Origin of the sequence: Clostridium transplantifaecale (assembly GCF_900626075.1) — a bacterium.
Lineage (GTDB): Bacteria > Bacillota > Clostridia > Lachnospirales > Lachnospiraceae > Otoolea > Otoolea transplantifaecalis.
Map to the genome: position 1 here is coordinate 461,371 of NZ_UYZY01000001.1, position 57,671 is coordinate 519,041.

55 protein-coding genes (2 of these 55 only partly in view) are annotated in these 57,671 nt (G+C 48.6%); 42 read left to right on the plus strand and 13 right to left on the minus strand.

What is annotated here, in order from left to right:
- From nadD (EJL91_RS02040) to EJL91_RS02125, 18 genes are all read left to right on the plus strand, one after another.
- Positions 1–181, plus strand: partial view of a nicotinate-nucleotide adenylyltransferase gene (gene nadD / locus EJL91_RS02040; protein WP_125140295.1) — the 3' end only. The gene continues 1,028 nt to the left of window position 1, outside the view; 181 of the gene's 1,209 nt are visible here — the last part of the coding sequence; its start codon lies off the left edge, out of view; its stop codon occupies positions 179–181.
- A 2-nt stretch (positions 182–183) separates the two neighbouring features.
- Positions 184–1,557, plus strand: a complete 1,374-nt coding sequence (locus EJL91_RS02045; RefSeq protein ID WP_125140296.1) for a sodium/glutamate symporter — start codon at positions 184–186, stop codon at positions 1,555–1,557.
- A gap of 19 nt (positions 1,558–1,576) precedes the next feature.
- Entirely contained in the window at positions 1,577–2,269 is a 693-nt protein-coding gene (locus tag EJL91_RS02050) for a cyclase family protein (protein ID WP_125140297.1), read from the plus strand.
- Positions 2,270–2,295: 26 nt separating this feature from the next.
- Positions 2,296–3,489, plus strand: coding sequence for a M20 family metallopeptidase (locus EJL91_RS02055; protein ID WP_125140298.1), 1,194 nt, complete (start codon positions 2,296–2,298; stop codon positions 3,487–3,489).
- Positions 3,490–3,535: 46 nt separating this feature from the next.
- Positions 3,536–4,444, plus strand: a complete 909-nt coding sequence (locus tag EJL91_RS02060) for an AEC family transporter (RefSeq protein ID WP_125140299.1) — start codon at positions 3,536–3,538, stop codon at positions 4,442–4,444.
- Between the two features lie 273 nt (positions 4,445–4,717).
- Complete coding sequence (locus tag EJL91_RS02065; RefSeq protein ID WP_125140300.1) at positions 4,718–5,830, plus strand: TRAP transporter substrate-binding protein; 1,113 nt, start codon at positions 4,718–4,720, stop codon at positions 5,828–5,830.
- 22 nt (positions 5,831–5,852) lie between these two features.
- The gene (locus tag EJL91_RS02070) at positions 5,853–6,377 is read left to right on the plus strand and encodes a TRAP transporter small permease (protein WP_125140301.1); all 525 of its coding nucleotides are present in this window, start codon (positions 5,853–5,855) and stop codon (positions 6,375–6,377) included.
- Positions 6,378–6,434: 57 nt separating this feature from the next.
- Positions 6,435–7,727 carry a TRAP transporter large permease gene (locus tag EJL91_RS02075; RefSeq protein WP_125140302.1) on the plus strand — a complete coding sequence of 431 codons (1,293 nt, stop codon included), beginning with the start codon at positions 6,435–6,437 and terminating at the stop codon, positions 7,725–7,727.
- A gap of 165 nt (positions 7,728–7,892) precedes the next feature.
- Positions 7,893–8,180 carry a PD-(D/E)XK nuclease domain-containing protein gene (locus EJL91_RS02080; protein WP_125140981.1) on the plus strand — a complete coding sequence of 96 codons (288 nt, stop codon included), beginning with the start codon at positions 7,893–7,895 and terminating at the stop codon, positions 8,178–8,180.
- 138 nt (positions 8,181–8,318) lie between these two features.
- Positions 8,319–9,122, plus strand: a complete 804-nt coding sequence (locus EJL91_RS02085; protein WP_243125209.1) for a GyrI-like domain-containing protein — start codon at positions 8,319–8,321, stop codon at positions 9,120–9,122.
- Positions 9,123–9,129: 7 nt separating this feature from the next.
- Positions 9,130–10,251, plus strand: a complete 1,122-nt coding sequence (locus EJL91_RS02090) for a hypothetical protein (protein ID WP_125140303.1) — start codon at positions 9,130–9,132, stop codon at positions 10,249–10,251.
- Between the two features lie 77 nt (positions 10,252–10,328).
- The gene (locus EJL91_RS02095; RefSeq protein ID WP_164516730.1) at positions 10,329–11,792 is read left to right on the plus strand and encodes a GntR family transcriptional regulator; all 1,464 of its coding nucleotides are present in this window, start codon (positions 10,329–10,331) and stop codon (positions 11,790–11,792) included.
- Between the two features lie 449 nt (positions 11,793–12,241).
- Positions 12,242–14,515, plus strand: coding sequence for a response regulator (locus EJL91_RS02100; RefSeq protein WP_206429442.1), 2,274 nt, complete (start codon positions 12,242–12,244; stop codon positions 14,513–14,515).
- A gap of 123 nt (positions 14,516–14,638) precedes the next feature.
- Positions 14,639–16,864, plus strand: coding sequence for a response regulator (locus tag EJL91_RS02105; protein WP_125140305.1), 2,226 nt, complete (start codon positions 14,639–14,641; stop codon positions 16,862–16,864).
- 524 nt (positions 16,865–17,388) lie between these two features.
- Complete coding sequence (locus EJL91_RS02110) at positions 17,389–20,163, plus strand: transporter substrate-binding domain-containing protein (protein ID WP_125140306.1); 2,775 nt, start codon at positions 17,389–17,391, stop codon at positions 20,161–20,163.
- Between the two features lie 343 nt (positions 20,164–20,506).
- The gene (locus tag EJL91_RS02115; RefSeq protein WP_125140307.1) at positions 20,507–22,381 is read left to right on the plus strand and encodes a TIGR03960 family B12-binding radical SAM protein; all 1,875 of its coding nucleotides are present in this window, start codon (positions 20,507–20,509) and stop codon (positions 22,379–22,381) included.
- Positions 22,356–23,072 (plus strand): TIGR03936 family radical SAM-associated protein, encoded by a 717-nt coding sequence (locus EJL91_RS02120; RefSeq protein ID WP_125140308.1) that lies wholly within the window; start codon positions 22,356–22,358, stop codon positions 23,070–23,072. Before EJL91_RS02115 ends, EJL91_RS02120 begins: the two co-directional genes overlap by 26 nt.
- Positions 23,002–24,267, plus strand: a complete 1,266-nt coding sequence (locus tag EJL91_RS02125) for a ribonuclease E/G (RefSeq protein WP_341466937.1) — start codon at positions 23,002–23,004, stop codon at positions 24,265–24,267. Before EJL91_RS02120 ends, EJL91_RS02125 begins: the two co-directional genes overlap by 71 nt.
- Before the next feature lie 32 nt (positions 24,268–24,299).
- Here the strand turns inward: EJL91_RS02125 and EJL91_RS02130 are convergent, their stop codons facing one another.
- Positions 24,300–25,592, minus strand: a complete 1,293-nt coding sequence (locus EJL91_RS02130; RefSeq protein ID WP_125140309.1) for an MFS transporter — start codon at positions 25,590–25,592, stop codon at positions 24,300–24,302.
- A 313-nt stretch (positions 25,593–25,905) separates the two neighbouring features.
- Here EJL91_RS02130 and EJL91_RS02135 point away from each other — a divergent pair, with 313 nt between their 5' ends.
- The 10 genes from EJL91_RS02135 (at position 25,906) to EJL91_RS02180 (ending at position 32,813) form a co-directional block, all read left to right on the plus strand.
- The gene (locus EJL91_RS02135) at positions 25,906–27,333 is read left to right on the plus strand and encodes an MATE family efflux transporter (RefSeq protein WP_125140310.1); all 1,428 of its coding nucleotides are present in this window, start codon (positions 25,906–25,908) and stop codon (positions 27,331–27,333) included.
- A gap of 157 nt (positions 27,334–27,490) precedes the next feature.
- The gene (gene rplU / locus EJL91_RS02140) at positions 27,491–27,799 is read left to right on the plus strand and encodes a 50S ribosomal protein L21 (RefSeq protein ID WP_003503953.1); all 309 of its coding nucleotides are present in this window, start codon (positions 27,491–27,493) and stop codon (positions 27,797–27,799) included.
- Between the two features lie 8 nt (positions 27,800–27,807).
- A complete protein-coding gene (locus EJL91_RS02145) occupies positions 27,808–28,137 on the plus strand; it encodes a ribosomal-processing cysteine protease Prp (RefSeq protein WP_125140311.1) in 330 nt (109 codons plus the stop codon).
- Positions 28,138–28,140: 3 nt separating this feature from the next.
- Positions 28,141–28,431 carry a 50S ribosomal protein L27 gene (gene rpmA, locus EJL91_RS02150; protein WP_125140312.1) on the plus strand — a complete coding sequence of 97 codons (291 nt, stop codon included), beginning with the start codon at positions 28,141–28,143 and terminating at the stop codon, positions 28,429–28,431.
- Positions 28,432–28,591: 160 nt separating this feature from the next.
- Complete coding sequence (gene obgE / locus EJL91_RS02155; protein WP_125140313.1) at positions 28,592–29,875, plus strand: GTPase ObgE; 1,284 nt, start codon at positions 28,592–28,594, stop codon at positions 29,873–29,875.
- A gap of 46 nt (positions 29,876–29,921) precedes the next feature.
- Positions 29,922–30,218, plus strand: coding sequence for a ribosome assembly RNA-binding protein YhbY (gene yhbY / locus EJL91_RS02160; protein ID WP_125140314.1), 297 nt, complete (start codon positions 29,922–29,924; stop codon positions 30,216–30,218).
- Between the two features lie 21 nt (positions 30,219–30,239).
- Positions 30,240–30,848 (plus strand): nicotinate-nucleotide adenylyltransferase, encoded by a 609-nt coding sequence (nadD, locus tag EJL91_RS02165; protein ID WP_125140315.1) that lies wholly within the window; start codon positions 30,240–30,242, stop codon positions 30,846–30,848.
- A gap of 78 nt (positions 30,849–30,926) precedes the next feature.
- Positions 30,927–31,676: a bis(5'-nucleosyl)-tetraphosphatase (symmetrical) YqeK gene (gene yqeK, locus EJL91_RS02170; protein ID WP_125140316.1), complete on the plus strand. Its 750-nt coding sequence runs from the start codon at positions 30,927–30,929 to the stop codon at positions 31,674–31,676.
- Positions 31,597–31,953 carry a ribosome silencing factor gene (gene rsfS, locus EJL91_RS02175; protein ID WP_125140317.1) on the plus strand — a complete coding sequence of 119 codons (357 nt, stop codon included), beginning with the start codon at positions 31,597–31,599 and terminating at the stop codon, positions 31,951–31,953. The genes yqeK and rsfS overlap by 80 nt, the downstream gene beginning before the upstream one ends.
- A 137-nt stretch (positions 31,954–32,090) precedes the next feature.
- The gene (locus EJL91_RS02180; protein WP_125140318.1) at positions 32,091–32,813 is read left to right on the plus strand and encodes a DUF554 domain-containing protein; all 723 of its coding nucleotides are present in this window, start codon (positions 32,091–32,093) and stop codon (positions 32,811–32,813) included.
- A 105-nt stretch (positions 32,814–32,918) separates the two neighbouring features.
- Here the strand turns inward: EJL91_RS02180 and lexA are convergent, their stop codons facing one another.
- A complete protein-coding gene (lexA, locus tag EJL91_RS02185) occupies positions 32,919–33,533 on the minus strand; it encodes a transcriptional repressor LexA (protein ID WP_125140319.1) in 615 nt (204 codons plus the stop codon).
- A 174-nt stretch (positions 33,534–33,707) separates the two neighbouring features.
- Here lexA and EJL91_RS02190 point away from each other — a divergent pair, with 174 nt between their 5' ends.
- Together EJL91_RS02190 and EJL91_RS02195 are read left to right on the plus strand one after the other, a co-directional pair.
- Positions 33,708–34,019 (plus strand): LysM peptidoglycan-binding domain-containing protein, encoded by a 312-nt coding sequence (locus EJL91_RS02190; protein ID WP_125140320.1) that lies wholly within the window; start codon positions 33,708–33,710, stop codon positions 34,017–34,019.
- 406 nt (positions 34,020–34,425) lie between these two features.
- Positions 34,426–35,565 (plus strand): DUF4097 family beta strand repeat-containing protein, encoded by a 1,140-nt coding sequence (locus EJL91_RS02195; RefSeq protein WP_164516731.1) that lies wholly within the window; start codon positions 34,426–34,428, stop codon positions 35,563–35,565.
- A 126-nt stretch (positions 35,566–35,691) separates the two neighbouring features.
- Here the strand turns inward: EJL91_RS02195 and EJL91_RS02200 are convergent, their stop codons facing one another.
- The 5 genes from EJL91_RS02200 to EJL91_RS02220 form a co-directional block, all read right to left on the minus strand.
- Positions 35,692–36,399, minus strand: a complete 708-nt coding sequence (locus tag EJL91_RS02200; protein WP_125140322.1) for a hypothetical protein — start codon at positions 36,397–36,399, stop codon at positions 35,692–35,694.
- The gene (locus EJL91_RS02205; protein ID WP_125140323.1) at positions 36,392–38,581 is read right to left on the minus strand and encodes a M1 family aminopeptidase; all 2,190 of its coding nucleotides are present in this window, start codon (positions 38,579–38,581) and stop codon (positions 36,392–36,394) included. Before EJL91_RS02205 ends, EJL91_RS02200 begins: the two co-directional genes overlap by 8 nt.
- Position 38,582: 1 nt before the next feature.
- A complete protein-coding gene (locus EJL91_RS02210; protein WP_125140324.1) occupies positions 38,583–39,443 on the minus strand; it encodes an ATP-binding cassette domain-containing protein in 861 nt (286 codons plus the stop codon).
- Positions 39,444–39,522: 79 nt separating this feature from the next.
- On the minus strand, positions 39,523–41,043 hold the full coding sequence (locus EJL91_RS02215) for a sensor histidine kinase (protein ID WP_125140325.1): 1,521 nt from the start codon (positions 41,041–41,043) through the stop codon (positions 39,523–39,525).
- Positions 41,027–41,692 carry a response regulator transcription factor gene (locus EJL91_RS02220; protein ID WP_125140326.1) on the minus strand — a complete coding sequence of 222 codons (666 nt, stop codon included), beginning with the start codon at positions 41,690–41,692 and terminating at the stop codon, positions 41,027–41,029. The genes EJL91_RS02215 and EJL91_RS02220 overlap by 17 nt, the downstream gene beginning before the upstream one ends.
- A 286-nt stretch (positions 41,693–41,978) precedes the next feature.
- On the opposite strand from EJL91_RS02220, the gene EJL91_RS02225 reads away from it, so the two are divergent.
- Genes EJL91_RS02225 through EJL91_RS02235 form a run of 3 tightly spaced genes read left to right on the plus strand, consistent with a single transcriptional unit; the run spans position 41,979 to position 47,437 of the window.
- Positions 41,979–42,737 carry an ABC transporter ATP-binding protein gene (locus tag EJL91_RS02225; RefSeq protein WP_125140327.1) on the plus strand — a complete coding sequence of 253 codons (759 nt, stop codon included), beginning with the start codon at positions 41,979–41,981 and terminating at the stop codon, positions 42,735–42,737.
- 1 nt (position 42,738) lies between these two features.
- Entirely contained in the window at positions 42,739–45,237 is a 2,499-nt protein-coding gene (locus EJL91_RS02230) for an ABC transporter permease (protein WP_125140328.1), read from the plus strand.
- 4 nt (positions 45,238–45,241) lie between these two features.
- Entirely contained in the window at positions 45,242–47,437 is a 2,196-nt protein-coding gene (locus EJL91_RS02235) for a serine hydrolase domain-containing protein (RefSeq protein WP_125140329.1), read from the plus strand.
- 26 nt (positions 47,438–47,463) lie between these two features.
- Here EJL91_RS02235 and EJL91_RS02240 read toward each other — a convergent pair whose 3' ends face one another.
- The 4 genes from EJL91_RS02240 to EJL91_RS02255 form a co-directional block, all read right to left on the minus strand.
- Positions 47,464–48,759: a HAMP domain-containing sensor histidine kinase gene (locus EJL91_RS02240; protein ID WP_125140330.1), complete on the minus strand. Its 1,296-nt coding sequence runs from the start codon at positions 48,757–48,759 to the stop codon at positions 47,464–47,466.
- Positions 48,756–49,448, minus strand: coding sequence for a response regulator transcription factor (locus EJL91_RS02245; protein ID WP_125140331.1), 693 nt, complete (start codon positions 49,446–49,448; stop codon positions 48,756–48,758). The genes EJL91_RS02240 and EJL91_RS02245 overlap by 4 nt, the downstream gene beginning before the upstream one ends.
- A 324-nt stretch (positions 49,449–49,772) precedes the next feature.
- A complete protein-coding gene (locus EJL91_RS02250) occupies positions 49,773–50,828 on the minus strand; it encodes a tyrosine-type recombinase/integrase (protein WP_125140332.1) in 1,056 nt (351 codons plus the stop codon).
- A 1-nt stretch (position 50,829) separates the two neighbouring features.
- Entirely contained in the window at positions 50,830–51,567 is a 738-nt protein-coding gene (locus EJL91_RS02255; RefSeq protein ID WP_125140333.1) for a tRNA 2-thiocytidine biosynthesis TtcA family protein, read from the minus strand.
- 127 nt (positions 51,568–51,694) lie between these two features.
- On the opposite strand from EJL91_RS02255, the gene EJL91_RS02260 reads away from it, so the two are divergent.
- The 6 genes from EJL91_RS02260 to EJL91_RS02275 are packed head-to-tail and all read left to right on the plus strand — an operon-like array spanning position 51,695 to position 54,633.
- On the plus strand, positions 51,695–51,952 hold the full coding sequence (locus EJL91_RS02260) for a hypothetical protein (protein WP_125140334.1): 258 nt from the start codon (positions 51,695–51,697) through the stop codon (positions 51,950–51,952).
- A gap of 59 nt (positions 51,953–52,011) precedes the next feature.
- The gene (locus EJL91_RS02265) at positions 52,012–53,310 is read left to right on the plus strand and encodes a hypothetical protein (protein ID WP_125140335.1); all 1,299 of its coding nucleotides are present in this window, start codon (positions 52,012–52,014) and stop codon (positions 53,308–53,310) included.
- A gap of 4 nt (positions 53,311–53,314) precedes the next feature.
- On the plus strand, positions 53,315–53,467 hold the full coding sequence (locus tag EJL91_RS24470; protein WP_164516732.1) for a hypothetical protein: 153 nt from the start codon (positions 53,315–53,317) through the stop codon (positions 53,465–53,467).
- Between the two features lie 12 nt (positions 53,468–53,479).
- A complete protein-coding gene (locus tag EJL91_RS02270; RefSeq protein ID WP_125140336.1) occupies positions 53,480–53,698 on the plus strand; it encodes a hypothetical protein in 219 nt (72 codons plus the stop codon).
- The gene (locus EJL91_RS24475; RefSeq protein WP_164516733.1) at positions 53,699–53,842 is read left to right on the plus strand and encodes a hypothetical protein; all 144 of its coding nucleotides are present in this window, start codon (positions 53,699–53,701) and stop codon (positions 53,840–53,842) included.
- A gap of 11 nt (positions 53,843–53,853) precedes the next feature.
- A complete protein-coding gene (locus EJL91_RS02275; RefSeq protein ID WP_125140337.1) occupies positions 53,854–54,633 on the plus strand; it encodes a zonular occludens toxin domain-containing protein in 780 nt (259 codons plus the stop codon).
- Between the two features lie 312 nt (positions 54,634–54,945).
- Here the strand turns inward: EJL91_RS02275 and EJL91_RS02280 are convergent, their stop codons facing one another.
- Complete coding sequence (locus EJL91_RS02280; protein WP_125140338.1) at positions 54,946–55,287, minus strand: hypothetical protein; 342 nt, start codon at positions 55,285–55,287, stop codon at positions 54,946–54,948.
- A 37-nt stretch (positions 55,288–55,324) separates the two neighbouring features.
- Positions 55,325–55,585 carry a hypothetical protein gene (locus EJL91_RS02285; RefSeq protein WP_125140339.1) on the minus strand — a complete coding sequence of 87 codons (261 nt, stop codon included), beginning with the start codon at positions 55,583–55,585 and terminating at the stop codon, positions 55,325–55,327.
- A 150-nt stretch (positions 55,586–55,735) separates the two neighbouring features.
- On the opposite strand from EJL91_RS02285, the gene EJL91_RS24480 reads away from it, so the two are divergent.
- From EJL91_RS24480 to EJL91_RS02295, 3 genes are all read left to right on the plus strand, one after another.
- On the plus strand, positions 55,736–55,909 hold the full coding sequence (locus EJL91_RS24480; RefSeq protein WP_164516734.1) for a hypothetical protein: 174 nt from the start codon (positions 55,736–55,738) through the stop codon (positions 55,907–55,909).
- 309 nt (positions 55,910–56,218) lie between these two features.
- A complete protein-coding gene (locus tag EJL91_RS02290) occupies positions 56,219–56,464 on the plus strand; it encodes a hypothetical protein (RefSeq protein WP_125140340.1) in 246 nt (81 codons plus the stop codon).
- Between the two features lie 298 nt (positions 56,465–56,762).
- Positions 56,763–57,671 carry the 5' portion of a replication protein gene (locus tag EJL91_RS02295; protein WP_125140341.1) on the plus strand. Its footprint extends 81 nt past the window's final position, so only the first 909 of its 990 coding nucleotides appear in the window; it begins with the start codon at positions 56,763–56,765; the stop codon falls past the right edge of the window.

A 57,671-nucleotide genomic window follows, 5' to 3' on the forward strand; every position in this document is an offset into this window, starting at 1 on the left:
GTGCTTAAGCTTCCATGCGGAACTGACGCCGGTTTCCGTGCCCTCCTACCCGGTCTCCTCGTCGGAGATCCGGCAAAGAATCGTGGAGGGCCGTTCCATCCGGTATTTACTGCCGGAATCGGTGGAGGAGCTTATGGGGCTTCATCGGCTATATGTAAAAAAAGATAGTTGGAGGGACTAAATATGACTGTATCGGCAGCAATGACGCTAATGCTGAAAGCGTTCGCCGTGTTCAGCGTGCTTCTTCTGATTGGAGCATTTCTGAGGGCAAAGGTGAAGATATTTCAGACACTATATCTTCCCGCCTGTGTGATAGGCGGATTTTTGGGGCTGATTGTGGGGCCCAATGTTTTAAATGTTATTCCGTTTCCGGAGGAGCTGATGTCGGCAGCCTCCTCCCTGCCCGGCGTTCTCATCGTCCCGGTTCTCGCGGCCGTTCCGATGTGCATGCAGCCGGCGGGCGGGAAAGGGCTGACGAAGCAGAAGGATATCATAACCATTTTCAGTATTCTGACCGGCGGATGTTTCCTGCAGTTTGTGGTCGGCCTGCTGGTCAATGTGGGCTGCCGCGCGGCGGGCGGGGAGGCCTATGCGACCTTCGGCCTGGAGCTGCCCTTCGGGTTCTGCGGGGGCCATGGCATGGCCGGCAGCCTTGGCAGCGCGCTTAAGGATCTGAACGCTCCCTACTGGGAGGTAGCGCAGGGCGTCGCCAGCACTTCCGCCACCGTCGGTCTGGTCGGCGCAATCGTGGTCGGCGTCATCCTGATCAATATGGCGGCCCGCAGGGGTTATACCACGGTGGTGAAGACCGGGGAGGCCATCTCAAAGGATGTTCAGAGGGGCTATTACGCCCCGGACGGGGAGGAACGTCCTTCCCTGGGGGTTCAGACCACCGTCCCCAACAGCATTGAAACGCTGACCCTGCATCTGGCCCTTTTATTTGCCGCTTCCGGCGGAGCTTATATACTCAGCGGCTGGGTCGGGAAGCTGAACATCGGGATTCTCAGCGCCATGGCAACCTGGTTTTACGCAATGATTCTGATGGCGGTTTTCTGGTGCATCATCCGGGGCTGCCGGATCGAGTATCTGTTTGACGAGACCGTGAAGAATAAGATCACCGGTTTCCTGTCCGACTATATCATCGTCGCCGCCATCATGAGCATTCCCGTCGATCTGGTGATGACCTACTGGCTTCCGATGCTGATCATGTTTGCGCTGGGCATTCTCGTCACGGTTCTTGTCTGCTACGGAATCGGCAGGCGGTTCCTGCGGGAATTCTGGTTTGAGAAAATTCTGGGGCCCCTTGGTTCCAACATGGGAGTCTATGTCAGCGGTATGCTTCTCACTAAGATGGCCGATCCGGAGCTTAAGACTCCGGCCCTCAAGGACTATGCCCTTGGCTACACGCTGGCCAGCTTTGTCAACACGCCGCTCATGGCTCTGTTGATCTCTGTCACGTTCACCCGGGGAGCTCTGACAGGAGCTCTTTTAAGCCTGGGTATCGCCGCGATGTGTTTTGTTCCGATGATCGTATTCTGCCGAAGACAGGCAGTGTGAAGAAGGGAGAAGTGTTAGGATGAATGGAAATGAAAATGTAGATACATATGAAAATGTCAGGAAAATGAGCGAACTGGTTGATTCCTCGAAGATCGTGGAGCTGTCCTGGCCACTGAGCCCCAAAACACCCGCGCTCTGGGGAGCACCGCCCTTTAAGAAGGAGTGGGTCGTCACCCGGAAATCCGGCAGCGTCTTTGAGTACAGCTCGATTTTCATGAGCGAACACGCGGGAACCCACGCGGACGCACCCTGCCATTTTGGCTATGAGGGTGATATCGCCTCCGTACCTGCGAGCCGGTTCATGGGCCGCGCCGCCGTCATCAAACTGGATGTGATGGAGGTAGAGACCAACCATATCAAGGCGTGGGAGGCGGAAAACGGAGCGATCGGGGAAAGGGATATCGTGCTGTTCAGCCTCGGCTGGGAGGATAAGTTCTATGATGGGCTCTTCGTCTGGCCCGGAATCACGGTGGAGGCCGCGAAATACCTGGTAGAGAAGAAGGTAAAGGGCGTCGGTGTGGACGTGGCGGCCATCGATGTATGCAGTGATGAGGAACATCTGACCCATCAGATTCTGCTTCCTGCCAGGATCGTCATCTATGAAAATCTGAGAAATTTAAAGGATCTTCCGCCCTTCTGCTACTTTATCGGCCTTCCCCTCATGGTGGAGGGCGGCAGCGCCACCCCGATCCGCGCCATTGCGATTGTATAGTAAGAGAAGAATATGAGGAAAACAGGATGAATATTTCAAAGGAAGAAATTCACAAATTTGTTCAGGATAACAGCGATGAGGCCGTTGAATGCCTGTCTGAGCTCATCCGGACGCCCAGCAATACCGGCGATGAAACCGCGGTCAGTCGGATATTCTGCAAATGGATTGAGCAGGCGGGGCTGGAACCTAAAATCGTGGGGATTTCGGAGGAACACCCCAATGTGCTGGCCGAGTGGTTCGGCAGCACTCCCGGCAAACGGTTTGTCTTCAACGGCCACATGGACACCTTTCCGCCCACGGACGGAGATGAGGGTACTTACGGCCCTTATTCGGGAAAGGTCGCCGATCACGCGGTTTATGGGAGAGGGGCCTCGGATATGAAGGGAGGGGACGCGGCCGCGCTCATGGCCGTCGCGTTCCTGCGCCGGATGGGATTTGACCCGAAGGGGAGCATCCTTTTAAGTTACCTCTGCGACGAGGAGCTGGGCGGGCGCTACGGCTCCAAATGGCTGGCTCCCCAGGGCTATCTGGACGGCGATTTCGGTATCTGCATGGAACAGACCGATCAGAAGATCCTGGTGGGGCATTCCGGCATGTTCCGTTTCTATGTGACGTACCGGGCCGAGGCGCAGCACTCGGCGCGCCCCCACACGAAAAAGAACGCGTTAGAGAAGGCGGTCATTGCCATAAACGCGCTCTACCAGTACCGGGATCAGGTGGTCCGGAAGAAGAAGGATCCGATCTATGAAAGTGCCTCCCTGGAGATCACCATGCTGCACGCGGGGGCAGCTCCCAACGTCCATGCGGCCGAGGCCAGATTTGCCGTTGACTACCGCATGATTCCCAGCGAGACGCTTAAGGAAGTCAGGAAAGCGGTGCTCGGGATCCTGGATGCGCTTAAAACGGCGGATCCGGATATGAATTATGAATATGAACTGATCTCCGACCGACCCGGCCTTAATGTAGATGAAAATTCAGATATCGTGAGGGCCTGCAGGGAGGCTTATGAGGAAGTGACGGGAAAACCCGCAAAGCTGTTTTACCGGCACGGGGGCTCGGACGCTGCGACAATTCAGAAATACAATCATATCCCGATGCCGAACTGGTGCTGGGCGCTGACGTCCTGCGTGGGCAGCCCCGACGAGCGGTTTGACATCGATGACTATCTGCATAATATCGAGGCGTACATGCTGACTCTGGTCAAGCTGATGGCTGGGTGATTGCCGTCAGCGGCTGAAATGTATGCGGGAAGAAGGCAAAAGCAATATGTATGCTACAATTATTAAAGCGATCGGATTTATCGTCATGATCCTGATCGGAATGTTCAGCCGGAGGGCCGGACTGGTGACCATGGAGGAAGGGAAGGTTTTCGGAAAAATCATCATGAATTTCACCCTGCCCTGTTCCCTGATCTACGGGTTTTCCAGCGTGCCGTTCGACGTGATGATGATCCTGGCCTTTGCCCTCGGACTCCTGCTCAGCTATGCGGGAATGCTGGCCGGAAGGTATCTGTACAGGAACCGGCCGGCCCCTGAGACGGCGGGCGGGATGCTCTGCTGCTCCGGCTATAATATTTCCAACTTTGCGATCCCATTCTGCCAGAGCTTCTTCCCCATTGCGGCCACCGGTTATCTGGGGATGTTTGATGTGGGCAACTGCATCATGTGCCTGGGAGGGACGAACGCATTTGCGGAAATGGTGCTGCACGGCACAAGGAGGGTGAGCCTGCGGCAGCTCTGTTCCAATCTGCTGCACAGCGTACCGTTTACGGTCTATCTTATCTTGATTGGAATGTCTTTGATTCATGTTCCGTTTCCGGCGGCGGTTCTCGACATCGTGGGAATGATCGCGCCGGCCAATATTTTCCTGATCATGTTTATGGTGGGTACACAGGTGAACTTCGGAAAGAGCGCGCAGGCGCTTCGGGCGGCGTTTAAGCTGCTGGGCATCCGGTTCCTGATGGCGGCCGCGTTCGTGGTGGTTCTGTCATTTACGGCTCTGCCGACGCTGTTTAAGCAGGTCATGATGATCGCGCCGTTTTCCCCTATCTCCTCGCCAACCGTGATCTACGCGCAACAGAACGGCTGCGATATGGAGACGGCGGCCGCCGCGAGCACGCTGTCCATCCTGTTCTCCATTCTCTGCTATGTGCTGATTATTATGACGTTGATATGAGAACCGGTGCAAGAGTAAGTGTTGGCGCTGTTACAAAAGGCAATCCTGCCGGATTCATGGCGGGATTACCTTTTTGTCTGAAAGAACAAAAGCGTAGCCGTCATAATACGAATGCTATATTTTTTATAGTTGAGATAATATTTTACACAGTATTTTTGTCATGGTAATATTTGATATAGAAAGAGGTGTACGGCTGCTGAAAATATACATTCTATACAAAAAATAGCAGCTGGGAGGTAAAACAACCGATAGTATAATCAGGGAGGATGAACAATGAAGAATTTTAAAATGAAGAAATTCAAAAAATGGACAGCGCTTTTAGCGGCTACAGTGATGGCGGCCGGTGTGCTTGCCGGCTGCGGAGGAACCAAAGCTTCAGACAGCGCGGGGAATGCGGCTAAGGCGGATACGGAAGCGGGGGCCGCGTCCCGGGAGGCATCACAGGTGCCCGAGGGGACGACGGTACTGCTGGCCTCGCATGTGTTTAATGATTCCCACCCGTGGCAGCAGTGCCTGGAAAAGCTGGGCGAACTGCTTTATGAGAGAACCGACGGCAGATACACGGTGGAGGTGCATCCGGCGGCCGGACTCTCCGGCGGAAGCAGCCGGACACTGATCGAGATGGTGGGAAACGGCGGGCTGGACATCATGGTTCACGCTTCTCTGAGCCTGGAAGGCTTTAACCCGAATTACGGTGTTTTTGCTCTGCCCTTTTTATTTGAAGACAGAGAGCAGGGCCTGGACATCCTGAATCACTCCGAGGTCGGCGCTCAGGCTATGACCTGGCTGGAATCCAACGGTATCACTGGCGTAGCCCTCTGCGAAAACGGGACAAGATATCTGGCTAATGCCGTCCGCCAGGTCAGAACTCCAAAAGATCTGGCGGGCCTCAAGATCCGCGTTCCTGAGTCGGAGGTGCTGCTCTCCGAATTCAAAGCCTGGGGAGCCGATCCGACGCCGATGAATATGACGGAGGTCTACACCGCCATCCAGCAGGGAACGGTGGACGGTAATGAGAACAATATACCGGCCATTGATTCCAATAAACTGTACGAGGTATGTCCCTATATTACGACAACGGCCCACTGCTGGGAGCCGGCCTGGATTTTTTTTAACTCCGAACTGTTAGACAGCTTATCAGAGGAGGATCGTGAGATCTTTATCCAAGCGGCAAAAGAAGCGGCGGAATATGAGGTTCAGCTTGAAGGCGAATCGGAAGAAGAGAAAATGAAAACGTTTGTGGAGTACGGCTGTGAGATTATTGAGCTGACCCCGGAAGAGAGGGCGGCGTTTAAGGCTCAGGTCCAGCCCGTGTATGATGAGTACAGAGGAAAATTAGGGTCCGAACTAGTGGACAGTATTGTTAAAGCAGTTGAAAATTATTAATTCTGCCGAGGAGGTTGATGGGGTGAAAAGAGGAAAGATTTTATTGAATGGGTTGAGTCATTTTGAAGAAGCGGTGCTTACGGTTACCTTTTCGATTATGACGGTGGTATGCTTTGCCCAAGTCATTACAAGATACTGTTTTCATTATTCGCTTCCCTGGTCGGAAGAACTTTTGAGAGCTCTGTTTGTCTGGAGTTCCTGCATGGGTATCAGTTGGGGGATGAAGACGAGAAGCCATCTGGGGGTGGACGCGGTTGTAAAGTGTTTCCCCGTGAAGGTGAGAAAAATACTGGCCGTTCTGACCTATGCGATTCTGATTGCCTTCTGTATCCTCGTCATTTATTATTCCATTCACGTCACGATGAAACAGTTCGCGACCAATCAGGTGACGATTGCGATGAGACTTCCGGTTGGGTACATCTCCATGTCTCTGCCGATTGGTTTTTCCTTTACAATCATCAGAGCTTTACAGGTATTGTACGAGGATGTCCTGAAGGGGCCAGAGAAAACAGAAGGGAAAATAGGTATTCTGGAGGGGCTGCTGTAGAGACAGTCTCCATAAAGGAGGCGGAGGAGATAAAAAAGGGAGGGGAGTTACAAGTTTATGGTTACAATTGTAGGAGTTACCTTTGTAGTATTTTTAATATTGAATGTTCCCATCGCAGCCAGCCTGGGCCTGTCGGCATTCCTGGCCTTGATTTTCGAGGGCGGCCGCTTACAGCCATCCCTGGTCACGCAGCTGATTTATTCCGCCACGGACTCCTATTCACTGATGGCGATTCCGTTTTTCATGCTGGCAGGTTCCCTTATGGAGGTGGGCGGACTCTCAAAAAGGCTGATCGAATTTGCAAACGCGTGTATCGGCCATGTAAAGGGCGGCTTTGGTGTGATTGCCATTGTGACCAGCATGTTTTTCGCCGCGATTTCCGGCTCCGGGCCGGCGACGGTCGCGGCTCTGGGAGGGATCCTGATCCCAGCCATGAAAGAAGAAGGTTACGACGTGAGATATGCGGCGGCGCTTATGGCGACTGCAGGGGCGATCGGAATCATCATTCCGCCCAGCGTCCCGATGATTGTCTATGCAGTGCAGGCTGAGGTTTCGGTGGGCAATATGTTCATGGCGGGGTTCGGCCCCGGATTCCTGATTGGCGGCCTGTTGATCCTGGTGAACTTCTTTGTCGCCAAGAAAAATAATTATCGGGGAAGGGAACAGAAAACCACGGCAAAAGAGAAACTGGAGGCTTTTAAAAATGCATTTTTTGCCCTTCTGATGCCATTTATTATTCTGGGAGGAATTTACGGAGGCATATTCACTCCCACAGAGGCGGCCGGAATTGCCGTAGTCTATGGGTTTGTGATTGGAATGTTTATATACCGTGAATTAAGGATAAAGGATATTCCCACGATTATGGTAAAAGCGGCGGTCGGTTCCGCGACGATTCTGTTTATCATTATGGGCGCCTCCGCATTTTCCTATATCGTTGTCAGCCAGGGGGTTCCAGCTAAAATGGCGGCCTGGGTGACCGCGGCGACGGATAGTAAAGTTCTTATCCTGGTATTAATAAACCTGGTGCTTTTGATTGCAGGCTGCTTCCTGGATGCAAGCTCCGCCATTATCGTGCTTGTGCCACTGTTACTTCCTCTGGCAAAGGCCGTCGGTGTAAATGCGATTCACTTCGGCGTTATCATGGTGGTGAACCTGGCGATCGGCCTTGTGACGCCGCCTGTGGGCCTGGATTTGTTTGTCGCCTGCAACATAGCCGGAATCAGCGTCGGTGATATCGTGAAGAAACTGGTGGTGCTGCTGCTTATCTCTCTTCTGGCATTACTTCTGGTGACATATCTTCCGGAAATTTCTCTCTTCATACCAAGATTAGCCGGAGCCAGAGGGGTATAAGGAACTTTTTGAAATATACAAAATTCAGATTACAGTAGGGACTGTGAAGAATCGGCTAACAGTGATTTTTTGTGAGCGATTCTTCACAGTTTTTTATGATAAAAGAAGGCGCACAATACAGAGGGACCATTTTTAAGCTATAATCATGATACGGAATTAACCGCCATCGTAAATCTTGTATATCTAGCGATACGCGATATTTATAAAGTGGAATGTGAAGACAAGGCTGGAAAGGGATATGTGGACTTTATCTTTTATCCGGAAATAGACAAAGGTTCGGGCTGTATCATATTAAAATTGAAAGTAGGTCATACACCTCAGGAGGCGATCCAACAAATAAAAGATAAAGAGTATGCCCTCCGGTTCAGGAGGCATTTAGGAGAATCTCCATGGTATAGTGGAAGGATTCTTGCTATTGGCATTAGCTATGATAAGGTTACAGAACCGTTTTAATTAATCGTGTTCTAACCATGGATTTGAAATAATCAGCTTGTGACCACATAATATTACTATAAATTTTTCATCTGGGAATTTTTTCTTGACACTGACACCGTGTCGTCCTTTATACTTAACCGAAAGGAAGGTGTATAAATGATGAATCAGATGCAGACCGTCAGTACGGTATCAAAAAAATTGGGTGTGATTGAGGTATTTGAGCGCAATATCAGTGAGTTAGATGAGCAGATGACAGCGTTATCAACGGTCAAATCGATTCTCAGCAGTCTTGTCCGGGAACTGCAGGAAAAAGCAAATCTGCATTTACAGCTGGACTATCTTGGGGACAGCTCTGTTTTTGCCATCGTGGACAGCATTTCCTTCCCCAATAATACAATACGGGAGGAAAAATCGATGGAAGACCTGAACAAAGCAAACGAGATTTTACAAAAGCTGGAGGACAAAGATGTGCGGATTGTTTACCTGCCGCCAATGACCGTCGCGGCGGCCCATTTTTCGGGGAAAGCCGAATATGGCGTGGGGCCGGAAGCGACCGGTATGATTGAGAGATTTGTCTATGAAACGGAATTACTGAAAATAAAACCCGATGCCAGAGGAATGGGATTTGACTGTTCCAGAGCAGACTTAAGAGTGGTGGCTGGGGCCACCCCAACGGCATATGAAGCATGGGTATCAATCCCCGAAGATATGGAAATCACACCGCCCCTGGTTAAAAAAACGTTCGGCGGCGGAATGTATGCCGCCCATGTGCTAAGGGACTGGAATTTTCAGGATTGGCGTTTGCTCCGGGAATGGGTCGGTGCAAGCGAAAAATATGAAGAAGCCGAAGGCCCATGTTTTGAGGAAATCTTAAATTATTACAACCTCATGAATAACGGCGCGAAAATGGAGGATACGCAGCTAGATTTACTGCTGCCCATTAAGGAAAAAACAAGGTGATGAACCAATGAGTACAGGCCATGGCGAGAAAGTAATGCAAAAACCAATCGGTGAGTATGCGGCTTATCTGAAAAATCTGATACCGGCGGATATACCGGATGCGTATGAACTGAAACCAATGTTCAAAAACATTTCAAGCGAAGAGAATATCCGAAGCGGTGTGATTGCTTTCCGGGATTTTTTGTATGTATTTTGTGACCGCTTAATCTCAGACGGGCATCTCTATGTTAAACCGCAGAATACGAGGAACCCTTTAGATTATCCGTTTTTAAATCATATAAATCAGCTTTTGCTTGACATCGGTTATGACGGCAGACTGAATGAAAGCGGTGAGTCCTTATTCATCACTGAAATTCCGTCATTTACAGCCCGCAAACCCCAAATACCGGTTTCTAAGCAAATGGAGTATCTGCGGTTTTTAGCGCTCTGCGATTTCACTTTTACGGGCATTGATTTAGACGCAAAAACATTTCATATTACAGACGGTTTGTTAGAAGTAACCTGTCCCAATGCTCCAATGATGCCGACGGGATTAAAGGCTCTGTCGATCGCAGCGGTAAAACTGTGGGTAAGATTTCATAATAACGCCGACAAGCTATATAGGTTTGATTACAGGGTAATGAAAGCGGAAGATACGGATGTAACCGGTATTTTGAAAGATATAATACATTCACAGCCCGAAAATATCCAAAGGTTTGCCCTGGAATTACATCAGCGCTATATGGATATGGGTATGACCTGTACAGTCATCAACGACAATGCAACACATTTTGCGTATGCTTATACAAAAAACAGCCGGCGGATTTTATCACCGCGGGATATCTATTCCCGCAGAGTATGGGAGTTCGACGTATCTTTGAAATATGGATATTGCTTGGTTGTAAGGACCAAACATACGGATCGATATGCAGATGTTATCGAAACTTTTCCAATATATTTGCGTGAAAAGATTGCGGCCGGATATGGCTGCGACAGAAAGCTGCGTAATGAACCCTGTCAAGGCGGCTGCCAGGGGATCCGCATACCGATAGACGATTCCACCGCTGCGATGAAACGGGATATCGAGTTATGGCTTGATCATGAGCAGGGGACGATAGGATTACGGAAAAAACGCCTGATACGATTCTGAGGTAATAAGATGATCTCATATGGAAATTTACGCTTCCAAATGGTACAATGGAGAAAAACGTAAGAGGTGAACAACAATTGGATCGTGGCAAAGGATTATCCGAACTCATATACGAATACCTCAAGATGAGGCTTTATTTTCAATATTTCAAGAAAGGGGAGAAACTTCCCTCACTCGAAACTTTATGCAGGACATTTTGTGTCGTACCGCAGACGGTTCAAGCTGCATTAAAAAAATTAAGTGATGAGGGTGCCGTCTCCCTTCATCGAGGGCGCTGTGCAATCGTTACACTAAATAAAAGCAGAGAAGAACTTGATGCGTGGTCGCAGCATTTTTTTTCGCAACGCAAGAATACATTTGCCGATCTTTATCTTTCAGCGGAACTGGTCTTTATGCCCTTACTAATTAAGGAGTTTTGCCGAATGGATAAAAAGGATTTCATCCTTCTCACCCGGCTGGCAAGCAGGGCGAAGTCTGAGGATCTGATTCGCTTTTACTGCTTTATCTTACAAAAAACCGAAAATCCGCTGTTGATGAACCTGTTTTGGGAAATCTGCCTGTTTCTGGGCGTTCCTTACGTGCGGGAGGGGACCCCGCTATATCAGTTAGATTCCATACGCCGTCAGTTGCTGGAACTGATTGCTTTCGCCCGGACCTCCAATACCTACCAAATTTTTGAGACCCAGTTAGCCTTTCAAGATGTGTCCAAGAATTTAACGCAATATTTCAGCGAACGGATTCAGTCAGCTCCGCAAAGTGAGCAGTTATCTTTTGTTTGGCACATTTACAGGAACCGAACTCAGATCTGTTATAACCTGGTTATGCGCATACTCCACGAAATTTGCTCGGGGGAGTACAACGATGGACAACTGCCGGTGTCTTATCAAAAACTGGCGGAACAGTATGGCGTTTCAGTTATTACCATACGGCGTACGATTGATATGACGAACCAACTGGGTGTGACCAATACGGTGAATGGAAAAGGCACCTATGTGGTTTCCAATACTGCGGGCATCTGCGAACCCAAGTTGGACAGTCCGGCCATCCGCCGCAATATAGCGATTTTTTTCCAGGCGTTTGAACTGCTTACGTTTACCGGTGCAGAAGTATTTCAGACTATGATCCCGGCTTTTACTGCCGAGAAAAAAGGCGAATTAGCTGCCTTGTTACAAAACCTTTATTACAACGGGCGGTGCGTCTTTTCACTGGAAACATGTGTTTACTTTATTGGCGTTCACGCTCATCTGCAAAGCATTCGAGAGATTTACAGCGGGCTCTACGGGTTGATTCTTTGGGGATACCCTGTTATGGCTATCTGTGAAAATGCACTGGAAACCGCAGAGGGTAATATACAGTTTACCAAAACCATGATTCAGGCGCTCACAAGCGGCGATATAAAGGAAATTGCCGCCGCAGTTCGGGAGTTGACCGATCAGGAGTTGACCGTTATTAAGAACTATCTGCTTGAGCGGGGATTTACTCTGGACGAGCTGCGGCTATCCGCCCAGTTCAGGCTTTTTCCCACAGAATTGGAGGATTAGCTCAGGAAAATATTGAGCAAATAGGTTAAGTTTTTTTAGGAGGGAAAGAGAAGTTTGTTGCGTCTGGGTGGAATTTAGTATCTATCCCTGCACAACAAAGGTCAGATGGAAAAACGCTTTGACAAGATGCTGACAGGACGCCAGATATGTAAAATTATCTGGTGTCTTTTTTTATTATGTCTATAGCCGGTTGAGTTTATTGGAGTTACCCGGTTGAGAAAGTATTTTGCGCAGCAGCCTGTGTATGTATGTCCCAAGTTCTCGTAAATCAGCGGCATTTCGGAATGCCCAATGTAAAATAATCCAATTTTTGCCTGCTTTTCTCTGGAAAAACTTGTATTTTAGATTCTCATGATTTATACTATAAAAAAGATATGAACACATGAGCAAGGTGCGGCTGGAACAAAAATCCTTTCCGCATATCAAAAAACAGGAAAGGTTGAAAAGCGTTGTTAAAAAAACTTACTTCAAGTGTGGATTCCCGTAAATTATCAAAATGGACGACGATTTTAGTATTGTGCTTACTGCTGCTTTATTACATGATAACATTGGTCAACATCAACCACATTGCGACTCAGGTTGAAATGATTGGCGCCCATCCCTTTCCCGTGGCGCTGGAAATTAATGACACCACTACCGATGTCGCCCGCCTGAACGGTTTGGCGGAGCGCTTGACTTATATTCGCACTGACGATGTACTGAAAAGCGTAAGACGCGACTATGAGGCGATCGATAAAAAACTCATAGGCAGCCTGGAATTTATAGAGGCACGCTATAGGTACCAGCCCGAGGATGCTGACGATGCGCTGCTAACCTATTCCGATCTGCGCGGCGCTTTTGAGCAATTCCTTGTTTTTTGTGAGAACCCAACTTTGACGAATGAAGAGTCAGCCTTTTATTTCAGGGAAAATATTCAGCCAAAGGTAGCGCAAATGAATGAAATGTGCGATACGATGATCCTGGGTGTAAATGCAAGTTTTGCAGAGTTGGAACTTTTGGCGCAGCAATCCCGTCTCAGTACGGTCTTTTTATCTACCGTCCTGATCCTGGCTGTCGTGACATCGCTGTTTATCTATATGTACCTTCTCAGGAAAAAGCATTTGCTGGAGGAACAGCTTCAGGCTGGCCTGCGGGATGCACTTGCAGCCGCACAAAATGCAAACGCTGCAAAATCTCAGTTTCTCTCCAATATGTCCCACGATATCCGTACCCCCATGAATGCAATTATCGGCATGACCGCCATTGCGGGTATGAATCTTAACAATCCGGAAAAAGTCAAGGACTGCCTGTGCAAGGTTTCAGTCGCTTCCACACATTTGCTGGGACTCATAAATGATGTGTTAGACATGAGTAAGATTGAGAGCGGGAAAGTCACTCTCAGTGAGGAAGATATTATACTGCCGGAACTTATCCAGGAATTTATTACACTGATCCAGCAGCAGACAAAGTCAAAACAACAGGATTTCCATGTTGGCATAAACAACTTGGAGCATGAGCGCGTTATTGGCGACAGCCTGCGCATCAAACAGATTTTGCTGAATATCATGAGCAACGCCGTGAAATTCACTCCCTTTGGAGGGGAGATCAGTTTAAAGATCCGTGAGTTGCCGCCGCAGCGCAACGGATATGGGACATATCAATTTATCATCAGCGATACCGGGGTTGGCATGTCTGAAGAATTTATAAAAAAAATTTTTTTGCCCTTTGAGCGAGCTCAATCCTCGACCCAAAGCAAAGTGGAAGGTACAGGCCTTGGGATGGCCATTGTGAAAAGCATTGTGGATATGATGAATGGCCATATTGCCGTACAAAGTCAGGCCGGGGTGGGAACGGTCTTTCAGTTGACACTCCATTTCAAATTACAGAAAACCGAGGGGGAGACATTCGACTTAAGTGCCCTGCGGGAACTGCATATTTTGGTTGTGGATGATGACCAGGACGTCTGCGAGGAAACTACGCGGATGCTTGCGGAGACTGGAATGTGCAGCGAATGGGCGCTGACCGGTGAGGAGGCTGTCAACAAGATCATTTGTGCTCATGAAGCCCACCAGGACTATCTTTCGGTCATCGTCAATTGGAAAATGCCCGGTATGGACGGTCTGGAAATTACCCGGCGTATCCGGAGCATAGTTGGAGGCGAGGCGCCCATCATCATATTGACTGCCTATGACTGGACGGACATTGAGGCAGAGGCAAATGAAGCCGGTATCAACGCATTTTTGGCAAAACCGTTGTTCAAATCGCGTCTGTGCCATGTCCTCCTTGATGCGATTTCCGCAGAAAAGCCTGGCCGTAATACGGTGGAGACCAGATCGTCCGGAAGTATATTAGCCGGCCGCATTCTTCTGGTGGAGGACAATGCCATGAATATGGAGATTGCGCTGGAATTGATAAAAAACTGCGGCGGTGTGGCGGAAAGCGTTTGGGACGGTTCAGAGGCAGTCCGCGTGGTGGAGACCGCTCCAGACGGATATTATGACCTGATTTTTATGGACATTCGGATGCCTCATATGGATGGCTATGAGGCTACCCGGCAGATTCGGCGATTGGAAAAGGAAAAGGGGCTGGCGCCCATTCCCATTGTTGCTATGTCTGCGGACGCATTTGTGGAGGACGCTTCAAGGGCATATGAGGCCGGAATGGACGGGTATATTACAAAACCGGTGTCTATGACCGAGCTTAATCGCGTGTTGAGAGAATATTTGACGGAACGCCCTGAGTGAGACTGGGCATACACCAAAAGAAGGCCCAATGTGCTGAAACAGCCCATGATATAAACGACAACCTATTTTAATTGCAGACGATGCGGAGATTAACTGCGTTTTGCTCCGGGGGGAGGCTATACTATGAATGAAGGAATAAAATGTACAACTAAATTATCAAGAGTTTCAGTTGTGATTTGCATCATTGCTGTTTTGTTTGCCGGCGCCAGTGGTTATTCAGCCAACAGTATGAAATCAATCTCTCAAATTATTTACGAGCATCCGTATAAAATAACGAACGCCGCCAGAGGAATGCGGTCGCGATTACTTGATATGAAGCGCTTTATCAGTATATTTTTAACAACGGGTTTCACCAGCGAGGACGACGTCCACGAACTTTTGAAAGAGCGCTACGAGATGCAAAACGAAGCAATCGATGTCATCTTTGAGCGCTATTTAGGACCTGAAGAGGATAAATACGCGTTACGGGAAGCTATGGAAGAGTTGATAGCGATCCAGGCGGAAGCTGTTCCTTTTGCCGGGCAACATACTGCGGATGAAACCCTGCAATTTTTAGAGGAACATGTCTATTTTTGCTATGACGAGGTCAGTGATTGTTTGGATGTGATCATTGATTTTGCAGATAGAAGGGTATACAGCCTGACGGCGCAAGCGAGTAACACGGCAATGGTTTCCACTGGGACAGCTATTTTACTAACGGTACTGATTATATTCCTTACAGTTTACTCAAGCAGGATCGAACAAAAGAACATAGCGGAATTAACCGCTCGAAAATACGAGTTGCAGGACGCGCTTTTACTTGCGCAAAAAGCCAACAGTGCAAAGAAGGACTTTCTCTCACGCATGTCTCACGAAATCCGCACACCTATGAATGTGATTATTGGAATGACCACAATTGCAGGTTCACATCTGGAAGATCACAAGCGGATAGAGGATTGTCTCACCAAAATTGCGTTTTCTTCCCGACATTTACTGTCACTGATTAATGATATACTTGATATGTCTAAAATTGAGGAGGGAAAACTGACTGTTTGTCAGGAGCCATTCCGATTAGAACAATTAACAGCTTCGGTTCTCTCTGCTGTCCATTCGCAGACCCGCGGACAAGGAAAAAATTTCGAGTGTACTATGAACAGTGTGACGGAAGAGGTATTTATTGGAGATTATATGCGCGTGAATCAAATCTTACTAAACCTTCTGTCTAATGCAATCAAATTTACCCCTCAGGAGGGAGAAATCCGGCTGGAAATCCGGCAGTTGACTAAGGCAGGCGGCAAGACACACCTGCGGTTTGCTATCAGTGATACGGGGATTGGAATGAGCGAGGAATTTTTGGAACGTCTTTTTACACCCTTTGAGCAGGCCGACAATAAAGTTTCACAAAAATACGGTGGGACTGGTTTGGGTATGGCAATTACATACAATTTAGTCCATCTACTTGGCGGTTCTATCCATGTAAAAAGTAAACTGAAGGAAGGAAGCACTTTTACAGTGGAGCTGCCCTTTGATCTTCCAGATGAAGCTGTAGTTCATAAAAGATGGGAGATGGATTCAATCAAAGTACTGGTGGTGGATGATGATGAATCTACGTGTACACATGCCAGCCTGATTTTGAACCGGATGGGGATTGCAGCACAGTGGGTACAGTCGGGACTGGAGGCAGTGAAGATTGTTTGGGAGGCTTACGATATCGGCACGAATTACGATGTATGTCTTGTTGACTGGAAGATGCCGGAGATGGATGGTGTAGAGGTAACGCGGCGTATTCGCGAAAGAGTGGGACCGGATACACTGATAATTATTATTTCCGCTTATGACTGGAGTGAAATTGAGGAAGAAGCCCGCTTCGCGGGTGCCAATGCGTTCATATCGAAACCACTCTTTGAATCTACACTTTATCAAGTTTTATTATCTGTGTTTGGTTCTAATCCATCCAGTAAAAATGAGGTGAGAGTTCAGATAAACGCATTTAGGGAAAAACGGTTCCTCTTGGTGGAGGATAACGAATTGAACAGAGAAATAGCAGTTGAATTATTGAAAGCCACCGGGGCGGAAATTGAATGTACAGGGAACGGAAAGGAGGCGGTGGAACGTGTTTTGTCTTCTGCAGCTAATTATTTTGATTTGGTTCTTATGGATGTGCAGATGCCAATCATGGATGGTTATACAGCAACAAGAGAAATTCGTGCCAGCAGCCATCATAATGCTAAGACAATACCTATTATTGCGATGACCGCGGATGCTTTCAACAATGATGTTGATGCGGCAATCGCAGCTGGTATGAATAGGCACTTGGCAAAGCCGATAGATGTAGATATACTCTATCAGACGATACTGGAATTGCTCTAGACACTCCGCCGGGAATTCCCCCACAAAACCATACGCCAAGGTGTGCATACCGTCAATTTTCCTGATGAATCCCCATGGTTTTCCAAGAGTAAATGCACGGTCACCATGACGCCATATGCTGCAGGAGAAAAGCCGGTCCGGAGATTGTAAATCACAGAGGCGCGTTTGCCTGAAGTAATGCTGAAAAGTTCCTTCTTCTCTAACTTTTTTAGAGGGTACCGCACTGTTTTAGCTGCTTCTAAGGAAAGCATGACACTGCCTAGATCTAAACTATTTTTCCACGCGGAATTCCAGCGGAAAAGTTGTTTTTTGTTGTTTTCTCCAGAAGAAATTGATATAATGGACTTTACCATACATGAGCAAGGCTGAAAAACATAAATAGTTCTGCGTAGTCCTATGTTTATCAGAGCCATTCTGTATGCGTTGTACTGAAGTCAGGAATATGGATGATATGGTGATACAGCAATATGCAGGGAAGTGAATATCCGAGGTACATACCAGAGAGAAAAAAGAGAGGTTCTGTTATGAAAGTTCCATTGAAACGATTCATACGATTCATACTTTTGGTTATTGTATGTTTGATGATCCCGTTGGTATCTCCGACGGCTTTTGCGGCGGAAGCAGAAGCGAGAATTGTTAAAGTCGGATATTATGAGGATGGGGACTATATGTCTGAAAATCAGCAGGGAGAGTATGTTGGTTTCAATATAGAATTTCTGCAGGAGCTCGCCAAACAAACCGATATTAAATTTGAGTATATTGACGCTGTCAGCTGGATCGCCGCCTATGAGATGCTTGTAAAAGGAGAGATTGATCTTCTGCCTGCTGTCTATTACACCGAAGAACGCGAGAAAGCGATGCAGTTCGTTACCCTGCCGATGTGCAATATCTACACAACGCTAAATGTGAGAATGGATGATGAGCGGTATGATTATGAGGATTTCGCCGCCTTTGCGGACATGAAGGTCGGCATTATCCGTGGCGGTGTGGATGGGGAAAATTTTAAAGTGTTCTGCAGAGAACATGATGTCAATCTTGAGATTATCGAATATGATGAGACAAATGATCTTTTGGCTGCTCTGGAGGAGAATTCTGTGGATGGTGTGGCGATCACCCATCTTGGTAAAAACAGCTCATTCCGCAGCGTTGCCCAGTTTGCGCCCAGCCCCATCTATTTTGCGGTTGCCATGGATGAGCCGGGGCTGCTAGCGGAATTAAACCGTGCTATGAACAATATTGTATTGGCTAATCCCGGCTATGAAACGGATCTGTATAACAAATACCTTGCACCCAGCTCGAATCAGAAGCCGGTATTTACAAAGGAAGAGCTGCAGTACATTCAGGAAAAAAAGACTGTAGTGGTAGCCTATGACCCAAATTTCTCTCCATTATCGTATCAGGATGAAAAAACAGGAGAGTTCAAAGGCGTAAGCGCCGATGTATTTGGCTTCATCGCAGCCAACAGCGGGCTTACATTCCATTTTGAAGCACATTCTCAGTCCAAGGCGCTGGAGCTTCTGCGCCAGGGGAAAATAGACGCATTATGCCATTCGGACGGTGACTACCTCTGGGATGGGAGAAACAACATAAAGTCCACCCTGTATTATCTGAGCACGCCAACGACCATGATCACTCACAATGGCTCCGGTGAAATAGAAACACTGGCGCTGACGAAAGGATATCAGCTTTCAGAAATAGTGGCAAAAGATAATCCAGTGCTGACGGTCCGATACTACGAAACAGCACAGGAATGCATGGAGGCAGTAAAAAAGGGAGAGGCGGATATAACGTATCTCAATACGCCAGTCGCGGGCCTCTTTTTGAATGAGATCGACTACAATAGCATGAACCGGGCGATGCTGGGCCGCTACATCAATAATATGCGGGTCGGTGTTTCCTCTTCATCGGATTTGAGGCTTTATTCTATTATCAACAAATGCATTCAATATCTGCCGGTAGAGCAGGTGGACGTCTTTCTGGCAGCAAACTCAATCGCGAAGGAATCCGTCACCCTGAAAACGCTGCTGTATACCAATCCCGTCATGGTAATCGGGATCTGTGTTGGCATCATCCTTCTGCTTTCCATCATTGTCATGCTGTTTGGCTATTACCGGATGCGGAGCCGGGTTATGCAGACGGAGCTTGCGAAGGCGGAGGAGACCAGCCGGGCAAAATCAGAATTCCTCTCCCGGATGAGCCATGAAATCCGCACGCCTATGAATGCCATCATCGGGCTGACGAACCTGGCCCGGATGTCGGGCGAGGCGACGCCAAAGATCGATGAAAATCTCGCTAAAATTGACGCTTCCTCAAAATTCTTGCTTTCGCTGCTGGGGGATATCCTTGATATGTCTAAAATTGACAGCGAGAAAATGACCATCGAAAACAATCCGTTTGATTTGCGGAAAACAGCGTCACAGATCGAAGGGATGTTTGCCTTGCTGGCAGAGGAGAGGGGATTGGAACTTACTGTTTCTTGTGAACTTGAGAATACCTGCTTTGTCGGAGATAAGATGCGCCTGCAGCAGGTGCTGACTAATCTGTTATCCAACGCCTGTAAGTTCACCGATAAGGGCGGAAGAGTCTGTCTCCTGATTGAAGAGCGAAGCCACACTTCAAAATCGGCGTCCCTTCGGTTCAATGTCAAGGATACCGGAATCGGAATTCCAAAAGAAGATTTGGATAGAATTTTTCGTGCCTTTGAGCAGGCGCCAGGCAGCAATCTGCGTGCGCCAGGTACCGGACTGGGACTTGCCATCAGTTCCAGTCTAGTGCGGCTGATGGGCGGAGAACTTGGGGTGGAAAGCGAGTCCGGTGCAGGGGCAGAATTTTATTTTGAAATTGTGCTTCCGGTATTTGAAGGGGAACTGTCCGAAAACAGCGGTGGAGAAACAAAAGCCCAGTTGTATCTGCAGGGGCTTAGGATACTTTTGGCGGAGGACAATGACCTTAACGCGGAAATCGCCATCGAACTGCTGAAAGCACAGGGAATGACGGTAGACCGTGCAGAGGATGGCCAGAAAGCCGTAGAGATGTTTGAGAAAAGCGCAGAAAGATACTACGATGTCATTTTAATGGACATCAATATGCCGAGGAAGGACGGGCTTCAGGCAGCCCGGGAAATCCGCGGAATTGACCGGCCGGACGCCGGGTGTGTGCCCATTCTGGCTATGACGGCGAACACGTTCCAAGAGGACAGAGAAAACGCTGCCGCAAGCGGTATGAGCGGCTTCCTCCCGAAACCTTTTGATGTGAATCAGTTAGATAATACCATATTGGAATCGTTAGAAAAACGGTAGAGAATCAGGAATGGGAACGGAAAGCGTATGATGAGCCGCAGGTGATCGATTGTGCATTTTCACAGTCCTTTCTTGATTATGTTCTGCCGAATGGTGTTGCTTAATACCGTGAAATGCCTTATAATTATGCATTGTGGCGTATTGTATTAGCCCGTGTTAAGTAGTTGGGGCTAAAAAAATTTGTCGTTTTTTTCAAAAGAGGGCCCGATTTTTTTGAAAAAAGGGTGAAAAAGGAACAAAAAAGAGCAAAGCAAGACGTATTTTCAAGCTCTTTTCAATTCAGTTTGGCCCTTTGCGCAAACCAAAAATACTGTGCAAACAGCATAATAAATAAGGAAAAATAATGAGAAAACTAGCTTTAAATGATGAAGTGTTATTAAGCATCCAGCAGCCTGCCCGCTACATCGGCGGTGAGGTCAACATGGTAAAAAAGGATCCGTCCCAGGTGGACGTAAGGTTTGCCATGTGCTTCCCGGACGTATATGAGATAGGAATGTCCCATCTGGGCATCCAGATTCTCTATGATATGTTTAACAAACGTGAGGACGTATACTGCGAGCGCGTTTATTCCCCATGGACGGATCTGGACAAGATCATGAGGGAGAAGAATATCCCGTTATTTGCGATGGAGAGCCAGGATCCGGTGAAGGATTTTGATTTCCTCGGAATTACTCTCCAGTATGAGATGTGCTATACCAACATCCTGCAGGTCCTCGATCTGGCCCATATCCCGCTTCATGCGGAGGACCGGACGGAAGAGGATCCGATTGTGATCGGCGGCGGACCGTGCAGCTATAATCCCGAGCCGATTGCGCCTTTCTTTGATCTTTTCTACATCGGCGAGGGCGAGGTGGTTTATTTCGAGCTTCTGGATCGCTATAAAGAAATTAAAAAGCGCGGTGGAACCAGAAAAGAATTCCTGGAAGCTGCGGCGGAAATACCCGGTATCTATGTTCCTTCTTTCTATGAGATATGGTATAAGGAGGACGGAACTATCGACCGTATGGTTCCTGTGAATCCCCATGCCCCGGACAAGGTGGAAAAACAGCTTGTTCTGGAAATGGAAAATACCTGCTATCCGGAAAAGCCGATTGTTCCGTTTATTAAGGTAACCCAGGACCGCGTTGTCCTGGAAATTATGCGCGGCTGCATACGCGGCTGCCGTTTCTGCCAGGCCGGCATGGTGTACCGTCCCGTGAGGGAAAGAAGTCTTGAAGAGCTAAAGAACCTGGCATATAAGATGTTAAAAAGCACGGGCCACGAGGAAATTTCCCTCAGTTCCTTAAGCTCCAGCGACCATACGCAGCTAGAGGGGCTGGTGACCTTCCTGATCGAGGAGTTTGACGGCAAAGGCATCAACGTGTCCCTTCCGTCCCTGCGAATCGATGCGTTCTCACTGGATGTTATGAGCAAGGTGCAGGATGTCAAGAAGAGCAGTTTAACCTTTGCGCCGGAGGCCGGTTCCCAGCGTCTTCGTAACGTCATCAACAAGGGTCTGACTGAGGAGGATATCCTGAACGGGTCCGCACAGGCATTCAAGGGCGGGTGGAACCGCGTAAAACTCTATTTCATGCTGGGTCTTCCGACTGAAACGGTGGAAGACATGGAGGGAATTGCAGAACTTTCTGAAAAAGTGGCCGAGGAATACTATAATATTCCAAAGGAAGAACGAAACGGAAAAGTTCAGGTTACCGCCAGCTCCTCCTTCTTTGTCCCGAAGCCGTTTACCCCATTCCAGTGGGCCAGAATGTGCACGAAGCAGGAATTCCTTGACAGGGCGTACATTGTCAATAAGAAGATGAAGGAAATGCTCAACCGCAAGAGCCTGCGCTACAACTGGCATGAGGCGGATCTGACCGTCCTCGAGGGCGTGCTGGCGCGGGGCGACCGCAGGGTGGCGGCCGTGGTGGAAGAGGCATATAAGAACGGGGCCCTCTATGATTCCTGGTCGGAACATTTCCACAATGAAATCTGGATGCAGGCATTTGAAACCTGCGGTGTGGACATTGATTTCTATACCGTAAGGGAACGCAGCCTGGATGAAGTGTTCCCATGGGATTTCATCGATGCCGGAGTGACAAAAGAGTTCTTAAAACGTGAATGGAATAATGCGGTCAGGGAGACCGTGACGCCGAACTGCCGTGCAAAATGTTCCGGCTGCGGTGTGGCAAAATATAAAGGAGGGGTCTGCTATGAAAATAAGAATGAAGTTCAGTAAGCAAGGCCCGTTAAAATTTATCGGCCATCTCGACATTATGCGTTATTTTCAGAAGGTGATGAGAAGGGCGGATGTGGATATCCGATACAGCGAGGGCTTCAGCCCGCATCAAATCATGTCTTTTGCCTCCCCGCTCGGAGTAGGCATATTAAGCAATGGGGAGTATGTGGATATTGAGGTGAACTCCACAGAGGATTCCCATACAATGATGGAGCGGATCAACCGGGAAAATGCGGAAGGTTTCCGTGTTTTGAGCTATAGAAAACTGGATGACGCCGCAAAAAATGCAATGTCCCTTGTGGCCGCCGCCGATTATACGGTATGGTTCAAAGAGGAGTATGAGCCGGAGGATGTCCCCGGATTCATGAAAGGCCTTCTGGACTTCTGCGGCAGCGATTCGATCGAGATTGTAAAAAAGACCAAAAAGGGTGAAAAGACCATGGATCTGCGTCCCTATATTTACGAGGCGTATCTGACGGATGAGAATACCCGGATCTTTTTAAAGATTTCATCCGGCAGCACGGCCAACGTAAAGCCGGAGCAGATTATCGGCGCTTATTACAGTTTCCTTGGACAGGAATATCCTGTCTTCGGGTTCCAGGTGCAGCGCGAGGAAGTCTATGCCGACGAGGGTGGAGAAGGGAACCATCAATTTAAAGCATTGGAAGAATACGGAGCCGAGATTGAATAAACTGATTGTAACCAAATGGAAGGGAACGATCCTGACTGCACTGATGGCCGACTGCAAGTGCCGCTCCCTGAATCTGGAGCAGGAGGTGAGCAACAGCCTCCTGGGTAATATTTATATTGGAAAAGTGCAGAATATAGTAAAAAATATCAATGCCGCTTTTGTGGATTTAGGCGGAGGGAGGACGGGATACTACAGCCTGACGGAGAACAGGACCCATCTGTTTGCCGACCGTCTTCCGGCGCTCTGTCCGGACCGGACGGTTAAACAGGGGGATGAGCTGGTAGTTCAGGTGGCGCGGGATGCGGTGAAGACAAAAGATCCCGTCCTCAGCAGTTACCTGAACTTTACCGGCAAATACGCTGTCCTTACCATGGGGAAAAACCAGGTCGGTTTCTCCGTGAAAATCCGGGACGAGAAGTGGAAAGAGGAAGTAAAGGAATATCTGGACGCACTGAAGGATGAACGTTTCGGCGTGATTGTCAGGACTAATGCCATGGGTGCGGCAAAGGAGACGATTGGGCGGGAACTGCTGGCGCTTAAGGAGAGGATGGAGGAGCTGCTGTCAAAAGCCGCCTGCCGGACCTGTTATTCCGTGTTGGAAAGCGCAGAGCCTTCTTATATTGCAGGACTACGCGACACGTACGCCGGCAGCCTGGAGGCAATTATCACGGATATTCCGGAGTGCCATAAGCGAATGAAAGACTATCTTAAAGAGAACCAGCCGGATGATGCGGCAAAACTTAAGTTTTATGAGGATTCAGCGGTTCCCCTGATCAAGCTGTACAGCCTGGAATCTGCCATGGAGGAAGCTTCCGGCCGCCGGGTCTGGCTGAAATCGGGAGGCTATCTCGTTATCGAGCCGACGGAGGCGCTGACAGTCGTGGATGTCAATACCGGGAAATATACGGGAAAAAAGAACGTGGACGACACCATCCTTAAGATCAATCTGGAGGCCGCCGCCGAGACGGCAAGACAGCTGTGCCTGCGGAACCTGTCGGGAATCATCATTGTGGATTTTATCGATATGACGAAAGAAGAGCATAAGAAACTTCTGCTGGCCCGCCTGGAAGAAGAGCTGAGAAAAGATCCGGTCAAAACCGTGCTGGTGGAAATGACAAAGCTGGGACTTGTGGAGATAACAAGAAAAAAGGTGAGAAGACCATTCTACGAGATGCTGAAAGAGGCCAGGGAATAATACCTGGCCTTATGGTTTGGAAACTGAGAGGCTCAGTTTCTTTTTTTTATTTCGTAGCCTTCAGGCCGCTTCCTTATAATATGCGGCGCAGCTTTCAGGTGAATTGCGGCCAGCCCGGCCATACAGAAACCGCTGGCAGCGAGAAAGGTAATGGCCTGGACCATTCCGGTGCGGTCGGCAATCAGTCCGATTAGCTGCGGCGCCATTATGCCGCCGAGGGCGGAGGTGGCGGTCAGAACCGACATTCCCAACGTGGAGCCCTTGATATAGATTCCGGCATCGGCGATGCAGACCGGATAAATTCCTGACATAAAAAAGCCAAGTCCCGCTAAAGAGGCCGTGACGGATATCAGGCTGTGGGAGCCGATCAGAAACAGGAAACAGACAAGGCTGCCCAGACAGTGGATCAGAATCAGCAGTCCCTGTGAAAACCGGCCCAGCATTGCGGCACAGAAGAGCCTTCCTGCCATGATGACGATCCAGGTAATTGAAACCAGAGTGGAAGCATAGGCCTCCGAGACCAGCCCGGTGCTCTGCAGATAAGTGACAAACCAGCCGTTGACGCAGTTCTCAAGGCCCAGATAGAAAAAGAGCAGAAGGCTGATACAGTAAAAATCGGGGAGGCGCAGGAAGGCGGTGGGAGAACCTTCGGTTCCCGGCTGCTTTTTCGTTGTTTTGCCGGATAACCGTTCGGCCGCGGCTTCGGATTCCCTGTTTTGAGCGGGGCGGGCCTGGGCGTTCTCCATAACCGAGTAATCGGCTGTTCCGTAGAGAAGCGCGGAGCTGGCGCAGAGCGCGGTGATGATATAGACAATAGCTCTCCAGCCAAGCCCGGCCGTTATCATCATGGCCGTGGCAAGCGGAGCCAGAAATGCACCCACGGCAAAGCTGCAGTGGAGATAATTGAGCATCTTTGCCGGATGTTCAAAGATATCGTTGACCGCCCGGTTATTGATGATGGAGATACTTCCCCTGCCAATCCCGCAGAGAAACATCAGCAGATAAAGAACCGGCACGGGAGGAAGTAACGTCAGCAGAAAAAGGGCCACAGGCATCAGAAAACTTGCCGAAGCGATCGAAAGGCGGGTTCCCAGCCGTGAAGAAAGGAGAGGGAAGAGAAAACAGGCCAGAAAATTCCCCACCGCCATACAGGACAGCATGGCGCCGGCCACGGCAAAACTCAGTCCTCCCTCTTTCATCAGGGAAGGCAGGATGGAGCCGATGATCAGGACGGCCATTCCGTTGATTAGATATCCGTAGCAGCATCGCAGAAACAGGGAAAATCCGGACGGGCGCTGTGCCAAAACAGGTACATTGTTTTTCATATTCATATCCTCCAGGTATAATCAAAGCCATTATACATCAGATGCGGAAACCGGACAAGAAGTATGGGCGGGAAATCGGTTATTGTTCACATTGCATTGCACTGTGAATAATAACGGAAATTGTCCATTTTTTTTTAGGGACTTGAAAGCTTACACTCTCTATGGTAGAATGGCATGGTTGCATTTTTATATAAGTGCTGTTCACAGCCCATCTTTACTGCTTTTATGTTACCAAAGCAGGGAGAGGGCTGTTTTTTATATCACAGGAAAGTGTTAACAGTAACTTTAGATTTATGATTTGGGAGGTTTGAATATGGAAACAATAGAAACAGATAAGACGGATTTTACAGAGACTGGTTATGCGGCATCCGTGGCGGAGCCGGTAAAGGAAAATAAGATGGGGACAAAGCCGGTGCTTCCGCTGCTTTTATCCATGGCGTTTCCTCCGATGCTGTCCATGATGATACAGTCTCTCTACAATATAGTGGACAGTATATTTGTAGCGCGGTACAGTGAGAATGCCCTGACGGCGGTGTCGCTGGCGTTTCCCTTGCAGACCCTGATTGTTGCCTGCTCGGTGGGAATCGGAGTCGGCGTCAATTCTTACATCGCCAGGAAACTGGGAGAACGCAGACAAAAAGAAGCGGACAGCGCGGTGGTCCACGGCCTTCTTCTTGCCGCCGCCGCTTCTATCTTATTTGTGGTTATCGGTGCATTCGGCATCGGCCCATTCTTCCGGATGTTTACAAACGATGAGGCAATCCTGAAAGACGGCCTCCTCTATGCGAGAATCTGCGTGGGCTTCTGTTTTGGGCCGTTTATCCATATCTGTATCGAAAAGATTTTTCAGGCCACGGGAAAGATGCTCTTTCCAATGGCGCTGCAGGCCATCGGTGCGGTTATTAATATTATACTGGATCCGATCCTGATTTTCGGATACTTCGGATGTCCGTCCCTGGGTGTCACGGGAGCGGCCGTTGCGACAATCATCGGCCAGCTCACCGCCATGAGCCTCTCGTTCCTGGTCCTTGTGGTATTTCCCCACGATGTGAAGCTGCGCTTTAAGGGATTTCGCTTTCACGGTTCGGTCGTACGCCAGATTCTTGCCGTTGCCGTGCCGAATGCCTGTATGAATGCGCTGGGGAGTCTCCTTGTGATGGGACTGAATGCAATTCTGATTCAGTTTTCCAATACGGCGGTTTCCCTGTTCGGAATCTATTATAAACTTCAGACCTTTGTTTTTATGCCCGCCAGCGGCCTTTCCCAGGGAGCCATGCCTATCATGGGGTACAACTACGGCGCCCGTTCCAGAAAACGCCTTTTGGTGTGCCTTAAATACAGCGCCGTAATCTGTCTGCTGATCATGGGAGTAGGCTGTCTGCTGTTTGAGAGCATACCGGGAACATTACTTTCCTTATTCCATGCGAATGAAGAGATGCTTGAGATCGGGATTCCGGCGCTCCGTATTATTGCGGTCAGCTTCCTTCCCGCGTCGGTGGGCTTCATCCTTCCGACTATGTTCCAGGCAATAGGCAACGGACTCGACTCCCTGGCGGTATTTTTACTTAGACAGCTTGTCATCACCCTTCCGCTGTCCTATTTCCTGCACGGACCGTTCGGACTGGCCGGAATCTGGGTTTCCTTTATCGCGGCGGAGAGTGTGGGAGCCATTGTCGCCTTTCTGCTGTTTTGTAAAATCAGGAAAAAGGATGAACTTTTACGCCGTGAACCGGCCAAATAAGCGGGTATTCCCGGCGCTCAAAAATGGTGAAAAAATCTTAAAATAATGATTGACAACCAGTCTGGAAAATGCTAGTATAATCTAGTGTGCCGCACAGCGAGGCTATAAGTGCGTAAAGCCGCCGAAGCTGGCGAGTAATGATAATAGGAGGTGCCATATGTACGCGATTATTGCAACAGGTGGTAAGCAGTACAAAGTTGCCGAGGGCGATGTAATCAAAGTTGAAAAACTTGGTGCAGCTGCTGGAGAAGCAGTTACTTTTGATCAGGTTCTTGCTGTTAACAACGGCGAGATGCAGATCGGATGCCCAACCGTTAACGGAGCTACAGTTTCCGCAACTGTAGTGAAAGAAGGAAAAGGCAAGAAAGTTATCGTTTACAAGTATAAGAGAAAATCTGGATACCATAAGAAGAATGGTCACAGACAGCTCTTTACAGAAGTTAAGATTGACAAGATCAATGCTTAATTAAAACCATGATAAGAGTAAACGTATTTTCAGATTCTGAAGGAAATACCAGGGGAATTGAATTAAAAGGCCATGCCGGTTATGATGAGTACGGAAAGGACATAATATGTGCATCCGCATCAGCGCTTGCCCTCAACATGGCGAATTCTGTCGAACGGTTTACCGACGACGGGTTTGACGGCAGTGTGGAGGAAGAGACAGGGCATTTTACATTCCGGTTTACCGGGGAAGTCAGTAAAGAATCAAAACTCCTTATGGACTCGCTTGTTCTTGGACTTAAGAATATAGAAGAGGCATATGGAGAGGAATATATCAAAATCCGATTTAAGGAGGTGTAACTCATGTTTAAAATGAACCTTCAGTTATTCGCTCATAAAAAAGGTGTTGGTTCTACAAAGAACGGCCGTGATTCCGAATCTAAGAGATTAGGAGCGAAAAGAGCCGATGGACAGTTCGTATTAGCTGGCAACATTCTGTACAGACAGCGTGGAACAAAGATTCATCCAGGCATCAACGTAGGTCGCGGTGGAGACGATACATTATTCGCTACGGTTGACGGTGTTGTCAGATTTGAAAGAAAGGGCAGAGACAAAAAACAGGTTTCTGTATACCCAAGAGCAATTAACGAATAATTCAGACAGCTCCATACCATAATGTATGGAGCTGTTTTTTCATTAAATGTCCGGCGGAGGTTTCCTGCGCCCGGCATTCAAACACCGGTGGAGCCGGAGTGCAGTTTGGCCCGGTATGGAACACGGTGTTATCTTAATGCACCTGTGAAAGGAGAAATTTATGTTTGCCGATAGTGCAAAAGTATTTATAAAATCCGGAAAAGGCGGAGACGGCCATGTTAGCTTCCGCAGGGAACTTTATGTAGCCGCCGGCGGCCCGGACGGAGGGGACGGCGGAAAAGGCGGAGATATTATATTTGAAGTGGATGACGGTCTCAACACCCTGACTGATTTTCGTCATGTCCGTAAATATGTTGCAGAAGACGGGGAACAGGGCGGTAAGAAACGCTGCCACGGCGCGAATGGACAGGATCTTGTAATCCGTGTTCCGGAAGGCACGGTTATCAAGGATTTTGAATCCGGCAAAGTAATTGCCGACATGTCCGGCGAGAACCGCCGCGAGGTCATCTTAAAAGGCGGCAAAGGCGGCCTTGGAAATATGCACTTCGCCACTTCCACGATGCAGGTTCCGAAATATGCCCAGCCTGGACAGCCGGCGCAGGAGCTCTGGATTCAGATGGAACTGAAGGTAATTGCCGACGTCGGACTGGTAGGTTTCCCTAATGTGGGTAAATCCACGCTGCTTTCACGGGTATCCAACGCAAGACCGAAGATTGCCAACTATCATTTTACCACCCTCAACCCCCATCTTGGAGTTGTGGATTTAAACGAGGGACAGGGATTCGTTATGGCGGATATCCCGGGCCTCATCGAGGGCGCATCCCAGGGAATCGGTCTTGGTTATTCCTTTTTAAAGCATATTGAGAGAACAAAAGTCCTGGTTCACGTCGTGGATGCAGCATCCACGGAAGGACGTGATCCGGTCGCCGATATCAGGGCAATCAACGCGGAGCTTAAAGCTTATAACCCAGAACTGCTCACACGTCCGCAGGTGATTGCAGCGAACAAGACAGATGCAATTTATGACGGCGAAGAGGAAGATCCGATTGAGCGCCTCAAAAAAGAGTTCGAGCCGGAGGGAATCAGGGTATTTCCTATCTCTGCCGTAACGGGCAAGGGAGTGAAAGAACTTTTATATCACGTCAACGAACTTTTAAAGACAGTGGATCGGAAACCGATTATATTCGAAAAAGAATTTGAATACCAGTTCCAGGCGGAAAACCTTCCATACACGGTAGAACGCACCGAGGACGGCGTGTTTGTAGTGGAGGGACCGAAGATTGACAAGATGCTCGGTTACACCAATCTCGACTCGGAAAAAGGATTCCAGTTCTTCCAGAAATTCTTAAAAGACGGCGGAATACTTGCCGATCTGGAAGAGGCCGGAATCGAAGAGGGTGATACCGTCCGCATGTACGGCCTGGAATTTGATTATTATAAATAAAACGATACAGTAAAGAATTTAAGAGGAAAGCGGGAGCGTAAGATTAATGACGAGTAAACAGAGAGCCTACTTGAAAGGCCTTGCAATGACAATGGATCCGATATTTCAGATCGGAAAAGCCAGTATTACCCCGGAACTGACCACGGCTGTGGCAGAGGCTCTGGAGGCCAGGGAATTAATTAAATTAAGTGTTCTGAAGAACTGTATGGATGGCGGCAATGAGATTGCCGAGGTATTAGCTGAGCGCACACAATCCCAGGTTGTCCAGGTAATCGGCAAAAAAATTGTGCTTTACAAGCAGGCAAAGGACGAGAAAAAGAGAAAGATCGTTCTGCCCAAGTAAAGAAAGGAGCCTGGACAGGCTATGAGACGAATCGGAATTATGGGGGGGACATTTGACCCAATCCATGTAGGCCATCTGATGCTTGGGCATCAGGCTTATAAGGAATATGACCTGGACTTTGTATGGTATATGCCTTCAAAGACCCCGCCCCATAAAAGAGATCACAGGATCACATCTTCCGAGGACCGCTGCGCCATGGTGGAGGCCGCAATCGGGGAAACTCCCTATTTTTGCCTTTCCGATTTTGAAGTGAGGCGTCCGGGAGGGAATACCTATACAGCGGATACACTGCGCCTTCTTCGGGAAGAATATAAGGATACGGAATTTTATTTTATTGTGGGCGCTGATTCCATCCACGATATTGAAAAATGGTATCGGCCCGAATATGTGCTGCGTGCGGTCACCTTTCTTGCTGCGGGCCGCGAATGTGAGGAACAGAAGCGTTCTCTGGATACCCAGATCGAATATCTGAAAGAAAAGTACGGTGCACGGATCATGAGGCTCCACTGTATGGAGATCGATGTGGCGTCCGCGGACATCCGGGAGCGGATTGCCTCCGGAGAGCCGGTGGAGGGTCTGATCCCTCAGCCTGTGTACCGGTATATTAAAGAACACGGACTTTACCTCTGACACTTCGTCACCGGCAGAGTCTTCAGGCAGCAGATTCAGGCTGAACGGTAAGGAGAATCCCTGCCGGGGAGGCGTAAGATGAGTAAACAAAATTCATATAAAGACCTTCCGGTCCCCGAGTTTGTAAGGATCCGGGAACATCTGAAGGGCAAATTACATCCGATGCGTTACGAGCACACACTCGGCGTTTCATATACATGTATCGCGCTGGCCATGCGGTATGGGTATGATTTGCAGAAAGCGGAGATGGCCGGCCTGCTTCACGACTGTGCAAAACGGTACGATGAGGCGGCAATCATCAAAAAGTGCCGCAGCAAAGGAATTGAACTGACCGAAAATGAACTGAATGCGCCGGCCACGATCCATGCGAAACTGGGAGCCTGGATGGCGGAACATAAATATGGGATCGACGATCCCGAGATACTGCAGGCTATCGCATGCCATACCACAGGCAAACCGGCCATGGGGCTTTTAGACAAGATACTTTATATAGCGGATTATATAGAACCGCGCAGAGACAGGGCGCCACGGCTTCCTGAGATAAGAAAGCTGGCATTTGAAGATCTCGATGAGGCCCTATACCAGATTATGAAGGGGATTCTCGGGTATTTAGAGGAATCCGGCGCTTATATAGACGATATGACCAGAGTTGCTTTTGAATATTGTGACGCAGAGAGAATGCGCAGAATGGAAGAAGCCGTGACCCAAATGGGTTCTCTGGCAGATTTAAAGGAGGAAATATCACAGAATGACACAGGCAAGCAAAATGGCAAAAATCGCCGTAAAAGCACTGGAAGACAAAAAAGGAGAAGATATCAGAATCATTGATATCAGGGAAGTATCCATTCTCGCAGATTATTTTATCATAGCGGATGGAAGCAACTCAAGCCAGGTACAGGCCATGGCCGACAATGTGGAAGAGGAGCTTCTGAAGGAAGGCCATGAGTGCCGTCAGATAGAAGGCTACAATACAGCCAACTGGATACTGATGGACTACAATGATATCATTGTCCATGTATTTTCACGCGAAGACAGGCTGTTCTATGATCTGGAGCGTATCTGGAGAGATGGAAAACAGATCGCGAGCATTGACGATTTACAGTAAAAGACCGTTTTCGTTCCTTTAGAATGGAAGAGGTAAGAAACTAAGAAAAGAAAATCAAACTCGTGCATTGGTTGACATAACTTTATTATGTAAACTGATGCACGAGTTTTCAGAATTTAAAGAACAGAGGTTATAAAATGCCTGGACTTGGAACTGTTATAAACTGCGCCGGGGTAATCGGCGGCGGTATTCTTGGTATGATGATAAAAAAGGGACTGTCGGAGCGTTTTCAAAATATTCTGATACAGGCCGTGGGACTCTGCGTCATTTTTCTCGGCATCAGCGGAACACTCGCGCAGATGCTGTCGGTGGACGGGGGCGTGATTGTATCCGGAGGCACAATGATGATTATTTTCTCATTGGCTTTGGGAGCGCTGCTGGGAGAGTTTCTGAATATTGAAAAGCATACGGAGGAATTCGGAGAGTGGATCAAGGTTAAGACCGGAAGCGGCGGCGACAGCCGCTTTGTGGATGGCTTTGTCACCACCTCCCTGACGATCTGTATCGGCGCCATGGCCGTTGTCGGCGCAATCCAGGACGGAATCACGGGTGACATCTCCATGCTCTGTGCAAAGGCGGTTCTGGATGCGATTATCGTGTTCGTTATGGCGTCTTCTATGGGAAAAGGCTGTATCTTCTCGGTTATCCCTCTTGGCCTGTTCCAGGGAGGCATTACGCTTTTATCCAGGGTGATAGAGCCGCTTTTGACGCCGGAGGCGGTAGCCAATATGTCGATGGTCGGCTCCATGCTGATTTTCTGTGTAGGTGTCAATCTGATGTTCCAGAAGAAGATTAAGGTAGCCAATATGCTCCCGGCTCTTATTTTTGCCGTGGCCTGTGCATTTCTGCCGTTTTTTTAGGATTTTTTCATTGTACATAGTTCAAGATCAGAAAGACGGAGTATTAAGAGGAAACGGACCGGATCAATGTCCGCCTTCTCTTAATACTCCGTCTTAAAATTGTAATTACATTAACCGGAAGAGGCCGATTACTTTGCCGAGGATCTGTACATCATCGAGAATGATAGGTTCCATGGAGGCGTTCTGAGGCTGCAGGCGGATATGGCCTTTCTCTTTATAGAATGTTTTGACCGTGGCGGAATCTTCCACCAGGGCAACGACGATCTCTCCGTTTCTTGCAGTGTTGGCCTGTTCTACGATGACGCGGTCACCGTTAAAAATGCCGGCGTCAATCATGCTGTCACCCTTGACGTTCAGCATGAAGATCTCCTTATTCGGAAGCATCTCCACGGGAATCGGGAAATAGTTCTCAATATTCTGCTGAGCCAGAATCGGTTCTCCGGCGGCAACGGTACCTAACAGCGGAACATTGACCACTTCCCTGCGGGCCAGATTGAACGTGTCGTCTATAATCTCTATCGTACGTGGCTTCGTAGGGTCGCGTCGGATGTATCCGTTCTTCTCCAGCTGTTCCAGATGGGAGTGGACGGAGGATGTGGACTTGAGCCGCACGGCTTCGCAGATTTCACGGACAGCCGGAGGATAGCCCTTCTTTAGTATCGTTTCTTTAATATATTCTAATATTTCTCTCTGTTTATCGGTAATTTTACCCTGTGCCATATATGTACCTCCTCTGTATGTATAATAGTAACATATGTTCGAAAAAAATGCAAACCTTTGTTCGGTATTTTCACTTAAAAGTATTGACAAACACATGTTCGCCCGCTATAATACAAGCAGAGATAAGAACATACGTTTGGAACATATATTTGCTTTACTAAGGAGGAAATGGGGATGAAGAAGGGGATGCTTGTTTTGCTTGTTCTGTTTGCTATGATGAGTTCAGGATTTTTCGGGCATAATCTGATGCAGGCCATGGCCGAGGAGGAACCGGCCGTAAGTTATAGTAAATATTACACCAGTATCCGTCTGGAGGAGGGGGACACACTCTGGAACCTGGCTGAGAAGTATAACCACCATTCGGCGAAGACGATGGAGGAGTATGTGCGCGAGTTAAAGAGCATGAACTGTCTGATTGACGACAGTATTCATGCGGGGAATTATCTGACCGTCACCTATTACCGGGTCGATCCTGAGACATATTAGAGGGTGCAAGTCAGAGGGTGTACAGAAGAGCGGACAATCGAACAATTTATCCGGAGATGCGGGCGGCGGTAAACTGCCCGCTGTTTTTTATATCCTAGAAGCTTATATCCTAGAAGCTCCTAGGATATAAAAAGCCCTCCGGGCAGGAAGCGCACTTGGGCGAAGAAGTAATATGAAGCTTTTGAGAAGGAATACCGATTTTTGAAGAAATATCCATGGCTGTATCGTTATAGAAATTGGATGCTCATCTTTTATTACAGAAATCTGCTGTCTGCGGACGGTCTGTCGCATGGCGGACAGCGCGTCGCTTATGGGGGACCTGGAACCTGAAAAATACAGGGAGTTTCAGAATAAAAGCAAATTCTTTCCGGAAGTACGGAAACAAATTAGAAAGGGGAACGAAGGTATGAAGAGAATTACAGGGAGGCGTATGTATAAAATTGCAACAGTGTCCATGATGACTCTTTTATTAGCCGGGACATCCGTTTTTACCGCAAGCGCCGGGGGACGGACCGTTCGGGCCGCGACTTCTGCAAAAGGGGGAGGAGCCGTGGCGGACACTCTGCAAAGAGAGACGGCGATGGGACTGGAGCCTTTTACCAATATTGACATTGCCGTAGAGCTTGCCGATGTCACTTTCTTAACTGCGGCGGAGTATGGGATCGAGATGTCGTGGTGTGACGAACGGCTGAAACCGGATTATCAGGTGAAAGACGGCAAACTTTCCGTCTTTACCCGTCAGCATGGTTCTCTTGGACTTCAAAGAGTCATCGGAGGCCAGGTCATCATCTACCTGCCGGAAACAGCCGTTCTGGATCAGGTTTCCGTAAAGACGGATCTGGGCGGCATCCAGATAGCGGACCGGAACATCACATCCATGCAGGCATACTGCGACGCAGGGGATATCCTGTTAAACCGGGTTTCCATGCAGACACTAAAAGTGGACACCGATCTGGGAGACTTACAGGTTCTGGACAGCAAAATATCCCGGTCAACATCGGTGAGGGGCGATGCCGGTGATGTCTTATTGTGTGGAAACATACAGGGGACTGTCACCATCGATAATGATCTGGGCGACGTCCGGATGGAGACAACGGCGAAAGCCGATACATATCAATATGATCTTACGGTAGATCTGGGAGATATTTGCGTGGACGGCACTGAATACAGAGAACATTGCGCACGCCAGGGAGGTTCATCAAAACTGAAGGTGAGCGTTGATGGAGGTGATATTAATGTAATCTTTGCCGGTAGTAAAGCCATAGATCCGGGAACAATTAAAACGGATATTCCGTATAAGGAATACACTCCCTATGGCCTGTCGTATGCAGTGAGCCGCGGGGAATTGTATTATTACGGTGAACCGGTACGCGGATTTATAGACAGGACGGATTCAGGAAGCGGAAGCAAAGACCGGTATTATAACCAGGGCGCGGATTCCGACGTTTTTTTGCAGGCAAAGTATAAGCAGGGAAAACTGTTGGGAGTGGAGGAGATGAGCGAGAAACAGATTAAAGAGGTTTTCGGCTCCGCAGAACGCAAATAGAAATAATTCAAGCTGTATATTGAAGAATTTTAATATATTATAAAAACTTCCTCTATGGTTAAGAATGGTTTGCCGTATAGCAGACTGGGAACCATAAAGGAAGTTTTTCGTTGCTTGTCAGAATTATTACTCCCTGTGCACGCAGAAGGCAAGTGCGGCCGCCCCGGCCAGGATAAAAAGGCAGGAGCCGATGACGGCCTCAGGCGGCACAGTAAATGCGGGATCCAGGTTAGGAAGCGTCAACGGATACCGGGTAAAAAGATCCTGCCTGTAAAGTTCCGCCGCCGTCGGAACCGGCACAGAACCCCAGCCGAAGACAACAGCCATCATTACGAACAGCAGTCCCGAATGCATACGGCCCACGAGCAGGCCGGTTCCCAGCACAAATACGAGCGAGGGAAGCAGGACCAGGGCGGCGGGCACAGAAAACTGTGCAACAGGTACCGCAGGGCCAAAGAGATTCAGTAAAAATCCCACTCCCAGCGCTGCGGCAAGGAGTGCGGAAATCAACCAGGCTGCTCCGGCGGCACAGCACTTTATAAGAAGATACTGCCACGGGTGGGCAGATGATGTAATCACAAGCGCCTCCACCTGACGCGCTTTGTGATTGCACTGGTTCCATAGGAAAAACAGCAGGGATACGTTCAGAAGCGGCATCAGAGAAGCCAGATAGCTTCCAAAGCTCCAGGGTGAAAATGGCGCAGTATGGGCCACTCCCAGGATGGTGGAGGTGCTGAGTATCTGCCGTCCGTACCAGAGCATGATAGCCGTCAGGCCCACAAAAAACCGGCTGCACACCGTTCTGCGCAGTTCATAGTAAAATACCTTATTCACGTCCAATCTCTCCTTTCTCAAGTCCGCATGCTTCCAGAAAATCATCCAGAGTGATCGCCTCGGAGTCTCCCGTCATACAGTCCGTATAGAGATGGGACAAGATCCCGTCCAGCCGTTCTTCACCCAGCTTCTGGGAAGCTCTGTAAATCATCAGGGCATTTCCGTCGTACCACCCTGCGGCGCTGCGGGCAGCGCTGATTTCACCGGCATAGCGCTCCGGCAGCCGATTCAGATACTCCGGATGGCGGTCATAGAAGGAGGCCTGCTGATCAGAAACGGTGTCTATCCATTTATCGACATAGTTTTCTTTTGCATAGCCGGAACCCATAATCTGGTTCATAAGGCGGTACGTCGTGTAGACCGTGATGCCCTCATCGTTCCATAAATTATCTTCGGGATCATAAAGAGTAGCACCCAGTCCCCACCACTGATGGATGATTTCATGGGCCAATACCTCGGCGCCCGCCGCGCCTTTGTCGGGATCGGCTAGGTTTTCATCGCTGAAGTACGTTTCACCCATGCCGCTGATATTGCGGTTTGCGAATCCTCCAAACAGAAAGGCCGACATCTGGACGATCTTGAACGGTTTATCCTCCGTGAACGAGCGGGGACCATAATGCTCCGCACAGTAAGCCACCGCCTGTTCCATCAGGCCGATAGCGCCGTTTTCCAGTCTGGACTGGTATTTGCGGCTGTAATAGAAGCGGATCGGCATCCCGCTGCCGGTTGCAAGCTCCGTGGAAATGTAGTCTCCGGCAAAGAAGCGCAGGCGGTCGGTACCCTGGTCGGATATCAGCCATGAGGCGGTACCGTCCCCATTTTCCGAAAGTTTCTCCGCGGAACCGGTAGAAACCGGCGTAAGCGAATCCGGCAGGGTGATTTTCAGGGTAACCGGTGCGTTTTCATCTCCGATGACGGCGCAGGCTCCCAGCGTCGGGGCGACGGCACTGCCCGAAAGTTCAATCCCGCTGCCGCTTATGGAGTCCCCGGAAAGCAGACTTTCCTGTGCATTCCATATCCTCGGCATACCGCCGTATTCAATAGTCAGGGTAATCTCAGGATCCGAAGGCAGAACGCAGCTCAGTTCCCGGGAGGCGATATAGTCGTTTTTTAAATCCTCCACAGCCAGTTTCCGGCCGTTTGCCGTGATGGAACGCACCTGATATCCGCTGTTTAAGTCCAAGTACAGTTTTTGCTCCCGGCCCGATGTGTTGCGGAGCTGATACACGGCCCGGCCGGAAATGGTGCCGAGAAGGAAGCTGTCAATGGATGCCTGGATTTCCGTGCCGTCGGTAAACAGATACCGGTTATAACGGTCCTCCTCTACATAGGAAGGCCAGTCCTCGGGAGAATGGTCCACGAACGGCTGTTTCTGCCACAGCATGGCTCCCAGGCCCAGCGCCGTTAGTGCGATGGCCGGAACCGCCGGTTTTCCGGCGTGACGGAGAAAGGATGCGAATACGCCTTTGCCATACTGCCGCACACACAGCAGCGAGAGCAGCCACACACCGCCCAGGATACAAAGCCAGACAAGACGGCTGTAGAGAGCGGTCCGCCATACGACGGCGCTTCCGAATGCGTCGGACAGGGTGGAGACAAGCGGAACATTCCACTGCGCCAGGAAATACTGGCTGCACCACCGGCCCTGTGAAAATACGAGTCCTGCCAGCACGGCCAGAATGCTCACATCAAGCCTGCCTGTAATCTGAATGGCGGCCGCGGCCAAAACAGCGCCCATAATCAGGCCGGACAATAAAAACAGGATCACCGACAACCAGTAGCCGGAAAATGAAAAGACAATGTTTAACTTCCAGGCCGTGTAGGGCAGGTACAGGAGACCGGCGGACAGAGCGGTGAGTATCCCGCATGTCATGACCGCAAGCAGGCGCACCGCGTTCATCGCCATGGGAGAGAGCATGGTTTCCACAAGGGCGGATGTACCGTTTCGCATGGGCTGATCCAGACTGCAAAGCATCAGCAGGGCGAACAGGACTGTACCGGCCATACCTCCGGCCAGCATCGGGTTTGCCAGGTAAAGAGCCGACATGGAATCTCCGAATGTGTGGCGGTAAAAGGAGTATCCTGCCAGGGGAGCCAGGGCGGTGAGCGCCGCCGCCAGCCAGGTCAGCCTGTTTCGCAGCAGACGGTGGAGTTCCACACGCAGCAGAGAGAACATTTCCATATTAATTCCCCTCCCGCGTAATCAGATAGAGATAGGCATCCTCCAGAGTAGGTTCGGCGTCCTGCGCCGCTTCGGGCAGCATGTCGGCCACGCCGCGGCACAGGATGCCGGAGGCCGTATTGATCCGGGATGTGATGTGCAGGGCAGGGTCGGCCTTCATTCCGTCCCGTTCCAGAAAGACGCCCACATGGCCCTGTGCCTGCCGGATCAGCGCCTCCGGTGTTCCTGCAAACAGAATCTGCCCGTGACTTATAACGATTAACTGATTGCACACGGACTGCACGTCTTCAATGATATGGGTGGACAGAAGCACCAGTTTGTTCTGTGCCGTCTGTGAGAAAAAGTTGCGGAAACGGATGCGTTCCTCGGGATCGAGGCCGACCGTCGGCTCATCGAAAATCAGAAATTCCGGTTCTCCTAACAGCGCCTGTGCAATTCCCACTCTCTGGCGCTGCCCGCCGGACAGGGTGCGGATCCGGGCTTTGCGTTTTTCCTCCAGGCCGGTGGCTTCGATCGAGGCGTTTATGGCGGCCCTGCTGTCTTTGATTCCCTTGAGGGCGGCTATATAATCCAGGAACTGCCATACCGTCAGTTCGTCATAGAGGCCAAAGTGCTGGGGAAGGCAGCCGAGCTTTGCTTTCAGCTCACGTTCACACTTTCCCAGGGGTTCCCCGTCAACGGTTATGGAGCCGGAAGTGGGCAGCAGACTGGCGACTAAGAGTTTCATCAGAGTGGATTTTCCGGCCCCGTTGGGTCCAAGCAGGCCGATCAGGCTGGGACTTTGAAGCGTCAGGCTGATATCGGACAGCGCTTTCTTTCCGGTTGGATAAACTAGATTCAGATGTTCAATGGCGATTTGCATAGGTTTCTCTCCTCTGTGTATTTACTGTGTTTCCAGTCTATCAATTCCGTTTGCAGCTACGGTGGATTTAATATGGATTTTATGTGGAGAGAAAAGAGACCGTCACCGCGACCCCGGCCGCCGTATTGGCGATTTGACAGGAAGCGCCGTGCCGGTCCAGTATCATTTTTACGAGATAAAGGCCCAGGCCGCTTCCGCCTGTCTCCCGGCTCCGTGAGACATCGACACGATAGAACGGCTCAAACAACTGGGGAAGAGCCTCTTTGGGAATCCGGCAGCCGCTGTTTTCGATTTCCAGGACCGGGCCGGTGGATTCCATGGTCAGCCGGATCCATACAAGAGCTTCTTCGGGAGAATGGTTCAGTGCGTTTGCCAGAAGGTTCGAGACGACACGGCCAAGCAGGAGGGGATCCCCGGATATCATCACATCAGGTTCTAGCTGTGAAAAAATCTGCTGTTCCTTAAGTCCTGCCAAATCAAGAGCCATATCCGCCTGGCCGCGGACGAGTTCCGATAAATTGAGAGTCTCCCGGCTTATAGCGCCGCCGTCCGCCTCCATGCGGGCGATTGTGAGCATCTCATGAACCAGCTTTTCCATTCGGCCGGTCACTGCCAGAGATCTGGCCAGGTATTTGTCGCGGTCCCGGTAAATATCCACTCCGGCCAGCATGCCGGATATCTGCCCTTTCAGCACCGTGACGGGTGTTTTCAGTTCATGGGAGGCGCCGGCAAAAAAAGCAGACCGCTGCTGTTCCCGTTCCCGCTCCCGCTCGATGTCGCGCTTCAGGGAAACGTTGGCCTCCTTCAGCTCGTCAAGGGCCGAAGCGAGGCGGCCTGAGAGTTCGTCCATGTTCCGTTCCAGCACGCCGATCTCGTCTCTGCGCGTCCCCGTACACTTCCAGGTGAAGTCCAGCGCGGCCAGCTTTCTGGAGATGCGGCTAAGCCGCACGATTGGCCGGGTGATGAAGTGCGAGTAAAGGAATGCCCCGGACAGTGAGAGCGCAAACATCACCAGGATGAGATGCGGCAGAACGCGCCGCATGGCCTCCGTCGTCTGATTAATCTCACTCATATCCGTGACGAGGCTCAGTTTATAGGGCCTGTCGCTTCCGGCAAACTTTATGGTACGGTCCCAGTCCGTCGAGGACATCGCGATTCCTTCCTCTATGATCGAGTCATCCACACCGGCTCTTGCGGTGGCAATGCCTGAATCCTCCGTTGTCATGACGGAAGCAGCCACGATCGACGTTGACACCGATTGGGAGGAAACTCCCGTTCCATATGAAATTCCCGTTCCATATGAAATCAAAACAGTCTCGTCCGTATCGTCCGAAACCACAACTTCCAGATTGTTTTTCTCTGAGAAACGGTTTAGTATAGGTTCGCATGACTCAAAGGGGATATTCTGAAGTTCTTTTACAAGTTCATCCGCCTTTTGGCTCAGTTCGTCCGTGGCGATGGAGCGGTATGAGAGCGGCGTGGCCCAGGCGATGAACAGATAGGTTGCGCTGACGGCCGCCAGGAGAATCAGCACCGTCATCAGAAAAATACGCGCCGTCAGGCTCTTGCGGATATCAATAAAATCAATGAATTTTTTCAACCCGGTATCCAACTCCTCTCACTGTTTCTATATAATCACGGTTCAACTTTTTCCTCAGGTTTTTCATGTGGCTGTCCACGATCCTTTCGTCGCCGAGAAAGTCATAATTCCAGAGCTGTCCCAACAGCACGGAGCGGGTGAGGACACGTCCCTGATGCTGAAGCAGTTCTCTCAGTACCTCGAATTCCCTGGCGGTCAGGCTGACTTCCTCCCCCGCTACGTTTACCCGGTAATCATCAAGATCCATGATGATATCGCGGTAGGCCAGGCTGTGGGTTTCCGTTTCACCTCCGGTCCGGCGCAGAATCGCGGCGATTTTTCTCAGCAGTATCGGCATGGAAAACGGCTTGGGCACATAGTCGTCTATCTGAAGGTCAAATCCTTTTATCTGGTTTTCTTCCGCATCCAGCGCCGTCAGCATGATAATCGGCACATTGGATTCCCTGCGGATGAGTTCGCACACTCCGTAGCCGTCAATCTTTGGAAGAAGCAGATCTAAGAGAAGCAAATCCCAGGTTCCATGACGGAAACGGTCGAGCGCCTCCACGCCGTCACCGGCCGCCGACACTCCGTATCCTGCATCCCGCAGGTAAGCGCAGAGCATTTCCTGGATATCAGGATCATCCTCAATCACCAGTATTTGTTTCATAAATAATGCCTCCTTTTATATCAAAGTGTAGTGTCGTTACGGTTCAGAGACGCCATGCCTCCTCCTGCGGGGTGTCAATAACCCGGACTCCATGCAATGACGCCGTCTTTACTCCAGTATATCATTCTAATTTGAATTTCGTATGGATTTTATAAAACCGTAAGCTTCTTATGGAAGGCGCAGTGGAAACAGTTAAGAAACTGATAAGAATCAGGCAGAAGTTCTCTAAAGATTTTTGAATTGCGATTGGTTATAATGGTTATATCGCAGTGAGAGGAGTAACTTTATGAAACAGATTATCATTCAGACCAATAAATTGTGTAAAACATTTTCCTCCGGCGGCCGCCAGCAGCACGTTTTAAAGAACCTGGATTTGAGTATATACGAGGGGGATTTTACCGTGATTATGGGAGCATCCGGTTCGGGAAAATCCACCCTTCTCTATGCACTTTCGGGTATGGATCGCCCGACGCTGGGGACTGTCTGTTACGGGGATACGGTGATTACAGGGATGAACGTCAGTGAGCTGGCGGTATTCCGGAGAAAGAACTGCGGCTTTGTGTTCCAGCAGATTCACCTGCTCGATAATATGAGCGTGCTGGATAATGTGCTGGCAGCAGGACTTTTGATAAGCCGTGACCGCAGAAAGACGGCTGCCAGGGCAAAGACGCTTCTTTCCCGGGTTGGGATTCAGGAAGAGGATCTGGGCAAATTCCCGGCACAGCTTTCCGGAGGGGAAGCGCAGAGAGTGGGGATTGTACGGGCATTGATCAATGAACCGAAGATGATATTTGCGGACGAACCCACCGGAGCGTTAAATTCGGCCTTTGGAACCCAGGTCCTCAACACACTGACGGAGCTTAACCGTCAGGGGCAGAGCCTGGTTGTGGTGACCCACGATGTGAAAACAGCCAGGCGGGCGAACCGTATCCTGTATCTGAAGGACGGTGTGGTCTGCGGGGAGTGCATGCTTGGAACGTATGAGCACGGCGACGGGGCGCGCCATCAGAAGCTTGGCGCATTTTTAGATGAAATGGGGTGGTGATATGGCGGTTTGGATGATTGCCCGTGCCGGTATCCGTAAGAAAAAAGGCGTTGCCGTCTCCATGGGTATCCTGATCATGCTGGCCGCCGCCATGTTCGATGTGGGGCTTACCCTGCTGGCCGGAGTGGGCAGTTTTTACGATCGGGAGAACGACCGGTTAAATGGGGCTCACTACATTGTCCGGTTTATGGGCAATTCCTATCAGGATGAATATCTGGACTATTTCCTGGAAGACGGCCGCGTCGAATCGGCAGAGACCGTGGAGGCCGTAATGATGAATATGGCCAGCTTCCCGGATGGGGGCGTTATTTCTCCCGATTTTATTCCAATGGATGGCATGGGTACCGCCGAGGGGTATGAGATAATGGAAACGGCAGATATAGGGGATAGCATGGCCGTATATGTCCCGGTATTTTTCAAGGATATGGGATACCGGCTGGGCAGCAGGCTGGTTTTGGAATATAATAAGCAGATTCTGGAATTCAGGATTGCCGGTTTTACCCAGTCTACGTGGTTTCAGTCCTCCGTGAGCAGCCTTGTGGACATCTATGTTCCGCAGAAGACCTATGACCGGCTTTTCGAGATGATCGGCGGCGGATATCTGCTCAGGGTCCGGGTAAAAGACCAGGGGGATGTGGAAGCGATCCGTCAGGATTTCAAGGAAAATACGGATATCAATATTGAAGCGATTTCCCTGACTTCGGATGTTATGGATTTCTCCATCAATGAAATGCGGCAGGGCAGCACAATGGTGGTCAGCCTTTTGTCGGCCGTGCTGTTTATCTTCTCCTTCCTCATGGTGTTAGTGGCCGTGATCGTCATGCGTTTCCACATCCGCAATCATATCGAGGCCCAGATGAGCAGCCTGGGAGCCATGAGCGCCATCGGATATACCGGGAACCAGCTCAGATGGTCCATTGCCGTGGAGTTCCTGATTATCAGTACCATTGGCACGGTTCTCGGAGCCCTGGCATCCTATGCGGTCATTGCGGGGCTGGGGGGAATCATCACCAGCTCGGTAGGCGTCTCATGGGCAGGAGGTCCCCACGGGAGCACCGATTTAATCAGCGCCCTTGTAATTATGGGAATTGTTCTGATTGTGTCTGTAAAAGCGGCGGGAAGGGCGGCAAAAATCCCTCCGATTGAAGCGCTGCGCGGGGGAATGAAAACACACAGCTTTGAGAAAAATTATTTTCCTCTGGAGAGGACGGCGGGGAAACTGCCGTTGGCCCTGGGAGTTAAAAATATGATGTACCAGAAAAAGACGTATCTGATGGTGGGATGCATTTTTACAGGTGTTGCCTTTGCCTGCGGGTTTGCAGTTATTACCTGGTGGAATATGGGAAAGGACGATCAACTGGTCCGGAAGCTGACCGGGTTTGAAATCAGTGATATCATGGTTTACACGGCGCCCCACACGGATTACGGCGCCCTGGTTTCGGAGATAGAGGCCATGGACGGGGTGAGGAAGACGAATCTCTACGAGACGGGATCGGCCAAAGTAAACGGGGAACTCCTGACCTGCTACCTGTCCGACGATTACGGCAAGATGGAGATGGTGGAAGTTTATGAGGGAAGTTTTCCGAAGTACGATAATGAAATTGCCATCACCGGCGTGCTTGCCAAGGCCTGGGGAAAGTCGGTTGGGGACACGGTCAGCGTCCAGACGGAACAAGGCGTGGCAGAGTATGTCATCAGCGGCCTGGGGCAGAGTATGAGCAACTTCGGCCGTCAGTGTTATCTGAATCTGGACGGGATGAAGAGGGTCTCTCCGTTTTATAAGAAGCACACAATTTCCGTCTACCTGGAACCGGGAATCGTGATAGAGGATTTTATCGGGAAAATGGAAGAACGGTTTGAGGTACTGTCCCCCTCCGGGAGTACGGCGGAGAACAGGCGGGAGAAGGACGCTGCGGGAAAGGCCAGGGAGAAAATGGCCGCGCTTTTGTCCTCCTATGGCGTGGACAGCGCCCAGTATGCCCTGATGGCGGACGGTGAGATTGTGCTTTCCGGCAGTACAGACAGCTTTGTCATCGACCGGGTCGAAAATAACCAAAAGCTGTTTGTCAGTAATGTGGATACAATCGCTTCCTCCATCGGAGTGATGTCGGTTGTCATTCTGGGCGGAACATTTTTTATGATTATTCTGGTGCTCTACATGGTGATTCGCTCCATTCTGGTGCGCCAGAGGACGGAGTTTGGAATTTACAAGGCGATGGGATATACGGACCGACAGTTGATGGAAATGATTGCAGCCAGCTTTCTCCCCATTTCGGTAGGCGGAACCCTGCTCGGCTGCATTTTGGCCTCCATGGGCGTTAACCGCCTGGCCAGCGCTTTGTTCGAACGGCTCGGCATTTCCAATCTGAAGATGGCGATCAATCCCTGGTTGATGGCCGGTATGGGAATCATCATCGTGGCCGCCGCATTTGCCGTCTCCATGGCATTGGCACGGAAAATCAAGGGAATTACAGTCTACGGGCTGCTGACGGAGGAGTGATAATATGAGAAAAAGATGGAAAATGGGCGCCGCTGCGCTCGGTCTGGCCGCTGTTCTGCCCATATCAGGATTTGGCGGGGAAGTTTTGGCCTTGTCCGGCCGTGGTGGGGAAGCTCTGAATGCATCTGGCCGCAGCGGGGAGGCTCTGGTTACGTCCGCCGGAAACAGCGGGATGAAATCCGGCCAAAGCCGGGAAAAACTCTACGGCATCGGCTCCACCAGCAAGGTCATAGTGACCGCGGCCGTCATGAAACTGGACGGAGAAGGAAAATTGTCTCTCGACGAACCGCTTATCCGTTATCTTCCGGAATTTGAAATGGAGGATCCCCGTTATGTCCTGATCACGCCGCGCATGCTTTTAAACCACAGCTCCGGCCTCCAGGGAGGGACACTTACGAACTCCATGCTTCTGGGGGATTCGGACACATACAATCACGATATGCTTCTTCAAAAACTGAAAACGCAGCGGCTGAAAGCCGATCCGGGGGAATTTTCCACCTACTGCAACGACGGTTTCACTCTGGCGGAGCTCCTTGTAGAGCGTGTCAGCGGAATGAGTTTTACAGAATATATAGAGCATGAATTTGCGGCGCCTCTGGGGCTTGAAAATTTAGCCACGCCGCAGACACCGGATATTCTTAAACGCGCGGCCGCGGTGTATGATACCCAGACCGGAGAGCCGCTTCCGCCCGAGATGGCAAATGTCATCGGCAGCGGAGGCGTCTATGCCACTGCCGCCGATTTGTGCCTGTTTTCCCGTCTGTTTATGAGGGACCAGGGCGCGGCAGCAGGGCTTCTTCCGCAGCAGGCCGCACGGGAGATGGAGGAGAGCTCCTACGAAGAGGCGGTGAATCCGGAACATATCGATTCCACACTGTCTTACGGTCTGGGCTGGGACAGCGTGAATACCTATCCGTTCAGCCGTTACGGCATCAAGGCGCTGGTTAAGGGCGGAGACACCACGTTTTACCATTCAAGCCTGACCGTTCTGCCTGAGGAAAATGTGTCCTGTGCTGTGGTGACCAGCGGCGGTTCCAGCGTGGCCGCCCAGATTGCCGCTCAGGAAATACTGATGGAATATCTGGAGGAGACCGGACGGATTGTCAGGGAACCGGAGGATATGACGGTCGGAGGAGAATCAGAGGCTGCGGGTGAAATTCCGGGGGAACTTACAGCATGCGGAGGGTTTTATGCGGGAAGCGGCTTATTGTCGCTCTCCATGGGGAGTGACGGAACCCTGACACTGGAAAACCGCGGTACAAAGCGAGACAAACGCCAGGTCTATACCTATCGGGACGACGGCCGGTTTTACTCCACAAACGGCAATTATATGGATATGTCGGGCCGGCTTGTAAGAAGCAGCGACGGCAGGACAGGGAAAACATTCCTGGAATTCAGGAGGGGAGAGGACGGGATAAACCGTCTGATGGCCGGTACCTTTGAAACATACCCTAAGTTAGGAAACACGGCGGTTTATCTGCCGGTGGCGGAACAGCTTACAGTAGGACAGAGTACGGAAAGGAAGGCCGAAACCGGGCAGGTTAAGACAGAACAGGCTGAATTAGAACAGGGGGAAACCATGCAGGCTGAAATGGGAGATGCAAAGAAAACAGAAGTCCCGGAAATGTGGAAGGAACAGAATGAAAAAGAATTCTATCTGGTGAGCGAGAAGAGCACCTCCTCTTTTTACCTGTCGCATTTTATGGTGGAGCCGCTGGTGGGAGAAGAAACGGCCGGATATTTGACCTTTGATTCCAATGAAATGCGGATGGCAGCCATTACTTCCGAGGAGGAAGCCAGATTCTTTCAGGAGCTCCCGGGACAGGCGGGCCGGGATTTGAGCGATTACCGAATCCGAATGCGGGATGGGAACGTATATCTTGAAAATGAGAGTTACCGTTTTATCCGTGAGGACGGAGTCGGAATTCTTACCGTGGGCGGTCAGCCGATCGTGATAGGGAAGGACGGTGATACGCGGTGGAGTAGATTTGGAAAAGAGCAGGAGGGACGTCCGGTCTCGATTAAAAAACCGGATTCCGGCGCCTGGTATGTCTATGACCACAGCGGCAAAACGATGAAGTGTGTGGCCAGTTCCTGGCTGATTGGGGACGGCGAATCATTCCTGCTTCCCGCAAAAGGCCTGATCGCGTTTGCGGGGGAGACAGGAGATGAATTCATGATAACGCCTGCGGTTCAGTAACGCTGAAGCATTAGCTTCTCACGGCATCATGAAGCGCCGGCAAAAGGAATCAGCACCTCCACGGCGAATCCATCCTTGAGGTTACGGCATTTTATATCGCCGCCCATCTGCTCCATCAGAAGACGGGAGATGTAGAGTCCCAGCCCGGAGCCCTCGGTCTTTTCTTCGGCCTGACGGCTGCCCCGGTAGTATTTTTGAAACAGGAAAGGGAGTTCCTCATCGGGGACTCCCTTTCCGAAGTCCCGGAATATTAATGACAGTCCGCTGCCTGTCATAGTGGATGAGACATGGATGGCTGTATCCGCATATTTGTAGGAGTTGTGGATGATATTATCAATGACCTGAGAAATACGCAGGGTATCCATGAAAAGAAGACAGCCCGGAACCGGATCGAGCCGCACCTGCTCACAGTAATCGGCGCTTTGAATCATCGGAGCCAGAAGTTCACTGCTTTCCTCGGCCGGATTTACCGTCATTTTACCCAGGTCCTCCAGGGATGCCTGGAACAAATTGGTGACCAGGCGGTCAATCTGCCCTGCCTTTTCATAGATGGTTCCAATTTTATCCTTGGTCTTTCCTTCAGCCTCCGTTGCCAGCAGCAGTTCGCTGACCAGCTTGATGGAGGCCACCGGCGTTTTGATATCGTGGCTCAGTGACGCAATCAGCTCTTTTTTACTTCTGTCTGCCTCAGCTTCCCGCTGCCTGGCCTCCCTGAGCTGTTCGCGCATCAGATCAAAACTCTCCGTAAAGGCCCCGAAAATATGGCCGCGATCCATCGGCAGCGGAAAGTCCAGATTACCGGCCGCCACATGGCGGGCAAAATCCTTCAATTCCAGAAAGGGCCGGATGACGCGGCGGTTTAAATATAAGAAATAAAGTCCGGCCGGAACGGCGATCAGTGCCAGGAAAAAGAGGGCGGCGGTTATGAGCTGCCTCCGGCTTTTTGACAGGAGTTCGCCGTAGGAGGTGCGAATTAGAACCTTACCAACAACGCCCCCGCCGTTTTCTATATTAAGAACGGTCTGATGGTTTGAAACGGCATCATGGACCGAGGAGGGAGCCGCGGCGGAAGTTGCAAAAAGAAGCGTTCCCCGGTTGTCTAGGACTGCGTAATCATAAGAAATCCCGTCCTCCTCAGACAATCCGCCGGGAACTTCAAACTTCCGGGACTCCCAGGCATCCGCCGTCCCGCGCACAATACGGTTGATCGCCACCATATCTACCGGTGTTTCGCGGATTTCGGCAGTGAGGGAGTGAAGAACCATACCGCCGAGGAAAAGATAAAGAATGAGAGCCAGGAAGAGCCACCGTTTACGGATCATACGCGTTCCTCCGCATCAAAACGGTATCCGGTGCCCCAGACGGTCACAATCCGTTTCGGATGATTGGGATCCTCCTCAATCTTTTCCCGCAGATGACGGATGTGGACCGAAAGAGTTCCCTCCGCGACGTAAGGGTCCGGCCAGACCTGGCCGAGCAGTTCTTCCTTTGGAATGACGCGCCCCGGATTTTGGGCCAGATAAACCAGGAGCTTAAATTCCATCTCTTTCAGACGGATGAGAGCGCCGTCCACAAAGACCTTATGTCCCGGCAAATCGATGGTGACACGTCCGCTCGTCAGGGGGCTGTTGTCCGCGGCCGTCGTCTGTGCGCAGCGTTTCAGCACCGCCTTTACCTTTGCAAGTAGAATACTCAAGGTGTAGGGTTTCTGGATATAGTCGTCGCCCCCAATGTTTAAGGCGGTCAGAATATCGTCATCACTTGTTCTGGCGCTGATAAAAAGGATAGGGATGTCCAGATTTTCCCGCAGTTTCTTGCACAGGGCAAAACCGGACTGTTCTCCCAGATTGATATCGAGAAGAAGGACGGATACCGTGTTATCCCTCAAAAACTCGAGGCATTCCCTATAGCCGGTCACATAGGCGGAGGAAACTTCAAACAGGTTAAAATATTCACTGGTGGACTGGGCGATAGCCAGCTCATCATCCACAATAAGACAGTCATAATGCATGTAAAATTCTCCTTGGGGTGTTCTAGTCCTGTTATTATATCATGGAGAGATTTAAAAGGAAAGCGGATGGCCGCACCGAGCATTTTATGGTATAATGAACACAGAAAAAATCAGGAGGTATCCATTTGAAACGAATTATGCAACATGGAGCATGGAACTGTGCCGGACATCGAGACGGACGATGCCCTGGGAACTGTGATGGAAATGATTAGAGTGCAGCAGTGAGATTGCAAAATTAATTCTTTGACTGTTAAAAAAATGGGCAGAATGTCAAAATTCTACCCATTTTTATCTTTGGATATTTTAAACCTTTCGGATTCCCGCCTAATTATCCCGCAGCTGTACTTTGTTCCGCGCACTGCGCCGGCGCTCGTCCTCCAGCGCCGCATAATGTTTTTTAGTCGTATTTACGTCCGAATGTCCCAGTACATCGGCAACCAGGTAAATATCACCGGTTTCGCGATAAAGGCTGGTGCCGTACGTGCTCCTGAGCTTGTGGGGCGTGATTTTTTTTAAGGGAGTTACGATGCGGGCGTATTTTTTGACGAGATTTTCCACACTTCTGACATTCATCCGTTTTCTCTGCAGAGAGAGGAAGAGTGCGGATTCATGGCCTGGTTCGGGCGTCACATGTTTCCGCTCGTCGATATAATCTTTTAGGGCAAATTCTACTTCGGAACCAAAGTAGATTATTACCTCTTTTCCGCCCTTGCGGTGGATTTTGAGGCCTCCGGTTCCAAAATCAATATCGTCCAGGTTCAGGCCGACACATTCCGAAACACGGATTCCGGTTCCCAGAAGAAGAGTCATCAGGGCCAGATCGCGAAGGCGTGTCTTCACATGGAATTCTCTCTGTTTTTCCGTCAGGTGGTCGCCCTCGTCCACCTGATCCAGGAGTTTTGCAACCTCATCGACTTCCAGGCGGATAATTTCCTTCTCGTGCAGCCTGGGAAGTTCGACAAGGGCGGCAGGGTTGTTTTTAATGCGTTCCCTGCGGTAAAAGTAATTATAAAAGCTCTTTAAAGAGGACATTTTTCGCATAATACCTCGTTCCGTGTTGATGAGGTCCTCTTTTTTGTCTGTGGAATAGCATTTCAGAAATTCCATGTATTCTTCCAAATCCATCAGTTGGATCTCATCCAGGACAGTGAGAGAGAAGTCCTGCATTTTATAGTCCGCAAAGAGGGGATTCTGTTTCTTCAAAAATTCGAAAAAAGTTTTTAAGTCGTAGGCATAAGCAATTCTTGTGCGGGAAGAAGTGCGCGGCTCAATACCCCGGAAAAAATCGGCGCAGAAGGGTGGAAGTTCCTTCATCATCTGGCGCAGCCTTTTCGTATTCTCAAGTGTTTCCTGTTCATGGTAAGAGAGTGGCTTTCCCATATTAAATCAACTCCTTTATACGCTTTTGAGGCCAGCCATCTATATTACCCTCTGTGATGGCATGAAAAAAACGTTCCTTAACGCCAGGCGCGTCCAGATTTAATTGTCTTGTTAATTGTTTAACATATTCGCGTTTTGTTTTTCCGTCCACCGGGCAGGGATTTTTACATACCGGCAGTTGATACCGGTTCTTAAATCCTATGACATCGGCCTCATTTACATATATCATGGGACGGATCACTGTAAGTCCCGTGCGGTCCAGAAAGGTTTCCGGGGAAAAGGAATAAAACCGGCCTTCATAGATCAGGGATAAAAGCATCGTTTCGATTAAATCGTCACGGTGATGCGCATAGGCAATTTTATTGCATCCGAGACGGATGGCTGCCTCATTGAGAGCGCCTTTTCTCATTTTGGCGCACAGTGCACAGGGATTGGATTCTTTGCGCGTGTCGAAAAGAATTTTTCCAATTTCCGTTGGCACTACGGTGTATTCCACGGATAATTCTTCACAGAGCGATTTAACAGGTGATAAATCGAAACCGCTGAATCCTAAGTCAACTGTAATTGCACATAAATCAAATTTATTTGGATAAAACTTCTGAAGGCCCTGTAATGCATATAACAGAGTCAGGCTGTCCTTACCGCCGGAGATGCCGACCGCAATTTTGTCCCCGGCCCCAATCAGGCCGTAGTCATCAATGGCCTGGCGGGTGAGACTGAGCAGACGTTGGATTTTCATAGAGTAATTGGCTCCTTTGTATGTTTGACGTACAACTATTCGATAAAGTAGACTTTCACGAATAGTTGGATATAGGTAGTATAACACTACTCTATATAAATATCAATCTCAAAGGAGGATTTTTTTAATGAAAGAAAAGGTAATGAATGCGATTGTAAAATATCGCGCGGTTCCAGTTGCTACTGGGCTTATGGTTGTGTCTTCCGCATTTCCTGCATTAGCGTCTGAATCTGCGGACGTAACTGGTTCTGTTACTTCGGTTATGACTATGGTATCTTCGGTTATGACGTTACTTACTCAGCCCCCGTTAGTCTACTTTTTAGCTGGTGGTCTTGCACTTATGGCCTTTAAAGTATTCCGTGGTGGTAAAAAGGCGGCCAATTAAAAAAGGTTCGATTGCGGAGGGCAACTGCTCTCCGCTTTTGAATAAAGGGAGGTGTTTTTATGATTAAGAGATTTTCTGTTTTGATTATGTCTTTGTTTTTTTGCTTTTCAATGGTGTTTGTTGCGTTTGCTTCGGATTCGCAATATACCTATAGGATTCGTTATGGCCATAATACATCTTACTATTATCATGCTGGTTGTGCTTTTAGTGAGGGTAATGTCTATTTATATGCTGGGCGTAACGCGGGTGAAGATATTTATCATAATGTTAATTTGTATTTTGTTTCTGATACGCCGTTTACTTATTCCTATTATCGTGCTAATTATTCTAACTCTACTGATTGGGAAAATGAGAATTCTTATGGGGCTAAAGTTTATACCCCTAGGCAAGTTGGCAATTATTATCTTTGTAATATGTCAGCTTATCAGGAACTTACCTATACGGCTCCATTTACATTCGATGCTAATTTACCAGTTATATATTATGATTCTAATGACGGTGAGCCGTGGACTAAGGATGATTTTGAATTAGGTAAAGATGATTCAGGCAGTGGCGGAACTACTTCTTCAATCGTCTATGATTCTTCGATTCCAGCCCCTCAAAACGTTCAGTTTAAATCTGAATCAGTAGGTGGATTTTTGGGCGTTGGTTCTAAGTGGGAACACACTTTATCATGGTCAAATGGTGTAGCATCTCCTCCGCTTTTCCTCCGTGTCTATTCCGTTGCGGAAGTGGTTTTTGCGGATACGGGTCAGTTCTTTGAGGATAGCACGATACCGCTTCTATCGGCCGATGATAAATACAATGCAAGCTCTGGCCGTTATAGTGTTGGAACCGACGAACTATCGTCGAAGATTATGGATGGTACAGTCCTAAATAAAGTCCTTGAATACCGCTTGCAGTTTTGTCGTTATGGTGACGATGGAAACCTAAAAGTCGGCCCGATAGCGACCGTACATGTGAAGCAGAATTTATTCGGCAAATATGATGGTTATACCGTTACCACTGAATATCCTAAAGATGATACTGACTTAGGTTTGTCTGGTGGTTTGGACGATGAATACAAGGATAAGTGGACATCTGACGGTGAACATTATGATGATTATGACAAGGACGGTAATCTTGTTGATTCTGGTACTTCGGAGGATAGCAATCCGATTCAAAATTTGCTTAATTCTTTGAAAAATATACCCAACATTATTAATTCGTTTTTTGATTCCCTCATGGGGCTTATGTCCGGTGTTGGTCAGATACCCTCTTTTCTCTCGCAATTGTTTTCGTTCCTTCCGCCCGACATTATAACAGTGATTGGTTTAGGTATTCTTTTGGTGATTGTCCTTCGGATTTTTGGGAGGTAGAAGCATGAGTGGAATGAAAGCTATTTTTAGCGGTTGTTATTCAATGATGCAATTACCTATATCGCTTTTTGGTTTTGATATAACGTTGTGGCAATTGTTTGTCTTTACGTCGCTTTCTTATTGTGTGGTTCGTCTTGTTTATGGATTTTTCAAATAGGAGGTGATTCTTTTGGATGATGAATTATTTGACTCTACGCCTTATGCCCCACCGTCGGGTCCCGCGCTCTACTCTTCTGCTCCTGCGTCAGCGTCGGAATTGGTGGCGACATCCTCAGAGCTGGTATCGTTGGACACGATACGTGATGATATTCAGGCGTTTCACTTTTCGTTTTTGGCGGTGTTCTGTATGGTTTTTGTGTATGTTTTGATAGTCAGGAGGTTTAAATAAATGAAAGAATTTATTGATTTTATATTGATTGACGGTTCTGGTCTTACGGTTGCTAACCTTGCTTCTTTCTTTGCGTTTTGTGTAGTGTTTGGTACTGTCATTATGGTGATTCAGGCCAGTATGAACGCTGGGAATTTTCGATAGGGGGTGCTTGAATGCTTTTTCTTTTAGCTGGCCTTATCATTGGTTACTTGCTCCGGTGGCCTATTAGTATTATGTTGACGGCGTTTAAGTCACTCCGCTTCGCTCCTGCTGATATTTTCAATTATTTCAGGTATAGAAAATGGAAGGAATGGTCTGGTTTTGGTTTACGTATTTACGTTGGTATGTTCGGCACTGGAAAGTCTTTGTCTGCGGTTCGCTATGTGCGTTCTCAGGCTTTACGTTATCATCTTAATGTCATTAGTAATATAGTTTTAAAGGACATAGAATACACGCCTCTTGTGAACTATCAGCAGATAATTGATGCTCCGGCGAACACGATAGTTTTAATTGACGAAGTCTCTACTGTGTTTAATGCCCGTAGTTGGAAAGACTTTAACATTAATCTTCTCTTCCAGCTTTTACAGTGTCGGAAGAATCGGAAACAGCTTGTTTGTACGGCACAACGGTTTGCCCATGTTGACAAGCTTTTAAGGGATATCACGGCTGAAGTTGTTGTTTGCCGTAAGTATTGGCGTATCTGTCTTAACTATGCGTATGATGGTTGGGACTATGAAAATACCCCGGCTCAATTTGCAATTAAGTCAATGTGGAAATACTGCTATCTTGCTACGAATAGGCTTTATAATGCCTATGATACAGACGAGATTATTGATAATGCAAAGAAGACGGATTTTCTTTCTAATGATGAGATTCTTGCGAGTCGTATGCCTGATAAAGTAATGCCTGATAACCTTACTAAGAAGGGTAAGAAAATGATATTTAGAAAGTGATAGGTTTGCATGAACGATACATTTAGAATCATACTTTTACTTATATGTATATGTCATTTTTGTTGTTTTGGGGTTATTATATTAAGCCGTTTATAGTGCGGTTCCGTCGTTCCCGCGTGATGTGCGTAGGCGCTCGCGGGGACGGCCGCTAATTTCTTGTCAATGTTTTTTTATTGGCATACTGTATGATGGTGTTTTTATTTGTGTTTGTAATTTTTTTAATTGGTTAAAATGTAAGTTTAGTATGCCTAAATTTTATCATTAATTCTTGCCATTCATAGGTGTTTGTCTCTGTATTAACTTTTGTTTAGTTTATCTAAACATTGTGTTTAAAACCTCTGATATGCCATTTGCTGTTTTAGTGAAAAATATTATGATTACTATATATTTTATAACAGTAAATATTATGATTATTGTTATAATATCTCTAAAAAAAGATAGGGTTTGATTTATCTTTTTAAGTTCTTCGATTATAACTGTTGATTCGGTTTCCTTTTTGTTTATATTTTCTTGATACTTGTTTTCTTCAATGGAAATGTTTTCTTCTTTTTTTGTTTCTATTTCTTTTGTTTTTACTTCTGACTCTTTAGGTTTGTATTGATAAAATAGAACAATGCTAAGAATAAAAATGCCAATTGCTATTGTTGCATTCATTTTTCTTTAATCTCCTGTGTTTACTATTTGGGGCTTTTTACATGTTAATAGTGCCGTTATTGTCTCCTATTACTACGCCGTTGTTATGCTGTACATTAATGGACTTTTCTGCTCTTCCGCTATTCTCCATGTCGCGTTTTATAAGGTCGTTTACATAGGCGTTTAGGGACTTATATCCTAATGCTTTCCAATGTTCTTCTATAACGGCTTTTTGGCCTTTTGGTACGTTGAATATACATCTGTCATAATTTTGTTTTGCGTATTCATTGTCGTATTTTTGTTTGTCAAAATTACTCATTGTATGTTTTCCTCCTTTACACTTTGTCACAAGTGCACAAAAAATATCATTGCACTTTGTCACAAGTGCCTATATACACTTTGTCACAAGTGTGATAAGATATATATAACAAATCAATTAGAGTTTATCACATAAAGGGAGGGTTAAGCAATGACAAAAAAGGAAAAGGCGGTTTTAAATCGTTTTTCAGATGATGTTCTTCGGAAATTTATGAATGCTTCGCTTAGTGAGAATGAGCATGATGTGGATTGTTCGTTTTTTGAACTTAAGCTGATAACGGAATTAAAAAAAGCGTTAGAATCTTGTAATGAGGCAGGGGTTTAGTCCCCTCCCCTTTAATGACGCCTAGGACGGTCACAAGCCCGTGTAAAGTCAGAGTGGAGGAAACAATCAAGGGTATCTCTCATTTTTGCCATACGATGGAACGGTATATAGGGTTGATACATGGTAGGTGGTGACAGTTTTTGCGTGGCTGTTAGGTAGATTGTTTTCTATATATTCAAGCGGTTGTTGTGGGTGCATCGGGAACCCTCATGATGGATTTAGATAGCTATAAGATGCTATTCAATCAGGTTGATGTAAAAGCCCTGATTGGCTCTTTGACAATAGAATAATAAAAAGGATGGTGTTTAAATGAAAGCTAAAGTTGTAGGAATTCAGATTATTAACTACACAAGTAAGAAGACAGGTCAGCCTGTGTCTGGTACATCGTTACACGTAGAATTTACGGACGCTCAGGTTGAGGGAACCGCTGTTGATAAGGTGTTTTTAAGCTCTCAGCTTAATCTCCCGGAACTGTGCAATGTTACGCTTAATACAAACGTAGACATTGAATATAATAACCGCGGTTATGTTCAGGGCTTACGTGTCCTGAAATAACCTTCCCTTTTGTCAAGGAATAGGAGGAAGATTCTGTCCTGTTCTATAGGACAGAATACGCTCCCCTTGACAAAAAAATAACAGGCATATCATGTGTGCTGGTGTTGGTGGGCGCACTCTCCCGCCAACACCTTACCCGCTCCCCTCCCGGTAAGTCTGGGGCTTAGTATTACCCCAGACTTCTGTCGCAACCTTCGGCAGGCCTTGTCAAACTTACAAAAACTCCACCGCGACAGCAACGTGTCGCACTTGTCGCAGTCGCAACGGTGGCGAAAAAACAAAAATGGAGGTCGGAGAAATGGCAAAGGATACACAGTCAAGGAAATGGCAATTGACAATTAATAACCCGGTTGAAAAGGGATTTACACACGATAAATTGAGAGAAATTGTTGGTACTATGTCATCTGTAATTTACTGGTGTATGGCCGATGAAGTTGGAGAAGAAGGTACATATCATACACATGTATATTTGCATGGTAAAGGCGGTATACGCTTTTCGACAGTTAAGAAAAACTTTGAAGGGTCTCACATAGAAATGGCAAAAGGAACGGCTCAACAGAATATGGAATATGTCTCTAAGACAGGGAAGTGGAAGGATAATAAAAAATCAGAAACATCTGTTCCGGGAACGTTTGAAGAGTTTGGAGAAATGCCTATGGAAAGACAGGGAAAAAGAAACGATATCGATGATTTATATTGCATGATAAAAGAGGGTTTAAGTGATTATGATATTTTGGAGCAGATGCCTGAAAGTCTCTTAAATCTTGATAAGCTTGATAGAGTTAGGCAAGTCTTGAATCAAGAAAAGTATAAGAATGAATTCCGGGAATTACAGGTGTCCTATATCTATGGTGATACGGGTACAGGAAAAACGAGAAGTATTATGGAAAAGTATGGTTATTCAAATGTCTTCCGTGTTACAGATTATTCTCACCCTTTTGATAATTATCATGGTCAGGATGTAATAATATTTGAGGAATTCCGCTCTAGTTTTCCAATTCAGGATATGCTTAATTATCTTGACGGATATCCTTTGGAACTGCCTTGTCGTTATAATAATAAGTTTTCATGTTTTACAAAGGTTTATATCACAACAAATATATCATTAAGTCAGCAGTATACAGGCGTTCAAATAGATTATCCCTCTACGTGGTTTGCGTTTTTAAGACGTATTAATAAGGTGGTTAATTATCAGGCAGGTGGGGAA

Coding starts and splice junctions, on each gene's coding strand:
- EJL91_RS02045 (WP_125140296.1), top strand. CDS start 184: ATGACTGTATCGGCAGCAATGACGCTAATGCTGAAAGCGTTCGCCGTG.
- EJL91_RS02050 (WP_125140297.1), top strand. CDS start 1,577: ATGAATGGAAATGAAAATGTAGATACATATGAAAATGTCAGGAAAATG.
- EJL91_RS02055 (WP_125140298.1), top strand. CDS start 2,296: ATGAATATTTCAAAGGAAGAAATTCACAAATTTGTTCAGGATAACAGC.
- EJL91_RS02060 (WP_125140299.1), top strand. CDS start 3,536: ATGTATGCTACAATTATTAAAGCGATCGGATTTATCGTCATGATCCTG.
- EJL91_RS02065 (WP_125140300.1), top strand. CDS start 4,718: ATGAAGAATTTTAAAATGAAGAAATTCAAAAAATGGACAGCGCTTTTA.
- EJL91_RS02075 (WP_125140302.1), top strand. CDS start 6,435: ATGGTTACAATTGTAGGAGTTACCTTTGTAGTATTTTTAATATTGAAT.
- EJL91_RS02085 (WP_243125209.1), top strand. CDS start 8,319: ATGATGAATCAGATGCAGACCGTCAGTACGGTATCAAAAAAATTGGGT.
- EJL91_RS02090 (WP_125140303.1), top strand. CDS start 9,130: ATGAGTACAGGCCATGGCGAGAAAGTAATGCAAAAACCAATCGGTGAG.
- EJL91_RS02105 (WP_125140305.1), top strand. CDS start 14,639: ATGAATGAAGGAATAAAATGTACAACTAAATTATCAAGAGTTTCAGTT.
- EJL91_RS02110 (WP_125140306.1), top strand. CDS start 17,389: ATGAAAGTTCCATTGAAACGATTCATACGATTCATACTTTTGGTTATT.
- EJL91_RS02115 (WP_125140307.1), top strand. CDS start 20,507: ATGAGAAAACTAGCTTTAAATGATGAAGTGTTATTAAGCATCCAGCAG.
- EJL91_RS02120 (WP_125140308.1), top strand. CDS start 22,356: ATGAAAATAAGAATGAAGTTCAGTAAGCAAGGCCCGTTAAAATTTATC.
- EJL91_RS02125 (WP_341466937.1), top strand. CDS start 23,002: ATGCCGACGAGGGTGGAGAAGGGAACCATCAATTTAAAGCATTGGAAG.
- EJL91_RS02130 (WP_125140309.1), bottom strand. CDS start 25,592: ATGAAAAACAATGTACCTGTTTTGGCACAGCGCCCGTCCGGATTTTCC.
- EJL91_RS02135 (WP_125140310.1), top strand. CDS start 25,906: ATGGAAACAATAGAAACAGATAAGACGGATTTTACAGAGACTGGTTAT.
- rplU (WP_003503953.1), top strand. CDS start 27,491: ATGTACGCGATTATTGCAACAGGTGGTAAGCAGTACAAAGTTGCCGAG.
- EJL91_RS02145 (WP_125140311.1), top strand. CDS start 27,808: ATGATAAGAGTAAACGTATTTTCAGATTCTGAAGGAAATACCAGGGGA.
- rpmA (WP_125140312.1), top strand. CDS start 28,141: ATGTTTAAAATGAACCTTCAGTTATTCGCTCATAAAAAAGGTGTTGGT.
- obgE (WP_125140313.1), top strand. CDS start 28,592: ATGTTTGCCGATAGTGCAAAAGTATTTATAAAATCCGGAAAAGGCGGA.
- yhbY (WP_125140314.1), top strand. CDS start 29,922: ATGACGAGTAAACAGAGAGCCTACTTGAAAGGCCTTGCAATGACAATG.
- nadD (WP_125140315.1), top strand. CDS start 30,240: ATGAGACGAATCGGAATTATGGGGGGGACATTTGACCCAATCCATGTA.
- yqeK (WP_125140316.1), top strand. CDS start 30,927: ATGAGTAAACAAAATTCATATAAAGACCTTCCGGTCCCCGAGTTTGTA.
- rsfS (WP_125140317.1), top strand. CDS start 31,597: ATGACACAGGCAAGCAAAATGGCAAAAATCGCCGTAAAAGCACTGGAA.
- EJL91_RS02180 (WP_125140318.1), top strand. CDS start 32,091: ATGCCTGGACTTGGAACTGTTATAAACTGCGCCGGGGTAATCGGCGGC.
- lexA (WP_125140319.1), bottom strand. CDS start 33,533: ATGGCACAGGGTAAAATTACCGATAAACAGAGAGAAATATTAGAATAT.
- EJL91_RS02190 (WP_125140320.1), top strand. CDS start 33,708: ATGAAGAAGGGGATGCTTGTTTTGCTTGTTCTGTTTGCTATGATGAGT.
- EJL91_RS02195 (WP_164516731.1), top strand. CDS start 34,426: ATGAAGAGAATTACAGGGAGGCGTATGTATAAAATTGCAACAGTGTCC.
- EJL91_RS02205 (WP_125140323.1), bottom strand. CDS start 38,581: ATGGAAATGTTCTCTCTGCTGCGTGTGGAACTCCACCGTCTGCTGCGA.
- EJL91_RS02210 (WP_125140324.1), bottom strand. CDS start 39,443: ATGCAAATCGCCATTGAACATCTGAATCTAGTTTATCCAACCGGAAAG.
- EJL91_RS02220 (WP_125140326.1), bottom strand. CDS start 41,692: ATGAAACAAATACTGGTGATTGAGGATGATCCTGATATCCAGGAAATG.
- EJL91_RS02225 (WP_125140327.1), top strand. CDS start 41,979: ATGAAACAGATTATCATTCAGACCAATAAATTGTGTAAAACATTTTCC.
- EJL91_RS02230 (WP_125140328.1), top strand. CDS start 42,739: ATGGCGGTTTGGATGATTGCCCGTGCCGGTATCCGTAAGAAAAAAGGC.
- EJL91_RS02235 (WP_125140329.1), top strand. CDS start 45,242: ATGAGAAAAAGATGGAAAATGGGCGCCGCTGCGCTCGGTCTGGCCGCT.
- EJL91_RS02240 (WP_125140330.1), bottom strand. CDS start 48,759: ATGATCCGTAAACGGTGGCTCTTCCTGGCTCTCATTCTTTATCTTTTC.
- EJL91_RS02245 (WP_125140331.1), bottom strand. CDS start 49,448: ATGCATTATGACTGTCTTATTGTGGATGATGAGCTGGCTATCGCCCAG.
- EJL91_RS02250 (WP_125140332.1), bottom strand. CDS start 50,828: ATGGGAAAGCCACTCTCTTACCATGAACAGGAAACACTTGAGAATACG.
- EJL91_RS02255 (WP_125140333.1), bottom strand. CDS start 51,567: ATGAAAATCCAACGTCTGCTCAGTCTCACCCGCCAGGCCATTGATGAC.
- EJL91_RS02260 (WP_125140334.1), top strand. CDS start 51,695: ATGAAAGAAAAGGTAATGAATGCGATTGTAAAATATCGCGCGGTTCCA.
- EJL91_RS02265 (WP_125140335.1), top strand. CDS start 52,012: ATGATTAAGAGATTTTCTGTTTTGATTATGTCTTTGTTTTTTTGCTTT.
- EJL91_RS24470 (WP_164516732.1), top strand. CDS start 53,315: ATGAGTGGAATGAAAGCTATTTTTAGCGGTTGTTATTCAATGATGCAA.
- EJL91_RS24475 (WP_164516733.1), top strand. CDS start 53,699: ATGAAAGAATTTATTGATTTTATATTGATTGACGGTTCTGGTCTTACG.
- EJL91_RS02275 (WP_125140337.1), top strand. CDS start 53,854: ATGCTTTTTCTTTTAGCTGGCCTTATCATTGGTTACTTGCTCCGGTGG.
- EJL91_RS02280 (WP_125140338.1), bottom strand. CDS start 55,287: ATGAATGCAACAATAGCAATTGGCATTTTTATTCTTAGCATTGTTCTA.
- EJL91_RS02285 (WP_125140339.1), bottom strand. CDS start 55,585: ATGAGTAATTTTGACAAACAAAAATACGACAATGAATACGCAAAACAA.
- EJL91_RS24480 (WP_164516734.1), top strand. CDS start 55,736: ATGACAAAAAAGGAAAAGGCGGTTTTAAATCGTTTTTCAGATGATGTT.
- EJL91_RS02290 (WP_125140340.1), top strand. CDS start 56,219: ATGAAAGCTAAAGTTGTAGGAATTCAGATTATTAACTACACAAGTAAG.